Below are 57,671 nucleotides of genomic sequence, written 5' to 3' on the forward strand. Positions count from 1 at the left end.
TTGTGTCATCAACCTCAATTCCAATAGATTTAGCAAAATTGAACAATTCTTTTTCGGTTTTTCCGGTGATGTCAAATCCTGTGAATTTTTGAATGGCTTCAGTCATTGTAACTCGCGGATACGGAGCTTTAAAATCAATCTCGTGCTTTCCGAAAGTGGCTTTGGTTGAGCCATTTACAGCAATAGCACAATGCTCCAAAAGCTGTTCGGTAAACTCCATCATCCAATGGTAGTCCTTGTACGCTACATAAATTTCCATTGCGGTAAATTCAGGGTTGTGAGTTCTGTCCATTCCTTCGTTTCGGAAGTTTTTCGAGAACTCATACACGCCGTCAAATCCGCCTACGATAAGTCTTTTCAGATATAATTCGTTGGCAATTCGCATATACAAAGGAATGTCCAAAGAATTATGATGTGTGATGAACGGACGTGCTGCCGCTCCCCCCGGAATGGATTGTAACACAGGTGTTTCCACTTCCATATAACCACGTTCGTTAAAAAATTGACGCATTGCATTGAAAAGTTTGGTGCGTTTGATGAAAACTTCTTTCACCTGCGGATTTACCACCAAGTCCACGTAACGCATACGATAGCGAAGCTCGGGGTCGGTAAAGGCGTCAAAGGTATTTCCATCGGCATCGGTTTTAGGAAGCGGTAACGGACGAAGTACCTTGCTAAGCAGTTTGATTTTCTTCACACGTACGGACTTTTCGCCCACCTGTGTAGTGAAAAGCTCTCCTTCCACACCGATGAAATCACCCAAGTCGAGTAATTTTTTAAATACTTCATTGTAAAGGGTTTTGTCTTCGTCAGGACAAATTTCATCACGATTGATATAGAGCTGTACGCGTCCTTGGCTGTCTTGTAATGAAGCAAAAGAGGCTTTCCCTTGAATACGGACAGACATTAGTCGCCCCGCTAAAGTTACCTTCTTTCCCTCTTGAAAATCCGATTTTACATCGGCAGAAGTTGTATCAACAGGGTACAATTCCGCTGGATACGGATTGATACCCAATTCTTTTAATTTATCAAGTTTTTCTCTACGAATTATCTCTTGTTCTGATAGTTGCATATAATTAATCGATTTTGTTGTATATTTTCTTTGAAGATAAACATATTATTGATTTAAAAAAGCCATCGTTTTCTGGAAAAACTCATCTGGATTTTGTGCATGTAGCCAGTGTCCTGATTTTGAAACTATTTCAATTTTTGCATTTGGAAAATGTTGTTTAATCAGAGGTTCATCGCTTGGCATCACATATTCCGAAAACTCTCCTTTTAGGAATAGAATTTTCCCATCGAAAGTGTTATTTTTCGGTAATTCAACTCCAATTTCATACTCATTTTCCATAAGAGCTTCTAAATTAAAGCGAAAATCCAATTGATCTTTTGTTTTCCAAAATAAATTTTTTAGTAAAAATTGTCTTACATCAGCTTGGCTGACGTACAAAGATAGTTGCTTGTCGGCTTCCGAACGCGATTTGACAACTTCAAAATCAATCGAAGCTAATCCTTGTAAAATTTGTTGATGATGTGGTGGATAAAATTTTGGTGCAATATCTGCAACAATCACAGAATCAACCATGTTCGGATACTCCGTAGCAAATAACATTGCTGTTTTTCCTCCCATAGAGTGTCCAATTAAATCGAAAAGAGCGATGTTTTTCACTTGGGCATAATGCTTCAAATCTTCTGTTAGAATAGAATAGCTAAATTCTTGGTGATGAAAACTGTGTCCATGATTCCGTTGGTCGATAAGGTGTACCTCATACCCTGCTTCGGCATATTTGATTCCTAAAGTTCGCCAATTGTCCGACATGCCAAGAAATCCGTGTAAAATAAACAACGGTTTCCCTTCGCCTATGATTTGTGAATGCAATACGTTCATTGCTCAATTTTGTGTGTTATATTCCTTTCGGCAAAGATACTTCTAAAATATGAAAATTCAACTTATTGATAAATAAAAAACAAAAAAAACGTTTTTGGAACGATTTTCGCTATAAAAAATAATAGGAAATTAACCACTAATTTTATGAAAAAAATAATATATATTTTTATAAGTTTATGTTTGCTAACAGCTTGTAATGAAACAGATAACAACCAAAAATCGGCTAAAAATCTGCATTTGCCACAGTCTATAGGGCAATTAAATTCTTTAGCCGTAGTCATTGACAATACGCTTTGGGAAGGTTTTGTGGGGGATACTATCCGAAAATATTTTGCCTCGCCTTTAGAAGGTCTTCCAACCGAAGAACCAATTTTTTTATTACATCAGATTCCTCCACAAATTTTTACGGATAACACTCGAAATAGTAGGAATGTATTGATTATCAGTCAAGATTCACTTAATAAATCATTCGTAAAAGAGAATTTGTATGCACGTCCTCAAAAAGTGGGTGTTATCAAAGGTAAAACAAAACGAGACATCAGTTGTGAGATTCAAGAGCATTTTGCCAAAATGATAGAAGAATTTAGGGATAACGATATTAAGGAAGCTCAATCACGATTCCAAAAATCTTTGAATAAAGAAACGGCGTTGCAAGAAAAATTAGGCTTTTCGCTCACAATGCCCTCTGTTTACAAAATTGTGAAGCAAGAAAATAATTTCTTTTGGATAGAACGTCAAATTAAGGGGGGAACTTCCAACTTAATTGTTTATGAGATGCCTATCAATAGCATACCAAAAGACAATAGCCGAGCTGAAACCATCGTAAGAATGCGTGATTCCATCGGTGAACGATACATACCAGGTAGAAAAGAAGGTATGTACATGATTACCGAAACATCCTTTGCTCCCAGCATTACAGATATGAAAATTAAAAACAGGAATGCTATGGAAAGTCGTGGTTTGTGGGAAATGAAAAATTTCTTTTTAGGAGGACCTTACCTGAATTATATTATCGAAGATGTTCCTAATAACCGTTTAGTCGTACTTGAAGGCTTCATTTTAGCTCCAAGAATAGAAAAGAGAGATTATCTATTTGAATTAGAAGCTATTGTAAAATCCATTGAGTTTGCAAAGTAATTTGTTACTTAATTTTTTGGTGTAAAAGATAGTTTTCGTTTCTGGGAATTGTTCGTTTTCTTTTTTGTAGTCAAAAGCGTTTGAAATGGATAAAGTATCCCTAAAAGTAGGTATTTTAAAATTAATCTTATATCTTTGGGGTTTAATTTTGAATACAAGACAATTTGCAATTCTACAACACAAATGAAAACACTTATCAAAGATGTACATATTATCAATGAGAATCAAGTGATTAGAGGTGATATACTCATTGAAGGAGAACGAATAGCCAAAATAGCACCCAATATTACAGCGGAAAACGGATACACAGTTATCGAAGGAAAAGGGCTTTACTTATTGCCAGGAGTAATTGATGATCAAGTTCATTTTAGAGAACCTGGGTTGACGCACAAAGCCAACATAGCTTCCGAAAGTGCAGCGGCTGTTGCGGGAGGAGTAACTACTTTTTTTGAACAACCCAACACTGTTCCCCAAACCACAACTATTGATCTTTTGGAAGAAAAATTTGAAATTGCATCGAAAACTTCTTTCGCTAATTTTTCGTTTTTTCTCGGTGGAACGAATGATAATTTAGAGGAACTAAAGCGATTAGATCGCAAGGCTTGTGTGGGTATTAAACTATTTTTAGGCTCTTCCACAGGGAATATGTTGGTAGATAATGAGCAAACTATTGAACGTATTTTTTCGAATGTGGATATGGTTATAGCTACCCATTGTGAGGATGAGCAAACCATCCGGCACAACATGGAGCATTACTCTCAACAGTTTGGTTATCAAATACCTATACAAGTTCATCCTTTAATTCGAAGCCATGAAGCTTGTTATTTATCTTCGTCTAAAGCTGTTTCCTTAGCTCAAAAAACAGGAGCGAGATTACACGTTTTTCATCTTTCAACAGCTCAGGAAACTCATCTTTTCAGAAATGATATTCCTTTGAAAGATAAAAAGATAACTGCGGAAGTATGTGTACATCATTTGTGGTTTTCCGATGCTGATTACGATCAAAAGGGAAGCCTCATTAAATGGAATCCAGCGGTCAAAACGGCTAATGATCGTGAGAGCTTGTGGGAAGCCTTGTTAAACGACCGTCTGGATGTAATTGCTACCGATCATGCTCCTCATACACTCGAAGAAAAGCAAAATCAAGAATATCATAAAATTCCCTCGGGAGGACCTTTGGTGCAACATTCGTTAGTAGCAATGCTTGAGCAATATCATAAAGGACGTATCTCAATTCAGAAAATAGTTGAAAAAATGTGCCACAATCCCGCAATTTTATTTGAAGTGAAGGATAGAGGGTTTATTCGTGAAGGGTATTATGCTGATTTAGTTTTAGTTGATTTGAATAGTCCGTGGAAAGTGACCACAGAGAATATTTTGTACAAATGTGGATGGTCTCCTTTTACAGATTCTGTGTTCAAATCAAAAATCACAACCACATTCGTTAATGGAAAAATGGTATACAATGATGGAATTATTATTGGAGAGGCGGCTGGAAAACGCGTTACTTTTAATAGATAAGCTATGAAAATAAGATTATATATTTTGATTATTCTATGTTTTTCGGTGCTGTCATGTGGTGAAAATATTGTAAAAAAGCCTCAAAAATTTCTTTCGGAAAGAGAAATGCAGAATTTGATGTATGATTTAATCCTTTTAGACGCTATAAAAAGTACAGATTACACAATGATGGACACATTAAATATCTCTTTTCAGGAATTGATATACAAAAAATATGAAATTGATAGTTTAATTTTGGCTCAAAATATGGAATATTATGCTTCTTTTCCTCAAAAATATGATACAATAATCAAAAATGTTGAGTTACGATTGAAACGAGAACGAGATAGCATCATTCCAGAAATTGATGCAACATCAGTCACACCTTTAGAAGTAGACTAAAAAATACAGAACCTTGGAAAGTCATCTATTATCTCCGCCTTTTTTATCCTGGATTTTCCCATTATTCCTCTTTGTTTTTGGGGTTATAGCCTTTATGAAAATGGTTTATCCCAATCATTTTTCGGAATATGTAAAATTACCATTAAATGATAAGTATATTGTGATTTACGAGAAAAAAGAACGAAAAATACATCTTTTTACGTTTTTTTTATTTTTTTTGCAATGGTTTTCGTTGAGCTTATTTTTCTATGTTTGTGGACAGATATATGATCTACAGTTTCCTGTTAGTACTGGATTTTTATTTTTAGACATCGCTGTATTACTTCTGTTGCTTTTAGGTTTAAAGCTTGTTGTACAAACTTCTATAGCTCAAGTGTTTGAGTTGAGAGGGTTTAGTAAGGGGTACATGTTTAGTCGTATAGCATATTCAAGTTATGGAGCTATTTTGGTGGTTGTAGTGTTATTCTTTATTCTATATGCAGTGTCTTTAGAAAAAAAATACATCTATTTACTTTTCGGCATACTATTAATAATCAACGTATTAGGTTGGATTTCGATTGTAAAATCCAATCAAAAGATGATAAAACCTTACATTATTTATTTTATTTTGTATCTTTGCACCCTTGAAATAGCACCGTATGTCTTCTTTATCTATGGGATTAGATTTTTATAGAAACAAATTCGGTGAACTAATAACATCCGTAGGATTTATTTAGCACAAAGCAAACAGTAATTATTTATGAAAGTAAAAAGTATCTTGGTTTCACAACCAGAGCCGAAGGCAGAAAACTCTCCGTATGCTCATATTATTGAAAATCAAAGGGTTAAAATTGATTTTATTCCATTCATAAAAGTCGAAGGGGTTAGTGCTAAAGATATACGTTTACAGAAAATAGATTTAACAAAATTTTCTGCTATTATATTAACCAGCAGAAAATCTGTGGATCATTATTTTAGAATTGCAGAAGAAATGCGTTTTAAGGTACCTGACACCATGAAATATTTCTGTCAATCTGAAGCGATTGCATTCTACTTGCAAAAGTACATCACTTACAGAAAAAGAAAAATTTATGTAGGAAAGAAAGAATTTTCTGATTTGTTGCCTATTTTGAAAAAATACAAAGAGGAAAACTTCTTATTCCCCGGTTCAGATACTTGTAAGGCAGAACTTGCCACAGCTCTTAATGATTTGAAAATCAAATGGGAAAGAGCAATTTTTTATAGGACTGTTCATTCTGATTTATCAGGAATAAGCAACTTTAATTACGATATTTTGGCTTTCTTTAGTCCTGCAGGTATTGAATCGTTGTTTAAAAATTTTCCTAATTTCACCCAGAATAACACAAAAATAGCCGTTTATGGTGATTCAACTTTAAAAGCAGCCCAAGAGGCGGGGTTGGTCATCGACATAAAGGCTCCTTCTCCTGAAACGCCTTCAATGACAATGGCTTTGGAGCAGTATATTTCAAAAGTAAATGGAAAAAAATAGGTTAGGGCGATCAATGATACAAGTTATATAATCTGAAGGCAAGTTAGTGGAATCTAATTTGCCTTTAGCTTTTAGTACAACACTAAAGTTTTACCCTATTCCATGAAATGACCTGAGTGCCATCGGAATAGTGACAAAGGTGATAGTTAGGTGATAAAGAAATGTTTTTCAGATGATAATTTATATTTAATTTGTTTATTTTCAGACCTCTAAGATTCCATTCTTGATGATGTATGTCATACCGAAACAAAGATTCTTTTATATCTAAAAACAGGCAATAACGTTCTGTAAGCCAAAGGTCTAAAGGTGTCTTTTCAAGTATAATTTCCTCTATGTCAAATGATACGTCCAAAAGGAAATTCTTGTTTTTGTTTTCTGAATTATATTGATTATCAGCACGTTTTATCGTTGCAAACTCATATGGAAGTCCTGATAAGCATTTCGCTACAATAGCTGATAGTAGTTTTCCTGCTTCAATATTTAAAAAATAGACCCCTTTTTTACCATCTTTTTCTACATACGTTCGGATATTTATCTCATGAAAGTCAGAAATAAAGGAAATGGCGGGTAGTTGTTTTGGTCTTATTTTCTCCATAGTGAATGCTACTAACGAGATGTAGCAATCATTATTGTAACTATCTAATTGTAAGCCGGTTGGAACTAATTGACGCAACAACTCATAAGGTACTTTATAATGTAAAAACAAGGCTCGATTCCACTCTTGATAGTATGTCCAATTGCCTTTCGGAAGTGGATATGGTCGATGTTCGTTGTTTTTTAAAATGTTTGTGATAATGCTCATTTTAGGTTTGTTCAGTTATTTTCTCTTCTTTTGGAAAAGCTTTTTTGTTGAACATAAGCAATAGCCCTACGGCAACGCATATGGCAGAATCGGCAACATTGAAAACTGGTTCAAAAAACTGAAAACGGTTACCTCCCCAAATTGGCAACCATTCAGGAAGAGTAGTGTCAATCAAAGGGAAGTAGAACATGTCTACTACTTTGCCGTGAAACCAAGTCCCATAGGGTTGTTCTGAGAACAGAGTCGCTACGTTGTTGTAGCTATGGTCAAAAATCACTCCGTAGAAAACAGAATCAATAATATTACCTAATGCTCCTGCTAAAATCATTGATATAGAAATGATTAAAATAGGATGCCGTTGCTTTTTTATGGATGATATCAACCAATAGCCTATCCCGAAAACCGCAAAAATACGGAAAAGTGTTAAGGCTAGTTTTCCATAAACTCCGGGGATTTCAGCTCCCCATGCGGCTCCGTTGTTTTCAATGAAATAGATTTTAAACCAACTAAAAACGTCTACACTTTCATTCAGAATAAAATTTGTTTTAATGTATATTTTACTAACTTGGTCAATGATTAATATCGCAAGAATGATAAAAATGGCGTGTTTTAATTTCATAGAATTATAAGTATATGAGGGGCAAAAGTAAGTCTTTTTTGGTAAATAAGCTAAAAAACTTAGTATTGAACTTACTTAAATTTGCATTTACTAATAGGTTTAAAATTTCAACAATTGTGTAAAGAATCTATTTTGGTTACATGAATTTCAATAACTCTTCGAGATGTTCTCGGCTATTGGAAAGTCGTGGCACTTTGTTTTGTCCTCCTAGTTTTCCTTTGTTTTTGAGCCAATCGTGAAACAGATTTTGTCGGGCTACATGAACGGTAGGCATGTTAAGAGTCATGTTATTATAACGCTTAGCTTCGTAGTCGGAATTTACTTTTTTGAGTTCTTCATCTAATATTTCGGTGAATTTTTCGATGTTCAAAGGTTCTTTATCGAACTCAATGATCCACTCATGTCCGCCTTTGAGTTTATCTTTCATGAAGATAGGAGCTACTGTGTAATCTTTCACATGGCTATTGGTAAGTTCACAAGCTTTTTTTAGTCCTTTTTCCGTATTTTCGATAATAAGTTCTTCTCCAAAAACATTGATAAAGTGCTTGGTACGTCCTGTAATTTTGATACGATAAGGTGAAACAGAGGTGAAACGAATCGTATCTCCGATGATGTATCGCCAAAGTCCTGCATTTGTGGTGATTACCATTGCGTAGTTCTTTCCGAGTTCTACTTCGGATAGAGGAATCACTTTTTGTTGGTTAGTTCCGAAAGTATCCATCGGAATAAATTCGTAGAACACACCATAGTCTAGCATCAAAAGCAATTCATCGGAATTATTTCTGTCTTGAATCCCAAAAAATCCTTCTGAGGCATTGTAAATTTCATAGTAGCGGAAAGTATCGGAAGGGATTATTTTTTTGTATTGTTCGCGATATGGGACAAAACTAACTCCTCCGTGAAAATATACTTCCAAATTTTTCCATATTTCGAGTAAATTATTTTTTCCAGTTTCTTCTAACACTCGGTTGAGTAGGACAAGCATCCATGAGGGAACTCCAGCCATGCTGGTTACATTTGCGTTTTTAGCTTCTTTGACAATAGCTTGTAGTTTTGTTTCCCATTCGCTCATGAGCGACACCTTATTGCTTGGAGTAGAACTAAATTCTGCCCAAAATGGTAAGTTTTCAATTAGTATTGCTGATAAATCACCGAAATAAGTGCCGTTCTCTTGATATAGTTCTTTGCTTCCTCCAAGGCGTAAACTCTTACCTGTAAATAGATTAGAGTTTTCATTATTGTTTAAGTATAAACAAAGCATATCTTTGCCTGATTTGTAATGACAATCCTGCAAAGCCTCTTCGCTGACGGGAATAAATTTACTCTTAGCATTAGTTGTCCCACTACTTTTAGCAAACCATTTGATGGGAGAATGCCAAAGAACGTTACGTTCACCCTTTCTGGCTCGGTCAATATAGGGTTCAAATTCCTCGTAGGTTACCAAGGGTGTATTTCGTACGAATTGCTGGTAATTTTCAATTTCGGAAAAACCATATTTTTTCCCAATTTCGGTGTCTTTAGCAGCGTTTAGCAATTCCGCTAAAACACGCTCCTGTGTCTGGTGGGGGTTATTTACAAATTGCTGAATTTGGTCAATACGTCGTCTTAAAAACCAAGAGGTTATCGAATTAAATAGTGCTAATGGCATTTTTAATGTTTTTTAAAATTGATTGAAACTCCCGATATGATTTGTTCAATTGCTTTTTATCTCTCGCATATCGTTTGTATAATAGATTTTGATAATCAGAACTTTACAGAGTTTTGTTGTTTATCAAATACATTTTTCTCAAAAGTTATTACGAATCTGTTAAAATTAAAAATTCCTTAATACAAACAGAATGAATAAAATCTAAATTTTGCACAGTCCTAAACTTCCGTAAAAATGAGGGGTAAATTCTAATTGAAATAAAACATGTGCCTGAAATTATTACTTTTGCAACACAAATGATTATATCATCGAATATATATATTCTGAATATACCACCTTCTAAAATCGGGTAAATTTAATAAAAAAAATAGATATGTTTCAAGGAGTATTACAAAAAATGACGACCGAAATGGCAAATCCTGTACGCTACTACTTGCAATTGGAGAACGATTTTTTATCGGTCAATAGTTTGCTAAATCAACAGATTAAAATAGAATTATCTCATTTTCAATGTTTAAGCTGCGGAAATAACGAACCTATTTTTCGACAAGGGTTTTGCAAAAAATGTTTTTTTGAAATTCCACAAGCTGCCGATTGGATTATGCATCCAGAACTTAGCAAAGCTCATTTAGATATTGAAGATCGGGATTTAGACTACGAAAAACAGATGCAACTGCAGCCTCATTATGTGTATTTGGCAAATTCAAGTAAAGTGAAGGTGGGGGTTACGCGTCATTCACAGGTACCTACACGCTGGATAGATCAAGGAGCTCATGAAGCTTTGGTAATAGCTGAACTTCCAAACCGTTATTTGGCAGGAATTACTGAAGTTGCTTTGAAAGAGCATGTTTCGGATAAAACCGATTGGCGAAAAATGCTTACGAATACTCTGGAAGACATTGATTTAAAAGAAATTAGAAATCAGCTGTTTACATTCTTTCCTGAGGAAACGAAATCTTATTTTATTGACAATGGTGAAGAGGTTCATATCCAATTTCCTGTGGAACAGTTTCCTCAGAAGGTACATTCTCTTAATTTAATCAATACGCCAGTGTACAATGGAGTGTTGAAAGGAATCAAGGGACAGTACCTCATCTTTGAAGATGGGACGGTTTTCAATGTGCGAGGTAATGAGGGGTATTACGTAAAGTTCTCTATGTAGGAAATGTGTTTGTATCTTTGAACAACAACGTAGGTTCTAGAATGTATATCATGTCAAAACACTAAAAAGATAAAGAAATGAACAAAATAATAAATGTAGGATTAGCTTCTTTTGGGATGAGCGGACGTTTGTTTCACGCTCCATTTGTAGCAAATCACCCACTTTTTCGGTTACAAGCTGTGGTGGAAAGACATAAAAACGATTCACGAGAAAAGTATTCTCAATCAAAATTGTATCGTTCTTTCGATGAGTTACTCCTTGACGAAATCATTGATTTGATTGTGATCAACACTCCCGTACAAACACATTATGAATACACTAAAGAGGCATTGGAATTAGGGAAAAATGTATTGGTGGAAAAGCCTTTTACCGTTACGAGCGACCAAGCAAAAGAGTTACAGCAATTGGCAGATTCAAACGATTGTTTTTTAAGCGTTTACCAAAACAGGCGTTATGATGGAGATTATCTTAAGGTTAAAGAAATTATTGAAAGTGGAGCTTTAGGAACCATTAAAGAAGTAGAAATCCGATTCGATCGTTTTCGCACCTCAATCAGTGAAAAAAATCATAAAGAAGCTCCCATAGCAGGGTCAGGAGCTCTGCATGATTTGGGAACTCATCTTATTGATCAAGCATTGCAACTATTTGGTTATCCAAAGTTTATATATGCTGATTTAGGATTCCTACGCGAAAAAACACAAACAAATGATTATTTTGAACTCATTCTATTTTACGAAAAAGAACTTCGTGTACGCCTAAAATCTTCAACTATATCAAAGGAAAAAGGCTGGGAATATATCGTACACGGTGATCGAGGCAGTTTTTTACAACAACGATTTGACGCTCAAGAGGATATGCTTTCAAAGGGAATTACTCCAACTACCGAAAATTGGCTTCCTAAAGTGCAATATCCGAACGGCATATTACACACCTCTACCGTTTACGAGCAGACCGTAGCTCAACACGGAAACTACATGGATTTTTATCAAAATGTATATGAATCAATGGTTTATGGAAAATCAAATCCTGTTCCTGCTAACCAAGCTGTGCAAACCATGTCTCTGATTGACAAGGCTATTGAAAGTTTTTCTCAAGGAAGGAAAATATCGCTATAGAGATGATTCTATAACATATTCGTTTTAGATGTTAAAAGTCATGAACAACCGTTGATGATAACCATTGAGAGGCTTAGCGAAATTGAAAGCCTCTGTTTCGATAAAATAGTATTAATATAACTTTTAAAAACCTCTAGCTATGAAGTGGTTTTTTGTATCTTTGCGGTTCTAAATTTTCTATTTATAAAATTAATAAAATGCAACAATATCACGATTTATTACGACATATTTTAGAACACGGACACAAAAAAGAAGACCGCACTGGAACGGGAACCATTAGCGTATTCGGCTACCAAATGCGGTTCGATTTAAGCAAGGGATTTCCCGTTGTTACCACCAAAAAACTACATTTAAAATCTATCATTCACGAGCTTCTTTGGTTTTTAAAAGGCGATACCAATATTAAGTATTTATCTGACAATGGTGTTCGCATCTGGAACGAGTGGGCTGATGAAAATGGTGACTTAGGTCCTGTGTATGGACATCAGTGGCGTAACTGGAACAACGAAGACATTGACCAAATTAAGCAAGTAATCGAAACCATCAAGAAAAACCCTGATAGTCGTCGTATTATTGTGGCAGCTTGGAATCCTTCTGTATTGCCCGACACTTCAAAATCCTTTTGTGAGAATGTTGCCAACGGAAAGGCCGCTTTACCTCCGTGCCACGCCTTTTTTCAATTCTATGTGGCAGACGGAAAACTTTCCTGTCAGCTTTATCAACGTAGTGCTGACGTGTTTTTAGGAGTACCTTTCAACATAGCTTCGTATGCCTTATTAACAATAATGGTAGCTCAAGTTTGTAAGCTGGAAGTTGGCGAGTTTGTACACACTTTTGGAGATGTTCACATTTATAACAATCATCTTGAACAAGTAAAATTACAACTGAGTCGTGAGCCACGTCCTTTACCCATAATGAAGCTCAATCCAGAGGTAACCGACTTATTTTCTTTTAAATATGAAGACTTTACACTAGAAGGTTACGACCCTTATCCTGCCATAAAAGGAGAAGTTTCGGTGTAGATACTTAACAATCAATACATAAACCATTTCAAAAAACATAGCGATGCAATCTTCATATACCATTTACAATGCCTCGGCGGGTTCTGGAAAAACTTATGGTTTGGTAAAGGCCTATTTGAAAATCATTTTAAGCGATGAAAAAATAGACTCTTTTCGTCGCTTATTGGCTATCACATTTACCAATAAAGCTGTTTTTGAAATGAAGGATCGGGTAATTGAAATGCTTACCGAATTTTCAGATATAAAAAGCCTTACCGAAGCTAATTCGATGTTTGAAGAGCTTAGGCAAGAATTGAAAATTGCTCCCGAGAAATTGCGTTCGCGTTCCGAGTCTGTCTTGAAACACATACTCCATAATTATGCTGCTTTCAACATCAGCACTATTGATGGATTCAATCATCAATTGATACGTAACTTTGCCTTCGATTTACAATTAAATCAATTTTTTGAGGTACAGTTAGATCAAAAAACCATACTGCGTACGGCGGTTGACAATCTGATGAACAGGGCTGGAGAAGATGCTGAAATTACCCAATTACTTATTGATTTTTCAGAAGACAAAATGAAAGAAGACAAGAATTGGGACACCACCAAAGAACTACTGGAAGTAGCAGAGATGCTCACCAAAGAAAATCACTACACAGCTCTTAAAGAACTGAAAGAGAAGACACTATCTGACTTCATAGCTCTAAAAAAAATACTACAACAAAAACTATCACAAAGCATAGAAACCATACGGCAAATCACCACTGATTTTTTTACACTATTGAATGAAAACGATTTAGATGAAAATATTTTCTCTGGAAAATACATGTTTAACTTTTTCAAAAAAATACAAAACGATCCTAAAAGGGAACCTGTTTGGGGTGCAAACTGGCAATTAAATTTGGAAACAAAACCTTTATACGCTGAATCAAATAAGAAAGGATTAAATACAGCTCTAATTGACAGCCTACAACCTGAATTTGTACGACAGTTCAAAACTGTACAACAACAATTTGGAGAATATAATTTTGTAAAAAATGCACTGCAGTATGTAGTTCCTTTGGCTTTGCTAAATCGTATTCAAAATGAAATAGAATTAATTAAACAGGAAGAAAATATTCTTCCGATTTGGGAGTTTAACTCGGTGATTTCCAACGAAATTACAAAACAAACTATTCCATTTATCTATGAGCGTATTGGTGAGCGTTTCCAGCACTATTTTATTGACGAGTTTCAAGATACATCAGAATTGCAGTGGAATAACCTTAAAGAGTTGATATCCAATGTAGTATCAAGCGAAGATATGAATCAACAACAAGGCTCTGTATTGTTAGTGGGAGATGCCAAACAATCAATTTATCGATGGCGAGGAAGTAAAGCTGAGCAATTTATGGATTTATATCTCAATAAAAAACAGCCTTTTACGATAGGGGGGATTGTCGTAAATTTAGAGGAAAATTACCGAAGTTTAGAAACTATTATTGATTTCAATAATAAATTCTTCAAATTTACTTCCACCTTTTTTGAGTCTGAAGAATATCAAAATTTGTATGCTAATGCCACCCAAAATTACCCCGAATACAAAAGAAATAATCAAAATTTCCCTATTGGATATGTAGATATTCGATTTGTAGATGTTGAACAAGAGGAAGAAAACTACGAAGAGGAAAATATAGCCGATGAATTGGGATATACTCCAAGAGAACTGACTTATTGCAAAGAGGTTTGGGAAACAGTCAAACATGCCAATGAATCGGGAGCCAAAGACGAAGATATTACTATTTTAGTTCGTAAAAAACGTGAGGGATTGGCATTAGCCTCCTATCTTTCTGCACAAGGAAAAAAAATTATTTCTCCTGATTCCCTTTTGTTGAAAAATGTGCCATCAATTCGTTTTCTGATTTCGCTACTACGAGCAGTACAAAATCCTGATAGCAAAGAGTTAAAAGTCAATATGTTATTCGATTTTATCAGTGTAAAAAATACAGCTGATGTACACAACTTCATTACCGAATATATTGACCAACCTATCGATTCTTTTTTTGAAAAATACGGCTTTTCATTGGCTCAATTCAATGGTTATTCCCTTTACGAAGGCATGGCATTAGCAGTCAATCGCTTTGATTTAGCTAACGATTCAGACGCTTACATAGCAAGTTTTCTGGACATCATTTTTGAGTTTAAAAACACCAACAAAGGTGGAATTTCCGATTTTCTTTTGTACTGGGAAGAAAATCAAGACGCTTTAAGTATTAGTTCTCCGGAAGGATTAGATGCTATTTCGATAATGACGGTGCATAAAAGTAAAGGATTATCAGCTCCGGTGATTATCTATGCCTTTGCCGATAGCGAGTTAGTGGATACGAAAAAAGACACGCTTTGGTATCCAGTAGATTCGGAAAATTTTGGTGGTTTTTCACATTTGTTAGTGCGATTCAATAAAGGAATAATCAATTTTGAAACTCAAAGCCAAGAGATTATCAATCAACATAACGAACAAAATAAATTAGACCAAATCAATGTGCTGTATGTGGCAATGACTCGCCCTGAATCCTTCCTTTATGTGATAACAGCTTTACCAAAATCACCTAAAAAGCAAACCTATGGTACACTTCTAAAGGAATTTGCTGGATTACACATTTCCCTTCTGAACCAAAACGAGAAAATACAATGTAACGTTAATGAAAATGAGTCGCATTACACCTTCGGCAGCCCTATTTTCCCACAAAGAAAAAAACAAAAGCAAATTGGCTCAGATGGCTTCATTAAATTTCAGAAGGATTGGAAAACTCCTAACTATAAAATTGCTACTGGAGCTTCTCTTTTGTGGGATACTACTCGAAAAGAGGCTATTGAGCGAGGAAATCTGATGCATAAACTATTAGCCGAAATCAAATATAATAGTGATATTCAAAAAGTATTAGAAAAAAACCTACAAAATGGTACTATTTCACAAGCTCAACATGAATTGATTGAGAAGCAATTGATTGAGTTGTTACAACGAAAAGAAATACAACCCTATTTCACAGACAGATACACCTACTACATTGAAAGAGAGTTTGTCGATTCTAATGGTAACTATTTCCGTCCAGATCGCATTGCCTATTCTACCGAAGAAAAAATTGCTGTTATCATTGATTATAAGACAGGAAAACCTAATGAAAAAGACGTACAACAGATGTCCTATTATGCCAATAATTTATCCCTGTTAGGCTGGAACATCACCCAAAAGATATTGGTTTATTTGAACACGAGTGAAATCATTTTTGGATAAAGTTACACCTTTCTTAATCTTTAAAAAACGAATCTACGAATTCGTATTTATTGAAGACCTGCAAATGTTCTATGCCTTCCCCTACTCCAATGTACTTCACCGGAATTTGGAATTCGTCTGAAATTCCGATGACTACACCTCCTTTAGCGGTTCCATCTAATTTGGTAACAGCCAAAGCCGACACTTCGGTTGCTTTGGTAAATTGCTTGGCTTGTTCAAAAGCGTTTTGTCCTGTTGAGCCATCCAAAACAAGTAATACATCGTGTGGAGCGTCAGCAATGACTTTTTGCATTACTCGCTTCACTTTAGTCAATTCATTCATCAGATTGATTTTGTTGTGCAAACGTCCGGCCGTATCAATTATAACAACATCAACATCTTGTGCTACAGCCGATGCTAAAGTATCGTAAGCTACAGAAGCTGGGTCACTTCCTGTTTGTTGCTTAACAATTGGCACACCGACTCTGTCTGCCCACACTTGTAATTGGTCAATGGCGGCTGCACGAAATGTGTCTGCTGCACCAAGCATAACTTTATATCCTTTCTTCTTAAATTGATATGCCAACTTACCAATGGTAGTGGTTTTCCCCGCACCGTTGACCCCAACAACCATCATGACATACGGTTTTTTATCCACAGGAATAACAAAATCAGTATCTTCACCGCTGTTAGTCCCTGATAAAAGTCCAGCGATTTCTTCTCGAAGAATTCTATTCAACTCATTAGTTCCTAGGTATTTATCACGAGCTACTCGTTTTTCAATCCGTTCGATAACTTTCAAAGTGGTACTTACGCCGAGATCACTGCTAACTAAAACTCCTTCAAGCTCATCCAGCACATCGTCATCTACTTTGGATTTACCTGCAATTGCCCGACCTAATTTGTCAAAAAAACTTACTTTTGACTTTTCTAGTCCTTTATCAAGAGTTTCTTTTTTTTCCGAAGAAAATATTTTCTTAAAAAAATTCATTGCCATGGACTTCCTGTTTCTAGTTAAATTTTATTGCTTAATATTGTTGTTTTATCATACAAATCAGAATCAAACCCCTATTTTTTCACAGAATTTGCTAAATGTATGAAAGCTACATTCCTTATTTTGGGTGCTAAAATACGGAATAAATTGAAATGTAAAAATTTCTTAGTAATGTATTTCAAATCAAGAAATAAGACAAATCTGCATATCTGTCAAACACATTTTCTGATTTGGACTTTCCTCTCGTATAACTAACTGACATACAACATACATTCACTTCAAAAAAATGGAAATGATTAAAATACTCATATTGTACCTCAAAGAGTGTTCTGCAAAGTTATAAAATTATTTTGAAAATTTTATTTCAAATCTTGGTATAATCCAGTTTTCCAATTATTTTGATGGATGAATTTTAGTAGTTTTTCAAATCGGGAAATCATTTTTTCGCCTGAATTTCGCATTACATAATTCGGAAAATTAAATTCTTTCTGATGCAAATTGGTAAATTCCCAAGGATGAAAATACAATGTAGCGTAATTTCTGTACTTCATCGTTCTTTTTAAAAGAAAATGGTAAAACCACTGCGGAAAGTTGTGAAAAGAAAGCCAAAAAAGAGGAATACGAAATAGCGGACTCACAGCGGCAGGAATTTGCAGAAGTCCTTTTTCAATAAAAATGCGTTTTGATACGTGTAATTTATTGTATCTACCCGGTAGAATGGTCGGGTTTACGGACGAATTATAAATATATCCTGCTTTTTTCACCTCGTTTGCCTCTATTTCTGCCATTCTCGGCATACGAAGTCCTTTTATTTCAGTTTGAAATTGTTTTTCTAAGGCTTCTTTGGACATTTTGAGATGAGAAATTTCAAAATTAGAATGATAATAGGTGTGTGAAGCCAATTCGTGTCCTTCCATCAAAAGACGTTCTATTAAATCAGGACAATTCTGTGCAAAAACAACCGTTGAAAAAAATGTAGCCTTGGCGTTGTATTTTTTTAAAAGGTCTAAAATGGCGATTGTTCCTTCACGTGATATGGCTATTTGTCTTTGGAAATCAATGTTGTAGCCATATTCTTTTGGCATATCAAATTCTTCGATGTCGAATGAAAGATAAATCATTGTTTAAATTTTATTTTGTTTTATGAAACCAAAATCTTGAATAAACTCTTAATTTCTTTTGCTATCGTATTTGTTGAAAAATCTGTAAATTCGATGTTTTCATTTGGAGTTACGATGATTTCACCTATTTTTTTATTGTGTTTGATTAGTTTTAAAAGAAACTCGAAGTCCATAATGAATGAATTACATTCGGTACACAATAAAATAGAGGTTGCATCTCTTTTCATTGCTTTTAAACCCGCTTGTGAGTCGGTTATTTTACCTTTGGAAAGTATCCAAATTATTTTTTTGACTCCTTGCGAAATTATTTTTCGTTTCCAAGGCAATTTTTTGTTGTATGACTCATCTCTTTTAGCTATACAAATGTCATTATCGCTTTTTTGGAGGTTTTCAATAATGCTGTATAAAGCATTTCTTCCGAATGGGAAATCAATATCGTAAAACACCACCAAAGGAGCTGTACTTTGCTTGATTCCTTCCTTAATGGCTCCTCCTTTTCCTCGATTTTGCTCCAAATTTAGAAAATTCACGCAGTGAGGAAAATCGCTGAGCAGGGCTATTATATAACTTTTGTAATTATCCTTGGTTGAGCCATCATTTACCAGAGTGATTGAGAAGTTTTGCAATCGATTTTCTCGCAATAAAGCTGTAATATTTTCTCGCAATAACTCAAAAATATGATTCGCCGTATTGTAAAACGGAATCACAATATCAATTTGTTTGTTCTGCATCGTTTTTAGTTTTTAGGTTCGAGCATTTCGATGGTTTTGTATTCAAAAAAACACATTTCCCAAATCATTACTAACCAAACAATTGCTACAGGAATTGCCCGTAGCGAATATTTAATAATATAAGGTTCTTTTAGGGGTTTAAATATGTCTGTAGGTGAGAGTGATGCTAGTATTGTAAGGGACAAAAGGCTTATTTTTAACCATTTGTTTTGGTTCGGACTTGCTACAAACCATATTCCAATACCTACATAAGCTATTATATAAGTACTATTTTCCGTTCCTGTGCTAAACAGACATAAAAACATACTTACAGAGGCTAAGAACATCAACCGAAAATCTTTATTTTCATACTGATTAAAACGTAAATAAGGCAACGTGAATAGTACTAATCCGGTTACAATTACCACTAAATTATTATTAAAAACCCCCGTTCGTTGCAGAAATCCTAATAAGGATAGATTTTGAAGGTTGTATTGTAAAGCATTCATATTCGAATTGTTCTTGACTGCCAATCGTTCAAACCATTCTTGATACTGAGAGATAACATATTGCGGTGAGGAATAAAGCATTGGTAAACAAAATAAAATTACCAACCAAAGTAGTCCCGACCCTATGAATCGTATCTTATCTTTTGAAAAGAAGAAAAAAGCAAGTCCTACAATGCCATAAATTTTTGTTAAAATCCCTATAACAATCAGCAATGTAGCCCAATGGCTTTTCCCTTTTTCTATGAAAACAAATGCTCCTACTAAAATGGCTATTATACTGATATTGAATTGTTGCATTGCTGCTGCGGTATATAAATCGTGAGCTGCAATAAGTAATATTCCTATTATTTGCCATTGTTTCAAAGGCAGTTGACGCATCGCCCAATACAGAAAGAGTACGTTGCTCATAATCCAAAGTGAACAACCTAACCAATTAGGCAAAACAGCGAACGGAGCAATTATAGCGCTAAACAAAATTCCATAATGATTTACATCAAAGTACTCTGTTGGATATTCAGCGTAAAGCGATAGTTTTCCAATGGTGTGACGGAAGACTCCTTCAAAAATCAAATAGTTATTATACTTCCCTCGTATAAAAACATTCTGAATTACGGTAGCAAGAGCCAAACCGAACCACAGCAGTGTAACAAAACGAAAATCCTTAAACAACCGTAGCATCATTTTTTTTTGCAAATATAACTATTTCTGTGAAAAAAGTAATTTATTTTGAAAAACAACGCACATAGGTCTCGTAAAATCATTATCTTTGCCCTTATTGATTTTTATTTATCTAAATTATATGCGTAAATTAACATTATACTTTTCGGCATTGCTTTTATTACTCTCTGTAAATGAAGCAAATGCACAGCTTTTCAAAAGCAAGAAGAAAAAAGCCCAAATTGAGGCTGAGGCAAAGAAAAAAGCCGAAGCCGCCAAACCTAAGGGATTTGATGCTATTATCCCAAAAACGGCAAAAACTACACAAGGATTGTTTACCATTCATAAGGTGAACGACAAGTATTTTTATCAGATTCCCGATTCGCTTTTAGGGAAAGAAATGCTGATGGTTACTCGTATTTCGAAAACAGCAACGGGCATCGGTTTTGGAGGAGAAGAGGCTAACAATCAAGTAATTAGATGGGAAAAGAAAGATAAAAAAATATTAGTGAGAATGGTCTCACACAGCATCATTGCTAATGATAGTTTGCCTATTTATGAGGCAGTTATCAACTCGAACGTCGAACCTATTTTAGCTAGTTTCGATATTAAAACACGAGGAAAAGACAGCATTTCATCAGTGATTGAAGTCAATGAGCTTTTTGACAAAGACACCAAACCTTTTGGACTTTCGGAACGCTATCGAAAACAATACAAAATTGGCGGAATAGACACTAAACGAAGTTTTATCGAGCGAATAAAAACTTTCCCAAAAAATATTGAAGTGCGTAGTATAAAGACGTACAACGCTTCTGAGCCACCTGCTTATACCAGTCGCATTGCGGGAATTATCACTGTGGAAATCAATAATTCAATGATTTTACTTCCTGAAAATCCTATGAAACGCAGGTATTTCGATGAGCGTGTAGGTTGGTTCACAACCAGTCAAACCGATTACGGACTTCCTGTACAAAGAACAAAATCAGTAACTTATCTTGACAGATGGCGATTAGAAGTAAAAGATGAAGATATCGAAAAATTCAAACGTGGCGAACTTGTTGAACCTAAAAAACCTATCGTTTATTACATCGACCGAGCTACACCCAAAGAGTGGGCTCCGTACATAAAACAAGGTATCGAAGATTGGCAAAAAGCCTTTGAGGCTGCGGGATTCAAAAATGCCATCATTGCGAAAGATCCGCCAACGAAAGAGGAAGACCCTGATTGGGACCCTGACGATATGCGATACTCGGTGGTGCGTTACTTAGCTTCTCCCATACCAAATGCTAACGGTCCGCATATTAGCGACCCACGCACAGGCGAAATTCTAAATGCCAATATCAATTGGTATCACAATGTTATGACCTTGCTTCGCAATTGGTTTTTTGTACAAACGGCAGCCATCAATCCTGATGCTCAAAAACCAGAATTTAAAACCGAAATTATGGGACGTTTGATTCGATTTGTGTCTTCACACGAAGTGGGTCACACTCTCGGATTGCCTCATAATATGGGAAGTAGCCACGCTTATCCTGTAGATTCGTTGCGTTCGGCTTCTTTCACCAAAAAACACGGAACTGCTCCTTCCATTATGGATTATGCTCGATTTAACTACATCGCTCAACCTGAGGATAAAGGTGTAGCTTTAATGCCTGAAATCGGGATTTATGACAAATATGCCATCGCTTGGGGATATCGTCCTATTTTGGATAAATCTGCTGAAGAAGAGAAAGAAACGCTAAATCAGTGGATTTTAAAACACGCGGGTGACCCTCTCTATCGCTTTGGACATCAACAGGTAGGACACATTGTTGACCCAAGTTCACAATCGGAAGATTTGGGAGACGATGCGATGAAAGCAAGTGCCTACGGAATTGCTAACCTTAAACGTATCGTGCCAAATTTGATAAAATGGACAACCAAAGAAGGAGAAACGTACGAGGATTTAAAAAGTCTTTACGGTCAGGTTTTAGGGCAATATCGTCTTTATATCGGACACGTTTCGGCTAACGTTGGAGGTGTTTACGAATATTACAAAACCGCTGATCAATCGGGCGAAGTGTATGTTTATGTTCCGAAAGACATTCAAAAAAGAGCCGTTCAATTCCTTAATAAAGAGGTATTTAAAACGCCATCTTGGCTCATTGATAATGCCATCATCAAACGTATTGAATATGCAGGAACATTGGAACGCATTAAAAATACACAAGCTATTGGTTTATCACATTTGTTAGACATCGCACGATTGCACAGAGTAATTGAAAATGAAGCTCTTAATGGAGAGAAAGCATACAAAATTACCGAATTGATGAGTGACATCCGAAAAGGCGTATGGACAGAACTTACAATGGGGGCAAAAATTGATGCTTACCGCAGAAACTTACAACGTTCACACGTGGAAATTTTAGGAAAAATTTTACTCGAAACCAAAGCGTTACCTCCTGCTCCACCAAGTCCTTACTTTAAGGGAACGAATGCTAATGCTCACACCTCGGACATTAAAGCAGCTGTTCGTGCCGAACTTTCACAAATCCGCACAATGGCTCGTTCAGCTTCTTCTGCAGATGCTATGACCCAAAACCACCTGAAAGATATCGTTGCTCGTATTGACAAGCTATTCGAAACGAAATAAAATCTTTTTATTTTTTTCAAAAGGAATTATTAATCTCTAAAAAAAATCGGATTGATAATTCCTTTTTTTCTCTCATAAAATATGAATAATTAACCGAATAGAATATTTTTTTCTTACATTTGCATTGTTAATTATTTAGATTTATTATGAATAAATTATTCAAATCTATAAAAAAAGTAGTATTACCATTGTTTGTACTACTAAACATAAGTTTTCTATTTGCACAAGATGAGGATAATAAAATCCATTGGGGGATTAAAGGAGGTTTGAATTATTCAAGGTTAGCTGCCGTTTACCCTTTGCAAGATGGTCTTCAGGGTAAAGACGATATTTTCTTTGGAGGATTTGCGACCGTAAAAACATCTTTACCTGCTGTCAATTCATTTCTTTTTGAGCTAACTTACTCAGGTCAAGGAGTTTATTATGAAGATATGATTGAAAATCGATACATACATTACAACCTACCTCACCTCTCGATTGGTTACAAAGCTCGTTTCAAACTTCACGAACATATTTTCTATCAATTAGGATTTTCTACTGATTTCTTGTTACGAAAAAATGATATCACTTCGGAATTTCAAAATTTTGACACTACAGTTTCGCTATTCGGATTTGAATTTATCTTCAGCAAAAAAATAAGTGTTTTCTTAGATGGGAAAATAGGTCTCCGACGATCAAATATTAAAAATGATATTATTCCCTTTGAACGTAATGTAACGAATCGTGTGGTTCGTTTTGGAGTTTGCTACTACATTAAATAACTAAATATAAGTTAATTATGAAAAATATATTCTGTGTATTATTTTTCTTTCCGTTTGTGCTAATTGCTCAACAAGATAACAGCACACTGCGTTGGGGAGTTGAAGGAGGTCTAAATTTATCCATTTTTCGTAGTCAGACAGAAAATTTCCACAGTAGCACTGGGGTCAAACCTGATATGTACATGGGGTTTTTCGCTATCAATCAATTTCTGGAGGAGACCGATCTAAAACTTAGTGCTTCTTATTCTCGACAGGGGAGTTATATTCAGGAAAAAAATACTACTAAACACACTATAACAATTGATTATATATCTTTCGGGAACGTATGGAAAGTAGGAGTATGGCGTAGTATTTACTTAGATGTAGGCTTAGTTCTTGACGTAGTAATCAATAATCCGTCAGTTCCTTTTCTGAATAGTAGTAACCTAAAAGGAAAAATTGGAGGAATATTTTTCTTAACAAATAAAATAGCGTTAGAACTCAGCGTCAAAGAATCGTTTTCAGGTATCCATAACCATCTTATGAAACAAATTCCTCCTTTTGATGGTTATATGAGCAATAGAGTTTTTCAGTTTGGCTTGATCTATTTTTTCAAACCCTATGAGCAAAAAGCTATCTTTAAATAGGTTGTCTAGAAAGGAAATCTTAAAGAAAAAGTCTGGCTTAATAAGTTTTTAACCTCATAACAATAGGTATTTCAAATATTTTTATATCTTTGTAGTTTGTGTACAAATTAAGCATAGCGTATGGGACTTGTAAATGCGAAAGAGGTTGCCAAGGCACTCAACATTGATAAATATGGCTTTGTAGGTACTTTTGCAGGGTGGTTACTGATGAAAATCCTTCGGTTATCAAAACTGAATAGGATTTATGATCGTAATAAACATTTGCAAGGAATTGATTTTTTAAATCGGCTATTGGATGAATTTGAAGTTCAGTATGACATGCCAGATGAAGATTTGCAAAACATTCCTAAAGAAGGAGCTTTCATAACTATATCCAATCATCCACTGGGAGCCATGGATGGAGTGTTGCTATTGAAATTATTAGGAGAGAAACGCCCAGATTTTAAGGTAATGGCGAATTTTCTGTTGCAACGCATTGAGCCTCTGTCAAACTATGTAATGCCTGTAAATCCGTTTGAAAATCGTAAAGATGTAAAATCCAGCGTTTTAGGATTTAAACAATCGATTCAACATCTCAAAGAAGGAAAGCCTTTGGGTATATTTCCTGCTGGAGAAGTGTCTACTCAAAAAGAAGGTAAATTTATCGTTGATAAACAGTGGGAAGAAGTAGCTATGCGTTTGGCAAAAAAGGCACAAGTGCCTATCATCCCAATTTATTTCCATGCGAAAAACAGTAAATTGTTTTATTCACTCGCCAAAATCGACGATTCGCTTCGTACGGCAAAACTTCCGTCTGAAATGTTGAGCCAACGAAAAAGACCTATTCACGTACGGATTGGGAAGCCTATATCGGTAAAGACTCAAAACGAGCATACTGATTTAGAATCTTATACTGATTTTTTGCGTAAAAAAACCTATCTATTGGCGAATACATTTGACAAAACTAAGAAAAAGAATCCGCTTACATCCGTATTAAATAAGTCCAATAAATCGGCAGAAGCCCCTGAAGAAATAATAGAACCTATTGACATTCAATTGATTGAAAAAGAAATTTCTCTTATTACTGAAAAAGATCTACGACTTTTCAAGAGTAACAATTATGAGGTTTTTCTGGCTCCGTATGAAGATATTCCAAATATTATGACCGAAATTGGAAGGCTTCGCGAAGTTACCTTTCGAGAGGTTGGGGAAGGAACTAATGCATGTATTGACATCGACGATTTTGATGTCTACTATCACCATATGTTTTTATGGGATGCCGATGCTAAAAAAATTGCAGGAGCCTACCGAATGGGATTAGGTGCATACATATTCCCTAAATATGGCATTGATGGTTTTTACACACATAGTTTATTTCGTTTTGAACCTGAACTTTACGATATGATGAGTAAAACCATTGAAATGGGACGTGCTTTTGTGATTTCTGAATATCAACAGCGTCCGATGCCTTTGTTTTTACTGTGGAAAGGAATTGCTCACACAACGCTCCGCTATCCTGAACACCACTATTTGTTAGGAGGAGTGAGTATCAGTAATCAGTTCTCAAATTTCTCAAAATCACTCATGATTGAGTTCATGAAATCGAATTACTACGATCCTTATATCGCTCAGTATGTACGACCTAAAAAAGAATTTAAGGTTAAACTCAAAGATGCTGATAAGGATTTTATTTTCGACGAAACCAAGGCAGACCTCAATAAGTTTGACAAAATTATTGATGAGTTGGAACCTGGAACATTACGTTTGCCCGTACTTATCAAAAAATATATCAAACAAAATGCCCGTGTTGTAGCCTTCAACGTTGACCCAAAATTCAATAATGCCATAGACGGGCTAATGTATATCCGAATTGCAGATCTGCCTGAAAGCACCATGAAGCCTGTGATTGAAGAGTTTCAGATTGAAATTGAAGCAAAATTGAAAGAAAATATAACATAAAAAATTTAAAATGAGGGTTTTAAAGCACATTTTTACACTCTGTTTATCCTTTATCTCAATTGACAGTATCGCTCAATCTGAGAAGGAAATACTTGTCATTGAAAATAATATCTTAAAAAAATGTGATTGTGAAAAAATCCCTGCCAATGGACATGTAGTGATACCTTATTTCGTGAAAACCATTGCAAAAGAAGCTTTTAAAGGCTGTCACCGATTAAAATCTATTGAAATTCCAAATACGGTTGAAATTGTTGAGGAAAGAGCTTTTTTTGATTGTTATAACCTAAATAAAATAGACTTATCTCGAGTTTTTGAAATCAAAAAAAGTGCTTTTGCATATTGCACCAATTTGACTGAAATTACCTTAGGGGATGGATTGAAGTCTATTGAAGATAATGCCTTTGAATCATGTTTCAAATTACAGAGTATCACACTTCCCAACTCATTGACCACTTTGGGAAACGAGGCTTTTTCGCAATGTAAGGAACTCGCAAATGTAACTCTTTCAGAAAATCTCATACACCTTCCTTTTAAGGTTTTTTACGAATGTAAAAGTCTAAAAATAATTGAAATACCTAAAAAAACACTCCACATTAGAGCCAGTGCATTTGCTTTTTGCGAATCGTTGACTTCAGTTTATTTTTTGGGGAATTTAGAAAGTATTGGTAATGATGCTTTTGAACATTGTGTGTCACTCAAAGAGATAGAACTCCCTGATTCTGTGGTACATCTCGGAGCAAGTGCTTTCTTCAATTGCTCGGCATTAGAGTGGATAGGATTACCTGCCTACCTTACTCAAATTAAAAATGACACTTTTTCAGGATGTAATAGCTTGAAAGAGATACATTTCCCTTCGGGTATAGAAAAAATAGGAATGCATGCTTTTCGGAATTGTAGTAGTTTGATTTCCTTGGACTTGCCTATATCTCTAACAGATATTTTATTTGGTGCGTTTAATGAATGTACAAGTTTAAAAATTATAAAATTTGCTGAGAATGTGAATTATATAGGTATTTTTGCCTTTGCCAATTGTGTGAGTTTGGAAAAAGTAGAGCTACCCAAGTCTGTTGTAAAAATTGAAGATAGAGTTTTTTACGATTGTAGGAACTTAGCTTCCGTAAAACTGTCAAGTCACACAAATAGCATCGGTGTTCAGGCGTTCAGTGGATGTGAAAAGCTAAAAAAAATAGATCTTCCTGCTACGTTAAACTACATAGGTGTGGAAGCTTTTCGCAATTGTAGTTCGTTGGAAGAAATTATCTGTCGAGCAAGTACGCCTCCACAGGTAAATCTATCGTTGGGATATAAGGGTGTAGTAATTGTTCCGAAAAAAAGTCAAGAAGCCTATCTACAAGATGATATTTGGAAGCAAATGATTATCAAATAGTTGGCCCTATATACTTCATTATATGAATATGATTGGTGTGTAAAACCTATTTACAACGAAACAGAAATTCCCGCATAAGGCATAAATCCAGAAGCAAAAACACTTGAATCTTTATTGTAAAGTAAGTTATATCTCATCCCCAGTTCTGCATAGGCTTTTCCTCCTATCTGATGACGATATCCCACACTCACAAACAAGGCATTTTCACTCCTTTTAGCAATATTTTCTGTGATTTTCACTTTTGTCGAAGACATCAAATGTTGATAGGATGTTCCAAAAACAAATCCTTGATAAACATAACTTAAGTAAGGTCCCACACCAAGAGTCCGCATACTAACACTTTTGGTGTTACGAAACGTATAACTTACACTTGCGCTTAATTCTAAATTTTCGATAATTCTATAACCCACACGTGGGGCAATTTGAATATCTAATCTTTCAGAATCAATATTAGCTCCAATGTTTCCACCAATAATCCATTTTCCATCGGAATTGAAAGTTGATGAACTTGATTTTTGAGGAAGTAAAATATTCTGAGAATATCCCATTCCCATGATAAATATACCGAACAAGAAAAATATACTTCTCATAAAGCAAATGCTTTTAGGTTTAATAACACAAATGTATATATTTTTATTGAACAAACATCATTTCAATAAATTTTTAACAATGGTATACAAAAATAAAAATTGCCTAAAAAATTGTTTCTAAGTTATAACAAATCTACATTCGTGATTTGTTGCTAAAATCAGCTGGTTGCAAAGCGACTATAAACCCTGAAGTTCATACTGATTATAGCGGATTTAATTCAAAACAATATCTTTTAGGCAATTTTACAGAAAACACTTATTGTTTACAAGTCAGAATAAGTATTTTTTCTTTTCAGCAAAAACTACTTTTTAGCTTTCAGATGTTTTTCTAAAAATTGATCTTGTTCCCAAAGGGTGTGCAATATGCTTTCTTTTGCTTGATATCCATGGCTTTCTAATGGCAGAAGTACCATACGTACTGGAGCTCCCAAGTTTTTAAGAGCTTGGAAATAACGTTCCGTTTGGAAAGTAAACGTTCCTGCATTGTTGTCTGCTGCACCATGAATTAACAAAAGAGGTTTTTTCATTTTGTGAGCGTTCATGAAGGGAGACATGGTGTTATACACCTCAGGAGCATCCCAATAATTTCGTTGCTCTGATTGAAAACCAAAAGGAGTCAGCGTACGGTTATAGGCTCCGCTTCGAGCTATTCCACAAACGAATAAATCAGAGTGTGTGAGTAAATTAGCCGTCATAAACGCTCCGTAAGAGTGTCCTCCCACAGCGACTCTTTTTCTGTCGATATAACCTAATTTATCCAATGCATCAATAGCAGCTTCTCCATTGGCTACTAACTGCTCAATAAAGGTGTCATTAGGTTCTTGCTTATCTTCACCTACAATCGGGAAAGCAGCATCATCCAATACGGCATACCCCTTTGTGACCCAATATATAAAGGAACCATAGTAAGGATACGTAAACTCATTAGGGTTTGCCGTACTTTGCCCTGCCGTGCTTTTACTTTTGTATTCACGCGGATACGCCCAGATGAGTAAAGGCAATTTTTCTTTCTTTTTGAAATCATAATTTTTAGGAAGATACAATGTACCACTCAAAGCAACTCCGTCTTTGCGTGTGTAGTTAATAACTTCTTTATGAATTCCTTTCAAGGATTCAAACGGATTTTTGAAGAAAGTAAGCTGTGTAGTTTTCCCTTTTTTATAATTCTTTACGAAATAATTTGGGTAATCCGTTGCCGATTGTAAACTTACCAACATATCTCCTTTTTTGATGTCCAACACCTCAATAATATTCTCTTTTTGATTTTTTAGTTTCGAGGTATACAGTCGATTTTTTTTCAACGTTTTCAAATCTAATTCATCAAGGAAAGGAAATTGCCCCTCTTTGGTATGTCCTGCTCCTAACCAATAAGTTTTCCCATTTTGAATTTGAAGAACATATCTGTTCCATTGATTTTTAATAGTTTGAGGAGAACCCGGATCATTGTAAACATCCTGATAATTTCGATCAATAATAACCTTTTGTGTATTATTTTTTAAATTTAATAATATTGCTTTTTGGTTACGGGTATCGTACCAAAGTTCATACACTAAAGTATTTTCTTCATCGCCCCAAATGATGGAATTGAAACGCTGTTTTAGTTTTATCAAAGAAACAGGTGATTGATTGAAAGGAGCTTCCCACTGAAAAACTTCATCGCGGAACTCAGCCTTTTGGTTTTGGTCTCCTCCGTCCAGAGCCTCAACAAAAAACAGCGTGTGTGGCTTATCAGAACGCCAACTCATAGAACGTTTTCCTTTATGGGTCGACGAAAATCCTTTTGGCATATTTTCAATCAAAGGCAAACTATTTACCAGTGCAACTTCTTTTCCTTGAACATCATAAACTTTTGATTCTCTGGGGAAACGATTAAATGGCACAATGTATGAAAACGGTTTTTTAAGCTCGGTTATCATTAAATAGTTCCCATCGGGAGAGAAACTTTCTGAAAGATACATTCCTGCACCTTTAAAAAGGCCTTCTTTTCCATTTAAATCTATCTTTTTCAATTCCGAAGTAACCAAAACTTCAAAATTAAACTCATCAATTTTATTTTTCAACAAATCTTGATATGTTCTGTTTTGTGAAACTTGTCCCGTTCCCACTGATACAATAGGTCCTTTGGGAACGCTTTTAGCTTCGCTCTGTAATGCAGGACGGTTGGTTACCAAAGTTCTTACAAGTAAAAAGGAACCGTCGGGCGACCATGTGTAAGGCATTCCGAAATTAGCATTTAGCAAGTTGCTACTCAATCGTTTTGCTGTAGCCGTTTCCAAGTCAAGTACCCACAACTCTAAACCTTTATCAGTTGTGTGTGTAAAGGACATTTTTTTCTCATCAGGAGAAAACCCTAAATAAGCGATTTTAGCGTTTTCAGGTAGATTTTTCACCTGTTGAGTTTGTTTGTTTCCTACTTTTTGTACTTTTAAATTATTGATGTAAGTCAGGTTACTTGATGCATTTATATTTGGATTCATTCGTAGACCTCCTAAACGAATTTCCTCTTGATTAAGTTCCTCCAAGTTTCGGTAAGTAGACCGATAGCTAAAAACCATCCACGTACGTTGGCTATTCATCATCACTGATGGAGCCCTTTCAAAATCAGCTAATTGCAAAATCTCCTCTGACGGTTTCTGATACGTCAGATTCTCTTGTGCTGTTAAATAACTCATTGATGAAACGAGTATAAGTGATAAAATTTTTCTCATATATTTAATTATTTTTTCCAATTCTTTAAGATGTCCGCAGGAACGCCGTCTTTATGTAGCATAATAGCAGTAGTTTTGTAGGTTACAAATGCTTTGGTAACATACAAATATCCTTGATGGTCGTTGTTCACTCCCCATGAATTTTTTACGATGTAGTACTCCCTCCCGTTTTGATCTTTGGCAAGTCCAACGATGTGCATTGCGTGGTCGTCCGTAGTTTCGTAATTATCGAATGCTTTTTGACGCATTTCCGCAGTGATAGTTCTTTCCTGAGTTGGCGGAGCGTTAAACAACATTTTTTGTTCATCTAAAGTCATTTGATCCAAATCTTTTTCAGGAACAAAAGCTACACCATTTCTCCAACTGAAATAACGCTCACTCACATCCGATGCCCATGCTACAGTAAATCCTTTTTTTAAGGCGTTGTCTATAACTTTAACAAAATCAGTCATTTGAACGTTATAAGCCTGATCGAAGCTCCAGTTATCAGGCACAGCCATTAGCACATTTTTATATTTAGGTTGATCCTCATACGAAATCATCTCCACATAATGATCAGGATTGATACCTACCACCTCTTTAGCAAAGGTCTGTGGGGTGTACTTCTTACCTGCATGTAAGAATGTTTCAGGAACCTGACCCAAATAAGCATCAATCGCTGCAGTAAAGGCTTTTTCCCAATTGGGTGTCAATTTTTTGATTTTTTCACGCTTAACGAGTCCCTCTAAAAATCCTTTGAGCACAGCCTGCATTTCGGAAAAGTCATTGCGTGAAGTTCCGTAGTTCAATCCTGAGTAAATATATTGAGGTACAGCTCCATATTTTGCATACATGTTGATAATGTCGTGCAATTCACCTCCGTCACCATAATCCAAATTACCATGAAAACGAACATATTGCTTTGCTTTTTCGATATACGTATTTCTTGCGGTATAAATTTCAGCCAAATCTACTGGCTTTTTACCCATACGACTCATTTCACTTTCTAAAAATGAAGCTCCAGCGTAGCTCCAACATGTACCGCTACTGCCTTGATCTTTCACTTCCATACGTTCTAAATTAATCACAGGTGTAAACTTAAATCCTGCATTTTCACTTTGATTCCCTGCCACGGCACGAATCAGATTGTCTTGTGCCGTTGCTCCAAAAAATGAACCCACAGCAAAAAATAACGCTATTTTTTTCATTTTGATTATATAATTTTAGATGATTATTTTTAACCCTACAAACGTAAGAGTTTATTTTGGAAAATCAAAGAATTTGAAAGAAATGATTACAAATAGTAATGGAATTTAAGCGTTTCGTTTCCATTGTATTGATGGCTTAATAATTTCTCATACTATTGAGAATAGATACTTTAACACACCACGTAGCAGACATTTTGTCAGTAATTTTGTTTTGGTATTTTTTTTGCCAAAGCAATTTTCGTAAGTCAAAAATCGTTTGATTTTTTGAGCTTTTTTAATCTTTTAATCATTAAATTATCTCATAAGAAATGAAAGGAAATATCAATGTTTCGGTGGAAAATATTTTTCCGCTTATCAAGAAGTTTTTATACAGTGACCACGAAATTTTCCTGCGGGAACTCATCTCCAATGCTACCGATGCTACACTGAAATTAAAGCACTTAACCCAAATCGGGGAAGCCAAAGTGGAGTACGGAAATCCTATCATCGAAGTGAAAATCGATAAGGAAAATAAAACTTTGCATATCATTGATGAGGGCATTGGGATGTCGGGCGAAGAAGTGGAAAAGTATATCAATCAGATTGCTTTTTCAGGAGCAGAAGAATTTTTAGAAAAATACAAAGATACTGCCAAAGATGCAGGTGTAATTGGGCATTTCGGGCTTGGGTTTTACTCTGCTTTTATGGTGGCAAACCAAGTGGAAATCATTACCAAATCGTACACTGACGCTCCTGCCGTAAAATGGACGTGTGACGGCTCTCCTGAATATACTCTTGAACCTGCCGAAAAGTCAGAAAGAGGTACGGAAATCATCTTACACATAGCCGAAGATTCTACCGAGTTTTTGGAAGAATATCGCATCGAGGAATTGTTGCGTAAATACAACAAATTTATGCCTATTCCCATTAAATTTGGAACCAAACAAGAACCGCTTCCTCGTCCTGAAAATGCTGACGAAAATTACAAAACCGAATATCAAACGGTTGACAATATCGTAAATAACCCAAATCCGGCGTGGACAAAACAACCTGCCGATTTGCAAGACGAGGACTATAAAAACTTCTATCGTGAACTTTATCCGATGCAGTTTGACGACCCCTTGTTTCACATTCACCTAAATGTGGATTATCCGTTCAATTTAACGGGAATTTTGTATTTTCCAAAACTATCAGTGGATATGCAAATCCAAAAAGACCGCATTCAATTGTATCAAAATCAAGTTTTTGTAACGGATAATGTGGAGGGAATTGTTCCAGAATTTTTGACAATGCTTAAAGGAGTTATCGATTCGCCAGACATTCCGCTCAACGTGTCGCGTTCGTACTTACAAGCCGATGGCAACGTTAAAAAAATCGCAAATTATATTACTCGAAAGGTTTCTGATAAATTAAAATCGCTTTTCAATAACAATCGAGAAGATTTTCAATCAAAATGGAACGATATTAAGATTGTTTTGGAATACGGAATGCTTTCCGAGCCGAAATTCTACGAAAAAGCAGGGGATTTTGTGCTTTATCCAACGGTAGATGACCAATATTATACGCTTTCGGAGCTTAAAGAAGCCTTAAAAGACCAACAAACCGACAAAGACGGAAAATTGGTGGTGCTTTACGCCCAAAATAAAGAGGTGCAACACGCTGCTATTGAAGAAGCTAAGGAAAAAGGATACCAAGTGTTGCTTTTGGATTCGCCCATTGTGTCTCATTTAATTCAGAAGTTGGAACACGATAACGAAAACTTGACTTTTGCTCGAGTGGATTCGGCTCCGATTTCCAAACTGATTCAAAAAGAGGATACTACAATTTCCAAATTTTCGGAAGAAGAAAAAACATCACTTAAAGAAAGTATCGAAAAAAGCATTCCGAGTGAAGGTTTTGTGGTGCAATTGGAAGATTTGGATAGCGATAGCACACCTTTTAGCATCAATCAGCCTGAATTTATGCGTCGTATGAAAGAAATGAGTGCTACCGGCGGTGGCGGAATGTTCGGAATGGGTAATTTCCCCGAAATGTATCATTTGGTGGTGAACACAAATTCGCCTTTGGCAACTTCGATTCTCAACACGGCGGACGAAACTGAAAAACAGCACCTTATCAAACAAGCCTTTGATTTAGCGAGGCTTTCACAAGGACTTTTAAAAGGAAAAGAACTTACCGATTTCATCAAACGCAATTTTCAGGAATTGAAATAATATTGTTTTTTCCATAACTATAGAAAAGCGATGCACGAAAATAGTGTATCGCTTTTCTTTTTGCCCTACATAGGAGGCTCAAAAAAAATCTGTAAAAGAGTCAATTAGTAGCAAAAGACACTTTCTATATTCATACTTTTACAAAGAAATTCACATATTTAAACAGAGAAAATCGTTTCCTCTACTTTCTAAGAAGAATATAGACTCAAGATAAGGAAGGGAAACTCTTTGTTTTTGAAAAACAAATTAGAAAACCACAAAAGTCTTTAAAATACTTTTCACATATCAATTTTAGGTATATTCCACCACATACTTTAGGTAGCACTTCATCTTAGACAAAAAAGAATAACTTAGTTCCTAGAGGCATAACAACTGCAGCATTTTTGGCATAATATCTATTTTATATATGATAATCAATTAGATATAACAACTTTACTTCATAAAAAAAGCGGATGCTAATCACCCGCCCATATCTCGTTCTACTTGCTTTATTTCTTTCAAAAATTCAATAATCTTATTTACTTCATCAATTTTATCAGCTTCAATCGGAATTTGAATTTTACTGTATTCCCACTTGATAACTAAGTTAATTTTAGTTTCACTAATTCCCTCAAAAGTAATTTCCAAAGATTCTTGTAGCTCTTTTAGTTTTTCTACAGGAACTTTAATTTCAATAGCATTCTCATTAGGATCGTAACTATAAGCTCCCCACGCATCTGCATCGTAGTTAAGCACTACTGTCCACTCTTTTTCCTCTGGAGTAATAAAAATAGCATATCGTCCCACCTTAGTGGCCTTTCCCCCAAAAAGTACATTCTGCTGAAAGGTAATATTGGTAGCCTCATTAGCTCCTACTCGCCATACTTTCCCGAACGGAACTAACTCCCCAAACACTTTACGCCCTCGAACGCTGGGGCGTCCATAATCCACAGAAATTTTGGTAACTGAAAATTGCTGGGAAACCACTTGACGCGGACTTGCCATGGGATACTTAAAATCTTGTGAGTATCCAAAAAAAACACTGAAAATCAGCGCTATTAACATCATTCTTTTCATCTCATTATACATTAATTACTTTTTAATAAGCAAAATCTATTCCAAAGTAAGATTAATCAAGAAACCTCTTGACTTCAATCCATTTAAATTTTTCGTCCAAGGGCTGTCTGGTTTATGGTCAGGAACTAACTCGTTTCTAACTGAAAAAAGCCCTCTGATAGATGGGGATAGTCTGAAAAAAGGAGTATATATGTCCAATCCAAAACCAAGTTCATAGAAAAAAACGTTTGTTTTGGTTCGGAAAACCAAGTCATAATTATCAATCGTCAAATTTTGATTGCTACTCAGGTTGATAGTCATAGACCCCCCTGCTGTGACATAAGGTTTAAAATTGTACCAACGTTCAGCACTAAATTTGACCAATAAAGGGATATAAATATACGTAGATTTTACATCTCGCAAATAGTCCCTCTTTTCGGTCATATTGTAGAAATAAATTTCTTTTCGGTTATAGACCAATCCTGGTTCAAGGCGCAGGTCAATATATTTCATCAATCGTGCAGAACCCGTTAGTCCTACGTTAAAACCGAACATTTTGTGGGTTTGAACTTCCAACAGCGAAGTGTTAGTGTACTGAAGATCTCTATAATCAAATTTTAAATCAAACATATTTCCCCCGAAATAATAGCCCCATTGCAAAGGTTTCTCATCAAAATTCTCCAAATTAGTCAACGGAGATTTGAGTTGTCCAAAGGCAATAAGAATATTAAAAAGGAAAAACAATAAGAAGATTCTCTTTTTCATATTATAAAATGCTATTTAGATTTATTCCCTACATAAATGGTAGCAACTCCACCGAGAGTTTTGGGGTAGTATTTTGTGTTAGCAAAACCGATTTTTTCCAAGATAGTTTTAAACTTTTTCCCATAAGGAAATGCAGAAGCAGATTTAGACAAATAGGTGTAGGCGGAACGATCTTTCGAGAAAACTTTTCCGATAAGAGGCATAACAAATTTAGTGTAAGCAAAATACCCTTGTCGGAACGGAAATTTCTCAGGAACAGAGGTTTCCAAAACAACCAAGCGTCCACCAGGACGAATTACGCGAAAAATTTCAGAAAGCCCTTTCTCTAAATTCTCAAAATTACGTACGCCAAAAGCTACTGTTACAGCGTCAAAATAATTATCCGCAAAAGGTAAATTTTCACTATCTCCCAGAATCAACTCTACGCGATTGGATAACTGTTTTTTTGCAATTTTTTCACGTCCTACGGTAAGCATTCCTTCTGAAATATCTAGGCCTACAACTTTCACACCGTCAATCTCAGTTAAAGCAATTGCCAAGTCTCCTGTACCCGTTGCTACGTCCAATACTTTTTGAGGACGCAACTCAGCTACTTTTTCAACAACAAATTTCCGCCATTTGATGTCTGAACCCCAAGAAATTACACGATTAAGACCATCGTAAGTTCCTGAAATAGAGTCAAACATCTGTGCCACTTGTTTCTTTTTCCCATCGGTGGAATTTTTGTAAGGAGTAATTTTATCAGACATATATCATCTCTTTTTCAAAATAAATTGCAAAGATAAAGAAACTCCCTAAAAAACAATATGATAAATGTATTTTTACGAAAATAATAACATTTAACCATAAAAAACTTCGCCAAAACACAACCTTTTGGCGAAGTATATTCTCATATCATATTGTGAATAAACACCTTAACGTCTGTCTAAGTATTTTTATCGATAAAAGACTGAAAACTACTTCTTTCAGGCGAAAGTGCTTTAGCTAACTTTCCATTGAGCAAAGTGTAGCAATGTGCTTTGGATTTAGGACTGATAATTTTATACAAATCATAAATATCATTTGAGGATATGAAATTTGAATGAAAGGTATATTGGGGAGCTAACTCAAGCACTCCTTCTTTATTTTCAAACAAAAATGTTCTAAATCCATCTTCTTTTCTTACGTAAAGCAACATCTGATTGACATCGGAAAAATCTACTTCGTCTTTTTCTGATTGAGTGTAAATCACGATGCCAGCCAAGTTGTCATTATTGATTTCTGGTAAGTGGAATCGACTAAAAATATCTTCCTCCGAAGGAATATAATCACAAAGTTTATCACAAAATGAAGAATTGAACGATAACAAAGACAAATCATCAGAAGGGAGGTATCTGGTTGTGTTTACCTTCTTCTGTAAAAGAATTACTTCTTTTGCTTTACCAGAATCGGCTGTTTGGCACGTTTTTAGCCCTTTCCGAGTTTCGTGGCAACCCATTAAGATAAATGTTGCTGTAACGTAAAACAACATTTTTGTGTAAAATTTAGCTGTTTTCATGGTAACATTTTTTAATTAGGTTAATAAACTCATTTAAATTTCACTCGAAAGATACAAAAAAAAAACGACATAAGCAAATATTTTCGCGAAAAAATAAGACTAAGTGCATAGAAACACTATTTTTTAGAGCTATTATAATTAAACCACATAGAAACATAGTTTTTTTCTATGTCTCTATGTGGTTCTTAACTTAATTTGCTGGAAACTTTGTTTTTCTGTAAATATTTAAGATTGAAAAAAGTGATTACCTCAACAAACGGTCAGGTTCTTTATTTTTATCAATTTTCAGATCCGAAAGCATACTGGCTTTAATTCCGATGAAGAAATACCACGAATTGTACTGACCTATAGGGGTAAACTGAAAACTCATTCTAAAGCTATTCAAATCACGTTCAAAACGGAATTGGGTGTATGTAATTCCCTTATTCACAAAATCATATCCACTTGAAATTCCCACTTGCAATTTGGGTGAAAGCTCCACATTTCCTGAAAACATAAGTGAGTTGTTAGAAATACGTCTTTCACGTGACATATTTGAATACGAAAGTGAATAAGCTATGTTCAAATCCCAAGGGATACGAGCATGATAAAATTTCGTTTTTTTATCCTCAGGTTCTTCTTTTTTTTCTTCCACTTGATTGTCGTTTACAGGTCGTGACGAACCAAACAAATCGTCGGAACGTCCTCCCGAAGCTCTGTTATCAGTTGTTTTTTTATCAGATTTATTTCTATTTGAAAATGAATAGTTTGTAGATATGTTTGCGTTAGTTAATCGGAAAAGACTTCCTCCATTGTTAATATTAAAAGTTTCCAATTGTCTTCCATTCGCATCAATAGCGTATGGATTGAATGTAGCTCCAAAATTTAATGGCAATTTTCCATTGAAAAGAGTTGTTCCTCCAGTCATGGTAACGGGACTAAATTGTTTTGTAATAACGTTATAGTTCGTATTGAAATTCAAACTATTGAGCAATGAAATCTTTTTAGGTTCAACCTCCGTACTATCTTTGGATCGCACTTTTGCTTCTAAAGTATTGCTTAACGATAACCCGATGGATTGCGATTCATTAAGTCCTGGGACTCCGTAAATACCTCCTTCAAAACGAGTGTATTGAGAAACTTTGCCAAAAGCATCTGAAATATAATTTTCGTAGTACTGATCGAATGCAGGTGTATAACCATAGCTCATTGAAGGACGCATTACGTGTCGAATCGCTTGAATTTTTCGATCTTTTTTAAACTGAAATGTACCATAGACCGTAGTACCCAAACTCGCTCCCATATTGTAGGTCAAAAAACGGTCAAAGCCATTAATGGTGTCCATACCACTCCTACCCGAAGCTGCGTTGAAATCTGTTCTGCGGATAGTTTTAAACTGCCAAGTTTCGTTCAAGGAGGAATTTAACCCTAAAGTTATGTATTTAAACAGTTTAGCAGTCGTACTCACGGGGATAGAATGTCTAAATCCGTTTTTAGCTTCACTAAACATTTGCTTTGAGAAAAACAAACTATCGGTTGTTGAAAAACGATTATCTCCTTGCGAAGAGTATTGAAAATTTAAGTTTTTAAGCAATCCTTTTTTACTTTCACCTTGTTTAGCAAATGGATAAATACGTTCCATACTCAAACGAAGTGCGGGGAGGGTCATCTCAATACTTTGTGTATTGGTATTCTGAGAATGTGATGCCGTTAAGGACAGATTCATCGAGGGATAGGATGGAAATGTTTTTGAATAAGATACTGATGAGGATAAGGTATTATTCAACACATTAGGCGAATTAATCTGATTATATGAGTTTTGATAAAAACGACTACTTCCCAAGTTTACAGAAGCTGAAAAATTTGAGTTTGGATTCGATTTTGAATCTTTCGAATGCGTCCATTGGATGTTGTAAAACATTGAATTGCTGTAATCAGGCAAACCTCGAATACTGTATATCTGATTCTCATAACTGAAATTAAAGTTTCCAGAAAATTTGTAACGCTTCTTATACGTTGATTGAGCTTTGAACCCATAACTTCCATTGGTGAAATAATCTCCCGTTACAGCCAAATCAAAATAGTCACTAATGACAAAGTAATATCCTCCATTTTGAATGAAATAACCTCTGTTATTTGCCTCTCCGAAAGTTGGGAAAATAAGTCCCGATGAACGTCCCGATACCATTGGATAGTACGCAAATGGGATTGCTAAAGGTGTGGGGATATCTACTATGTACATATTGCTCAATCCTGCAACCACTTTTTTTCCAGGGACAAATTTTGCTTTTCGTACTTTGATGTAGTAATCAGGATCATCCAAATCTTCTGCAGTGGTAATGATGGCATTTTGCATGAAGTAAGTAGAATCATTCTCCTTTTTAATGATTTGACCTTTGATGTTATTTTCATCTTGTTTGGTGTATGCATTACGGATAATGGCTCGTTGGGTTTTGTAGTTAAACCGAATGGAATCGGGTTCTATAATGTCATCACCTTGCTTAAAAACAGGATGTTGCACCAATTCTCCAACTGAATCCTTAATACGACCTGCGTATACCTCCGCCAAATCATATTTGATATTGGTTATCCCTGAAGTGATGTCAATATCGGTGTATTGCACTTGTGTTTCATTGTAAAGAATGATGCTATTTTTAGTCTTATTGAAAACAATACTATCCTTTGCTTTATATCTGACTACATCCTCTAAAATACTTTTAGATTTCTTTGACATACTGTCTTTTGACAGGGAATCCTTTGGCAGGGTATCTTTAGTTCGCTTCAGCGAATCCAACAAGATTCGTCTGTTTTGATTAGTAGTGTCTTTTAGAAGTCGGTTAGCTTTCTTGAGCGTGTCTATGATTGAAAACGTTTGGAAATAGGCGTAGCCCGTTTTCTTTGAAGCAAACGAGCTAGTGTACCAACAACACGTGCTGATAAACAACAAACTAATCAGTAAAACTATCTGCCGTCGACGTTTTTGCAAAGCAATACATTTTTAGGGGTCAAACTTACGGATTTTTTCCAAGATCTGAAAGAAAAATTTTAGAATTGCAAAATTAGTTAGTACTTTTGTACTTTGTCAGAATATTAATTCATTGTTTACTTTATGGAAAATTCTTTGTTTACTTTTTTACTGTTTTGCATTCCTGCATTAATTGTTGGCGGAATTGCGTATTACTTTTTCTACCTACATATAAAAAACGAGGAAAAACGCCGTCTTTTCTTACTTCAAAAGGAAAATCAGAAAATTTCATTACCTTTACGACTACAAGCATATGAACGAATGACGTTGTTCTTGGAGCGTATAAGTCCGCAACAACTATTATTGCGAATACCAGCTAGAAATCTTCCAAAAAAAGAATATGAAACATTATTGGTTCATTCAATTGACGAAGAGTTTGAGCATAATTTGGCACAACAAATTTATCTTAGTGAAAATTTATGGAATATCATCCGTGCAGCAAAAATGGCTACTATTCAAATCATCCGTAAAGCTACACACAATGAAGAATTGGAGGACTCCAAAGCTATGACAGAATTTATTTTCAAAGAATTTATCAATAAGCCTACACCCTCGTCAAATGCGTTAAGTCATCTAAAAAACGAAGTGAGAGAAATTTTGTAGAATAATTCTCTCTCCATCAATCAATTAAGAAAAAGGCTGTCCGAAAAAGTGCATTTTAAAACAAGAACCATTTATAAATCATTAATTATCAGTCGTTTATTTTTTTTGTTTGAAAAATTAAACTTTTCCGATAGCCTTTTATTATTTCTAAACGTTACTTTTAACTTCAATCTAAACTTGTTCTAATGGAGGTTCCTTAGATTTTCTGCGTTTCAATAACACGAAAATTCCAATAATGATAAGAATCAGCAAAATTGCAATAACGGGTCGGTAGAAGAGCCAAGCCGTAGCGATAACAATCAAAGACCAAGCTATCCCAACAACACCTGCCACAACATAGACTCCTTTCTCAACAATATTTCCAAGAAACGGAACGACTTTAAACGGCATGGAAACAAATCCAAACATTGTCCTGATAGCTGTAATTATCAATATCGCTCCCAACATGCGAAGTCCCCACGTCATTTCTTCGTTATCCGCATGAGCAGCTTCAAACATCTGCTGTGCTGAAACCTCTCCTTTTGCTACTTCCACAACTGTTCTGCCATTACTAGCTTTGTACATTTCAAATGAATTCCCTTTCACACTAGCCAACAACGAAATCACTGTAGGTTCCGTTTTTTCTACGGTAACTCTCACATCGCCAACACCTGGTTTGTTGAACGACTTACCAATGTAAAGAACATTATCATTCACATGTGTCATTTTCGGTTTTTCTTGCTCTTGATCGCTGTCAGAAGGCTCTATTGATTTTCGAACTCGTTTTTTGGCAGACAATCTGACCTTTTCAGCCTCCTTTTCTAAAATTTCATTTTGTTCTTTTGAAAGATTTATCTTGGCAGGAGTACTATTTTGAATCAATTGTAGAATAAACTCAGGCAATTTGTAAGCTCCGAAATGAACGTTAGTGTTCAAAATCTCCTTATCGGGCAACTCTGCCAGGACAAAATTCTCATTCCGATACTCAGGATCGTGAAAATCCAGAGAATTTATTGGAGAACTCGACCATTCTTTTTTGTAGTGATATGTTGTTATTGTTTCCTCGCTCCCTCCCATATTCTGTACGGTCTCTGTCTCTGAGTGCTCTACCCATTGATAGTATTCCACCTTACGACTCAATCCAATAGCTAATTCTCTAACCCCTAACATATTGTCGTAAATAGAATCTTGAGGAGAAGCGAATCCTGAGGCATGAATAAATTTACCTTCAAACTCTGGATTAATCGTATTAATATCCACAAGAGCAACCACTTCTGCAGCAGCTTCATTGAGGGCCTTTTTAGTTTTTACATAATTACCCTCATTCCAAAATAAAGTAAAAGTACCGGCAACAAGTAATACCAATCCTACGATAATGTTTTTTAAGGAATTACCCAAACGCCGCCCATAACCTGTCCTGGTCGTTTCTGTGTAAGCCATTTTAATTATATTTAAGTTGTTCTTTCTTATTATTTCTCCACAAAGGTAATTTAATTACATCGAAAGAACAACTTTCTTAACAATAAAAAGAATTTCTCCATCGTATTCACAAAGGTAGCCTGTTTTCAGACCTCAGATGATGGATGTTAAAATCTGTTTTCTACGGCGATATAGAGAATTTAATCAATCGAATGTCAAGCGTAACAGCAACTTTCAATCTGTCGCCTATTGATTTTGCTCAGTTCGACCTGTATAGCACAATCTACGTCAAGCAGTTAGGAAGCCTATTCATGCCTATATCAGTAACCTATACCGCAGGAGAATTTGCTACGGTGGAAATGCTAAGAATAAGCCCCGATGAAAAAATAACAATTGTGAGTTAACAATTACGATAATTACGAATTACGTAATTTGAAATTTGAAATTCGTAATTAACTACCGTAATTGTTAATTGTCTAATGTACTAATTACCAATTTCGAGGGTCTTTATTAAAAATGATACAGTACCAAAAAACTACAAATGTAAAAAGTAGATAAAAAAAAGACACAATCATAAAAGGCAATGAAAGAACTATCCAAGTCTCAAAGTCAATAAAGTATAACAGTGAAAACCAAAATACAGTAAAGAGTAATAACCAATGTCGCTTTTTCATAACATCAAATTTTGGTCGTGTTTTAAAAAGTATGATGATGTAAAAATTTGACAATCAGGGAATAAAGTTGTATTTTTGTTGAATGCTAATAACAATTACACTCCATTGCCCCAATTGTCAATGCACAAAGATAGTCAAAAATGGGAATAAAAAGAACAAAAAACAAAACTATCTTTGCAAAACCTGTAAACGCCAATTTATCGGCGATCATAATCTGACCTACAAAGGTTGGGCTTCGCATATTGCTGCGAAAATTCTCTTGCTTTTGGCAAGAAATGTAGGTATTCGTGATATTGCTGAAATTGAAAAAGTTAGCATCAAAAAAGTACTTTCGGTTTTGGTAAATTTCAATCGAGAAATCAAACCCAAACAAAACAAATACAAATCATTACAAGTTGATGAACTTTGGACTTTTGTGGGAAAAAAGAAGAATAAAAAGTGGTTGATTTATGCTTATTCTGCTGAAACAAAGGAAATTGTAGCGTGGGTATGGGGCAAACGAAACATAAAAACAGCCCAAAAACTTCGTGAGAAATTGAAGAAATTGGGTGTTAGTTTTGATGAGATTTGTACAGATAATTGGGAAGCTTTTGCATCTGTTTTTCAAGAATATACACATAAAGTAGGTAAAAAATACACTACTGATATTGAAGGAAACAACACACTTTTGAGACATCGGATACGCCGAGCGGTGAGGAAAACTTGTTGTTTTTCAAAAAAGTTTGAAAACCATATAAAAGCCTTTGAAATTGTGTTTTTCTACATCAATTTTGGGTGGATTTGAGTATCATACTTTGGGAAACACTACCCAAATTTTTATATCACAAAGATACAAAAAAAATATGGCAATAAATAATAAATGGCATTACTAATTTTTTTGTGAGCTAAACTTGAGATTACCGAAGTAAAATAGGGTGTTTATTCTGAAACGCTCAAAGTTTAAGAATCCTCTTGCTTTTGAAATAACGGATTGTATTTTTCCATTCATATTTTCGTGCTTCCCGCTGGATGTTTGAGTAACTATCGCATTGATAATCCCTTGTAAATGATTATCAAAGGTCTTTATAACTTCATTTACAGCGGTTATGGATTGACTTATTGCATTATTTTTCCATAGCTCGTAATTGATTGCTATACCATCTTTTAAACTAAACAAATACTTGAAATTCTCTCGTATTTGCCACGCCTTTGCCGTAAGTAAATTCTCACTAAGCATTTGCTCAAAGGCTCTTTGTTGCTCTTCTGTGCGATTTTCTTCGCTCTTTAATACGGTGTATTTCTGTCCTTTAAGCAATTCGGTTTCTTTTACCTCTTTTCTTCTGGTCTTGTCAATGGCTTGGGATAACTTCTTGAATAAATGAAACTTATCGTGTACAATCATCGCTTGGGGAGCTATATCCTTAATAGCGTTTATATAAGGTTTCCACATATCCATATTTACCCTTTTCAGGGAGGGCTGTTTTTCTTGTGAATTAATACTGAAAAACAAGGCTTTTACATTTTTTTCTTTTCTACCTTCGGTCACTTCTACTACACAATTTTTATCGCTATCGATAAGAATTGTAGCGTATTTATGCCCGTGGGTATATGCTTTTTCGTCTAAGCTAATATTCTCTAAATCATTTACTTCTCCTCGTTCCAAAAGTGATTTTTCTACGGCTGATTCCATAATGCTTCTTATCACATATGGGGTGGTATGCATCAGTTCTGCAACGGTGTTTTGTACCTTTACTTTATGTAAAGTCTCTATGACTTTGGCGGCGAATAAATGCGTGTATCCCTTGTATTTAGGTGCAAAATGGATGTCGATAACCTTAGGCTTACCATCCTCAGAAAGGTAACGAGGTAGACTGCAAACCAAGTAACACCGATAGTCAAACCAATTTAAATGTTGCCACTCTCGCTCGGGGGTGGTATCATACAGTTTGTAACGCTTTCCTTCTTTAACAAAATGGGTGTTAAGGTATTTCAAGTGAATTTTAATGATCTTATTTTCTTCGTCTTTTACTATCGAAGTGATCGCAAAATCATCTGTAATACCCAACATCTCTCTCAAAAAATCTACAAAGTCCATTCTTTTTTCGCAAACTTAATCATAAAAATTTTACTAATGCCTAATAAATATTGTCGGCACAGCACAGGTACTGATGATGGTACAGGGTGTAATTCCATCCACTCCCATTAATGAGCATGATGTTTTTGAAGCTCTGAAAGAATGCGGTTTTCAGTACAAACTTGTAAGTTTTGAGCATATTACCGATGATCAAGAATTGATTTCCTATGGTTATCGTTGGATTTTATGGAAAAAAGAGGTAAATTTGTAAGGTAAAAGTTTGGGTTATGAATAATATTTTAAATAGTTTAGGTAATTTTTTCCTTTGGATATTTGCTATATGCATAGGTGTACTTGCAGGAGTTGTTTGGTTTATGTCTGAATATTGGTATATCGCTCTTGGAGTGGCTGTTATTATCTGTTTTTTATCGATATTGGTTCCTACTGATGGAAAGAACGAACAGATAAAGAAATGGGAACGTGAAGAACGTGAAAAGCTAAAACAACTAAGAATGAGACGAAGAGAAGAGAATAAATGGAAAAAATATTTGCGTAATTAAAGCCTAACTTTACTTGTCCTTTCGTAAAATCGGATTGATATGGAATTTTTCCATATCAATCCGATTTTTTTATGGCACAAAATACCATTACCACAAAAGGCGCTTTTAATTATTAACGACAAACAAAAAAGACTCCATTATAACGAAAATTGAATAATAAAAGCTAAAGCAGTTTCTAAAAGTAAAATATGGAGACTTTACGTTTTACTTTCGTGTTTAAATAAAATCGAAAAAAAATAACCCGCTGTAGAACAGCGAGTTATTTTAAAATCCGTGATCACGGCAGGATTCGAACCTGCGACCGTCTGCTTAGAAGGCAGATGCTCTATCCAGCTGAGCTACGTGACCGCTCTAACCAAAAAATATATTTCAAAAATGCTATGACATTAATGAAATATATTCTAAGCTGTCGGGGCGGCAGGATTCGAACCTGCGACCTCCTGGTCCCAAACCAGGCGCGATGACCGGACTACGCTACGCCCCGTAAAATTATTTAAAAATTGATGCGGAGAGACTGGGACTCGAACCCAGGCATCGGTTACCCGATGACAGATTAGCAATCTGCTCCGTTACCACTCCGGCACCTCTCCTCACTTATTGTTATGAACGTCTTTATTTCTGTTTTGCGAGTGCAAATATATAATCTTTTTTTTTCTTACGCAAATATATTTCAAACTTTTTTTAAAAAATATCTTACGCAATTGATTATCAAATGTAAAAAAATATACATGATAAAATGTCTTACAAGATGTTACTTTAAATATATTTTTTTATCTTTGTGAAAAATCACCTTAACAATGAAAAGAAAACTTTTTTTAATCTTTTTACTACATTTTTTCGCAATAAAGGCACAGGAATCAAATAACTCCGTCTCACTGTTGTTTATGGGCGACATCATGGGACACAGCCCTCAAATTGAAGGAGCGTATGACAACGAAAAAAAAGCATATGATTATATTCCTGTGTTTGAAAAAGTTAAACATATTTTTCAAAAGCACGATTTTGTTATCGGGAATTTAGAAGTTACTCTAGCTGGGAAACCTTTTAAAGGGTATCCACAATTTTCATCACCTGATGAACTCGCTGTAGCTTGTAAAGAAAGTGGTATCGGAGTATTGGTTACTGCAAACAATCACTCCTGTGACCGAGGTAAACAGGGTATTATTAGAACGTTGGACGTATTAGATTCTCTGCAAATTGCACACACGGGAACGTTTCGTAATCAAGAGGAGTTTGAAAAGAACAACCTGCTCGTACTGTCTAAAAACCACATCACCATAGGGATTCTGAACTATACATATGGCACTAACGGACTGCCAATTCCTAAGCCTACTGTCGTAAATTTGATTGATTTAGAAAAAATGAAAGTTGACATTCAAAAAGCTAAAGAACAGGTGTTGGATCAGCTAATTGTAGTGATCCATTGGGGAGTCGAATATCAACAAATTCAGCATAAAGAACAGGAAAAAATAGCTGATTTTTTGTTTAACAATGGTGTAGACATCATCATTGGTGGGCATCCACATGTGTTACAACCGATGCACTACTATCCAAAAAACGCATTACACAACGGGCGTTTACTCGTTTATTCCTTAGGAAATTTCGTGTCGAATCAGCGGAAACCAAATACTGACGGTGGAGCTATGTTTGAACTAACATTGCTCAAAGACGAACAAGGTACACATATCGTGGATTCAGGATATCACTTGGTATGGGTAAACCGAAGTCCAAAAGAAAATAAAAAGTATTTATACGAAGTCCTACCTTGTAGGGAATATGAAAACGCTAATTTCAAGGATTTAGATGTGAAAGCGATTGAATCTATGAAAACTTTTATCCAGAATTCAAGAGATTTATTCAAACGCAATACATTTATAGAAGAAAAATAAGAGAATAACTAAACAAGCGTTTTCCCTATTACCAAAGTAAATAAAGACAGAAGGTGGCAGAGGTTTGTTTTGTATGGTTCAGAATAGGTTTTTTATTAGAGTAAAAAAGGAAAAGAAATAATATAAGCACATATGAATCAATTATATACAAAAAAAGGACACTATCCCTCTAAGTGTGTAAGTTAAAAAGTTGGGGTTAAGTTTTTATAGTTTGAGTCTTTGTGCAAATATAAGCATAAATTGGTTTAAGACAATCCCCCAATTTTGGATAGGCATACTCCACTTTTTGGTAGCTTCTCTCAAAGCCAAGAAAACGGACTTTTGCACAGCTTCGTCTGTTGGGAAAGACAGCTTGTTTTTGGTGTATTTCCGAATCTTACCATTCAGATTCTCAATAAGATTGGTTGTGTAAATAATTTTTCTTATCTCTAACGGAAAATCGAAAAATACGGTCAATTCGTCCCAATTGTCATACCAAGATTTGATAGCATAGCCGTATTTTGACTCCCATTTTTGGGCAAAATCCTCCAAAGCAACCTTGGCAGCTTCCTTGTTAGGGGCAGTATAAATGTGTTTCATATCGGCTGTAAATTCTTTTCTGTCTTTGTAAACCACATACTTACAAGCATTCCTAATCTGATGAACCACACATATTTGCGTTTGTGATTGGGGAAAAACCGTGCGAATGGTTTGCGTAAATCCGTTTAAATTATCGGTGGCAGTAATGAGAATATCTTCCACTCCACGAGCCTTTAAATCAGTGAGAACGCTCATCCAAAAGGCGGAACTTTCATTCTTTCCGAGCCACATTCCTAAAACTTCCTTTTTTCCCTCTCGATTCAAGCCCACAGCAAGGTAAATGGTTTTGTTGACAACTTTTGAGTTCTCACGAACTTTAAAAACGATGCCGTCCATCCAAACAATCAGATACAGCTCGTCCAACGGGCGGTTCTGCCAAGCGACCATTTCATTGGTAACCGCATTGGTAATCCTTGATATTGTGGAAGTTGATACTTCAAAGCCGTACATTTCTTGGATTTGTTCTTCGATGTCGCTCACGCTCATTCCTTTGGCATAGAACGATACGATGATGTTTTCCAAACCATCGATAACGTTCTTGCGTTTAGGGACTAACATTGGGTTAAAACTACCGTCTCTATCCCTAGGAACTTGGATTTGTTCTTCGCCAAAGGAAGTTTTTATCTTCTTGGAAGTGTGTCCGTTACGATAATTTCCATCTTTAGTTTTGTCGTGTTTTTCGTTGTCCAAGTGAACCTCGAGTTCGGCATTGAGCATATGTTCCACCGCTTTTTTGTGGAGCTCTTTAAAGAAACCTGTCAAGTCCTCAGCAGTCTTAAATGACTTGTAAAATTCTTTGCTGTTGAGCAATTCTTCCTTGTTAATCATATCTGTTTAAATTATGGGTCAAAAATAGTTAAAAAGTTATTTCCGAAATTTTTTTTGAGCTTTTAAGGGCTCAAAAAATTTCAGAATAACTTTTCAACTTACACAGATTATGGGATACTCCTAAAAAAAGTTTCAGATAACAACCCTAAAAGTATTGTTATCTGAAACTTCTGTTTTTGAAATATTTGCTTACTTGGCTTCAGTTGAAGGAGTTGCGTTTGCCTTTTTTGACATTTCCAAGGAAATAGCGGAACGTTCAAATTTTATTTTTCCCGCCAAGGTTTCGATGACACAGCTATCATCGGTCAATTCAACGATTTTTCCGTGCATCCCTCCTTTGGTAACAACTTTATCGCCTTTTTTCATGTCTTGAATAAACTTTCTTTCTTGTTTTTGTCGGTTCATCTGTGGGCGAATCATCAAAAAATAGACAACCGCAAGCATCAGAACAGGAATTAATAAATTAGAAAAATTAGGATCCATTGTATATAAATTTTAAAATTATTACTTTTTCTTACAGAAGCCCTCTGCCAACCTTTTTCAACTCTTTTTTCTCGTCAAATTCTTTGGCTAAACTATCCAAAATACCATTGATAAAGACGTTGCTTTTATCTGTTGAGTATTCTTTAGCAATCTCAAGATACTCATTTAATGTTACTTTTACAGGGATTGTTGGGAATCTTAAAAACTCACAAATTGCCATTTTGATGATGATATTATCCAATTTGGCAACTCGCTCTTTATCCCAATTCTGAGTTTTATCATCAATGTAATTTTGGTATTTTTCATCGTTCAACACTACTTTTTTCAATAAATCTTGAGCAAAAAGTTTATCATCATCATTCTTATAAAGCTTCGGAACGAAATATTTTTCACTCTCATTCCCCTTAACTCCTTTCAATAATTTAAGAATAAAGGTATTAACTATTGGGAAATCGTCTGTCCATGTCAGGTTAAAATCATTGATATACTCATACAATTTATCCTCACAAGCGATTATCTCTTTAAATATATTGATTAAGAACTCCTTATCTTTATCGAAATTCGTGGTTTTCTCGGCCATGTACTCATTATAGCACTTACTTTCGAGAATCTTCTTGTAGATAATTTTAACGTATTCGGAATCTAAATCCCATCGATTCATACGAGCGTTATCAATAGTTTCATCCAACAATTCATTGCTCACAATCATTGTTAGTAGTCTATTATCAATAAACTTTCTATTTGGATTTTTCTCGGCGGCGGTTGCTAAATATTTTCTTTGAGCTATCTCAATCTGCTGAGATGCCATTTTGTGAAGTTCCTTAAACAGTGCAAAAGTCAGCAAATAAAGATTGTACATATCTTCGGTGCTACGCTGCAAAAACTTTACCTCTTTGTCTAAATTTTGACTTTGACTTAGCTCCATCGCATAAATGGATTGCATTACTTTTACTCTGACATGTCTTCTTGTGAGCATAACTTTAAGAACTATGATAATGGTATTGTAAAATAAAAATATATATCGTTAAATCGGCGGCAAAAATAGGGTAAAAAAATGAAACTATCACAAAAAAAGGAAATTTAATCAGATCTTTTTAATGAAATTAAAAAACTACCCAAAAAAGAATGTCTTACAAAATTAATTCCTTAACGGAATTAAACACCCTTTCTTGGATAGTTTCAACAAATGTTTTTATAGGAAAAGCCTATTGTTGTACAGTTCCTTTGATTCGCAAAGCCACAACTGGTTTTGTTTTAGCGTTTGAAGTTATAGTAACTGTTTTGCTGATTGGGCCAACACGATTTGTGTCATATTTCACCTCAATTTTCCCTTTTTCTCCTGGCATAATTGGCTTTCCTTTAGGGAAAGAAGGGACTGTACATCCACAACTTGAAGTAGCGTTAGCAATCACTAAAGGAGCTTTTCCTGTATTTGTAAATTCAAAAACACGCACCCCGTCGCTTCCAGCTTTGATTGTTCCGTAATCAATTTCTTCCGCTGTGAAAGTGATTTCAGCTGTTGCCTCTTGTGCATAAGTTACAAGACCAAACGTAGCTACGAATAAAAATGTTAAAAACTTTTTCATGGTACAAAAAATTAAAATAATTAGTTATCTATATCATTATTATCAATAAACATGCCAAGGTTTGTATTTTTCGGTTAAAAGTTTAATAAACCATAGTTAATAGAACGCTAAATATGACACTTAGAACACCTCAAACATATTCATTAAAAACGTGGGGCAAAGATAAAAATTTTCTTTAAATAAACAATTATGTTTTATATTTGCACTCAGATTTTGTAACACTCAATATTAACACTTAAAATAAAGAAAGTATCTTCATGGAAATCCCTTCAAAATATTTACCCAATTCGGTAGAAGCCAAATGGTACGAATACTGGATGAAACACAATTTCTTCCACTCAACTCCCGATGAAAGAACACCTTACACCATTGTAATTCCCCCGCCAAATGTTACGGGAATTTTGCATATGGGGCATATGCTCAATAACACAATTCAAGATGTACTTATACGCCGTGCAAGGCTCAAAGGCTTCAATGCTTGCTGGGTGCCGGGTACCGACCACGCTTCTATTGCCACTGAAGCCAAAGTAGTGGCAAAGCTCAAAGAACAAGGCATCGACAAAGCCAACCTCACGCGTGAGGAATTCCTCAAACACGCTTGGGATTGGACGCATCAGTATGGTGGTGTTATCCTTGAACAACTCAAAAAACTCGGTTGTTCGTGCGATTGGGACAGAACTAAATTCACCCTCGATGATGACCTTTATGCTTCGGTGATAAAGGTGTTTGTGGATTTGTACAACAAAGGATACATCTACCGCGGATACCGAATGGTCAATTGGGACCCACAGGCAAAAACCACCCTTTCCGACGAGGAAGTTATCTATAAAGAACAAAACGGAAAACTTTTTTACCTTAAATATAAGATAGAGGGTTCGGAGGAATTTCTGACCGTAGCCACAACCCGCCCCGAAACCATTTTCGGAGATATTGCCGTTTGTATCAATCCCAACGATGAGCGTTACAAACATCTGAAAGGAAAAAAAGTAATCGTGCCGATTGTTAATCGCGTTGTGCCTATTATCGAAGACGAATACGTGGATATTGAGTTTGGAACAGGAGCTTTGAAAATCACTCCGGCTCACGACAAAAACGACTACGAAATCGGCGAACGCCATAAACTCGAAATCATCGACGCCTTTACCGACGATGCCAAACTGAATCATTACGGATTGCATTACGAAGGAAAAGACCGATTTGTGGTTCGCAAAGAGATAGTTAAAGAGCTCGAAGCAAAAGATTTATTGCTGAAAACGGAAGATTATCTTAATAAAGTCGGTACATCGGAACGTACAGGGGCTGTTATCGAACAACGCCCACTCGACCAATGGTTTTTGAAGATGGAAGATTTGGTAAAACCTGCCATCAGTGGAGTTTTGGAAAGTGAAGAAATCAATTTCTTCCCAAAAAGATATGAAAATACCTATCGCCATTGGATGGAAAATATCCGCGATTGGAACATCTCGCGACAGCTTTGGTGGGGGCAACAAATTCCGGCGTATTATTATGGTAGCGGAAAAGAAGATTTCGTAGTTGCCGAAACCAAAGAAAAAGCCTTAGAATTGGCAAAAGCAAAATCTAATAACCACTCCCTAACCACTAATGACTTGAAACAGGACGAAGACGCTCTCGATACGTGGTTTTCTTCTTGGTTGTGGCCAATGAGCGTTTTTGGTGGAATTTTAGACCCCGAAAACGAAGAATACAATTATTATTATCCTACCAATGATTTGGTTACAGGTCCTGATATTATTTTCTTTTGGGTGGCGAGAATGATTATGGCGGGGTACGAATTCAAAGGAAGAAAACCTTTTACCAATGTCTATTTTACAGGGATTGTTCGCGACAAACAGGGACGAAAAATGTCCAAACAATTAGGTAATTCGCCCGATGCATTGAAATTGATTGATGACTTTGGTGCGGACGGCGTTCGTGTGGGGCTTTTATTATCGTCCGCAGCAGGAAATGACTTACTTTTCGATGAGGCACTTTGTCAGCAAGGTAGCGGATTTGCCAACAAGATTTGGAATGCCTTCCGATTAGTGAAAGGTTGGGAAATTTCGGAAGCTAATCAGCCTGAAAACAACCGAATTGCCATAGAATGGTACAGAAATAAATTCCAAAAGGTACTTGCCGAAACCGAAGACGATTTTGCAAAATACAGAATCTCCGATGCCTTGATGAAAATCTACAAATTGGTGTGGGACGACTTCTGTTCGTGGCTCTTGGAGATGGTAAAACCTGCTTACGGACAACCGATTGACCAAAAAACGTTTGCAGAAATTATCGCCATTTTTGAGGATAACCTCAAATTGTTGCATCCGTTTATGCCATTCATCACGGAGGAAATCTGGCAACACATCACCGAACGAAAACCTCAGGAGGCTCTGGTAGTGGCAAAATATCCTGAAATAACTTCGTTCGATGAGCGTATTTTAGCCGAATTTGACACCGCAGCCGAAGTGATTTCGGGCATCAGAACCGTGCGAAAAGAGAAAAACATTCCGTTTAAGGAGGAAATTTCACTTTCTGTGTTGAACAACGAACAGACGGCAACGACTTTCGATGTGATTATCGTCAAATTGGGCAATTTGTCCGAACTGAAATATGTTAGCCAAAAGGTAGAGGGAGCGATTTCGTTCCGAGTGAAGTCCAACGAGTATTTTATCCCGATGCAGGGCAACATCAATGTAGAGGAGGAAATCAAAAAACTCGAAGAGGAACTCAAATATACGCAAGGCTTTTTGGCTTCGGTGGAGAAAAAACTTTCCAACGAAAAGTTTGTCAGCTCCGCTCCTGAAAAAGTGGTGGAAATGGAACGCAAAAAACAAGCCGACGCACTGGCGAAGATTGAAACCATTCAACAAAGCCTTAAAAACCTGCGGGGATAAGAAAAAGGAAAAAGTGTAAAGGATAAAGTTACAAGAAAGGGCGAAAGATTTTTTCGCTTTTACGTAGAGCATATACGAATACATAGACATTCAATACCAATTATAAACTAAATTAAATATTATGTATAGAGAAAAATGGAAACTTTTGCTTGGAGAAAAAAGATTTAGAGAAAAATCTCCAACAATACCTACTGATGGAAGAAATCCCTTTGAAAATGATTATGGTAGACTTATTTCAAGTTCCCCTATTAGACGTCTACAGGATAAGACACAAGTCTTTCCACTAGAACAGAGCGATTATATAAGAACGAGATTAACCCATTCCCTTGAAGTATCCTATATTGCTAGCTCAATAGGTCAGAGTATTGAAAAAGTTTTACTCAAAAAAGGAGATATTACTGATGATCAAAAAGGACTTCTTAGTTCACTTCTTAGAGTTGCTGGATTAGTTCACGACCTAGGAAACCCCCCATTCGGACATTTCGGAGAAAAAGCTATAGCTACTTTTTTTTCAGATTATTTTGATAAAAAAAGTACATCCCTTAATGATAATGAAAAAGCTGATTTGAAATATTTTGATGGTAATGTTCAAACATTTAGGATATTATCCAAGCTATATTACTTTGGAGATGGTTTTGGCTATAATTTAACCTATTCTTCACTAGCTTCAATCGTAAAATATCCTTTCAGTTCCGTAGAGGGCAATCAAGGAGATTCAGAGGATATTGCTAAGAAGAAGTTTGGATACTTTGTTACAGAAGAGAGTTTATATAAAGAAATAGATGGATATTTACAACTAAACAACAAGAGAAATCCTATTACTTATTTACTTGAAGCTGCTGATGATATTGCGTATAGTGCAGCAGATATAGAAGATAGTATAAAGCTTGGTATTATAGATATAAACAAAGTAAGAAAAATCTTTAATGAAAACTTATCTAAAAATAAAATACAAGTCCTTAAAGAGTTAGATTCACTAACTAACAAATTTTGGGATGAGAGGGACTCCTCCTTAGTTATACAAAAGTTTAGAATTTTCACCCAAAGAATTATGATTGAAAAAATTATAGAAACTTTTGAAAACAATTATGATAAAATTATGGAAGGAACTATGAAAGAAGAAATTATCAAAATTTCAGAAGCCTCTGACATAAGAAAAGCATATAAAGAATTACAATCTATTGTTTTTAAAGATAAATGTATTATTAAAAAGGAAATTGCGGGATGGGAAGCCATCTATGGGTTGTTAGACATTTTTGTAAAAGCCTCTGAAAGTCCAAGCTTTTGTGAAAAAGAGGGCACTTATGATTCCCGTTTATACAATTTAATATCATCAGATCATAGATATGTGTATGAGAATATTGAAAAGTATAACAACGATGAATATAAAAAACTTCAGATGATAGTAGACTATATCTCTGGAATGACAGATTCTTATGCCATTAATTTATATCAACAATTAAAAGGAATTAAATTATAAATGTTTTTCGAAGAGGAGAATATCAAAAAAAAATTTCAAGATTATTTTGTACACAAAATGAAAGAGAATAACGCTATATCTCTTTTATACAACATCCTTTCTGTTGAGACAGCTTATGTAATAGGTGGTTTTTTCAGAGATTTTTTATATGGGAAAAATAGTCGTGATATAGATATAATAGTAGACATTAAAAGAACACAACTAATCGAAATAATATCGTCCTTTTGCTTTCCTCATAAAGTAAATAGATATGGGGGGATCAAAATCAAGTTAAGTGATTTAGAGTTAGATATTTGGTCTATAGAGGACAATTGGGCTTTCAAAAATAACTTGGTAAAGTTAAATGAAAATGACAAATTGAATAGTATAGCCAAGGGGTGCTTTTACAACTATGATTCATTAGTAATTAATCTCCACAACTTTTCATACAACTTGAAGTATTATAAAGACTTTGTAAAAAATAATCAACTTGATATTCTTCAAAAAAAATCGATATATAAAAATTTAAATCCTTCTGTTGAGGCGAATATAATAAGAGCCTTTTATATAAAGTATAGATTCAATTCTTCTTTAAGCGATAACACTTATTTATATGTGAGTAAAAAACTTGGACATTTACGAGATAAATATGGTAATGTATTGTCTCATCTTAATAAAATTAAACAAACTTATCCGAAGTACAATGAATTAAATTCAGCTTACATAGAGTGTTGTATAGAAGAAATAAAAAAAAATAATAACTATAATAATCAATATCTTCTAGATTTTTAAAGATTACAAAAAACAAATTATTACAAATCAATCAAATAAAGAATTATGTTAACGCGTTTATAAACATTATCAAGATTCTAGCACGTATTTTTTCATTTTAAGGGAATTACCTAAAAGAATAAAACGTGTATCCCAAATCTCTTTATTAAAGTTTTTAATTAAAAAACAAATGACTTCTTATTCTCCCTATTTAAGCGAAACATCAAAACGCTTGTTTTCTTGTTTCGCCTAAATAGGCGAAGCCCCAAAACACGCGGAGGCGACCTTCGCCTAAGTAGGTAAAGGTAGAAAACGACTGTTTTTGCGTATCGCCTAAGTAGGCAATGGTCAGGAACATTTGTTTTCTCGTTTCGCCTAAACGATTGCAATTAAACAACAACAAATGTTAAAATTCAACCAAAAAGCTCTTACACAATAATATTTTTGTACATTAGCGGAAAAAGTAAAACACATTACTGATTGTCAAACTAAATTTATACCGCTATGAACAAACTAAACACTTCCATTCGCACCACCGAAATCGATGATGTTTCTGACCTACTTTTGGTGTTGTATCGCAAAGAAACTGCCTTGCAAGAGGAGGCTTTTTTGAAATCTACTTTTGCCGAAATCGAAACGCTTTCCCACGAAATTACTGAAGCCATCAAACGCGATGTGTCGCTCTCCAAACAGGAAGAAGCCGACTTGCGTAGGGATAATTTGGTGCGGTCACTCAATGCGGCATTGCTCGGTTATTGTGCGTTGCCTATCCCTCAATTGAAAGAAAACGGAGAGAAATTATTCGCTGTCTTCTCCAAATATGGGGTGAAAATTACGAAGGAGGCGTACGCTGTCGAATCATCGCTTATTGAATCATTGTTAAAGGATTTGTCTGCCCCCGAGTTGGAGTCGGCAATTGCGTCGCTTCAGGGGATAAAAGAAATCATTTCGCAACTTCGCAATGAACAAACTGCCTTTACTGAGCTTCGTGCCGAGTACGAAAAAAGTATTTCCGAGCAGAAAAACACTCCTTCTGCCTCATCGCTGAAAAAACCGCTGCTCGAAGCCATCAATGGGAAACTCATTCCGTATCTCATCGCAATGAAAATCGCTAACCCTACGCAATATAGTTCCCTTGCCAACGCTGTGGAACAAGTGATTGACACGACCAACACCGCCATAAAACGAAGAAACAATCAGGGAAAAGGAGATAGTGAAACTAAAAAGTAAAAGGAAAAAGACAAGTTATCTCAGTGAAATAAATGCCTAAAAGGGAGAAAAATATATTTCGTAACTTTAGGCATTTTTCTTAAGCAACACGTTGTATAAATCTAAATTATGAAGCAGATGAAAAAACGGACTAATATAACAACTGTACTTCTTTGAGTGAAAAATGTTTTTCACCCTCTTCGGTTTCAACTACCAACTCTCCAGACGGCAATACCCTACGGACGATACCCGAAAAATCACTTCCCTGTTGCGGACGAAATGCCGAAACTTCGTTTAATCGAAACAAATGGCT

Annotated in this window: 50 protein-coding genes and 3 tRNA genes (2 of these 53 running past the window's edge); 25 read left to right on the forward strand and 28 right to left on the reverse strand. The window is 35.4% G+C overall.

The genetic code is table 11. The features are described 5' to 3' along the window. On the reverse strand, nucleotides 1–1,072 hold the 5' portion of the coding sequence (gene lysS, locus ACF3OB_RS03755; RefSeq protein WP_392448408.1) for a lysine--tRNA ligase. It extends 626 nt beyond the left edge of the window; 1,072 of the gene's 1,698 nt are visible here — the first part of the coding sequence; its start codon is at nucleotides 1,070–1,072; the stop codon falls past the left edge of the window. Between the two features lie 45 nt (nucleotides 1,073–1,117). Further along, nucleotides 1,118–1,888: an alpha/beta fold hydrolase gene (locus ACF3OB_RS03760; RefSeq protein ID WP_392448410.1), complete on the reverse strand. Its 771-nt coding sequence runs from the start codon at nucleotides 1,886–1,888 to the stop codon at nucleotides 1,118–1,120. Nucleotides 1,889–2,032: 144 nt separating this feature from the next. Between ACF3OB_RS03760 and ACF3OB_RS03765 the strand changes: the two genes are divergently transcribed. The 5 genes from ACF3OB_RS03765 (at nucleotide 2,033) to ACF3OB_RS03785 (ending at nucleotide 6,416) form a co-directional block, all read left to right on the forward strand. Further along, on the forward strand, nucleotides 2,033–3,025 hold the full coding sequence (locus tag ACF3OB_RS03765; protein ID WP_042010239.1) for a DUF4837 family protein: 993 nt from the start codon (nucleotides 2,033–2,035) through the stop codon (nucleotides 3,023–3,025). A gap of 183 nt (nucleotides 3,026–3,208) precedes the next feature. Beyond that, nucleotides 3,209–4,546 (forward strand): dihydroorotase, encoded by a 1,338-nt coding sequence (locus tag ACF3OB_RS03770; RefSeq protein ID WP_392448411.1) that lies wholly within the window; start codon nucleotides 3,209–3,211, stop codon nucleotides 4,544–4,546. A 3-nt stretch (nucleotides 4,547–4,549) separates the two neighbouring features. Further along, the gene (locus ACF3OB_RS03775; protein ID WP_042010233.1) at nucleotides 4,550–4,927 is read left to right on the forward strand and encodes a DUF4296 domain-containing protein; all 378 of its coding nucleotides are present in this window, start codon (nucleotides 4,550–4,552) and stop codon (nucleotides 4,925–4,927) included. Between the two features lie 13 nt (nucleotides 4,928–4,940). Then, entirely contained in the window at nucleotides 4,941–5,600 is a 660-nt protein-coding gene (locus ACF3OB_RS03780) for a DUF4271 domain-containing protein (RefSeq protein ID WP_042010231.1), read from the forward strand. A gap of 66 nt (nucleotides 5,601–5,666) precedes the next feature. After that, a complete protein-coding gene (locus ACF3OB_RS03785; protein WP_042010227.1) occupies nucleotides 5,667–6,416 on the forward strand; it encodes a uroporphyrinogen-III synthase in 750 nt (249 codons plus the stop codon). 82 nt (nucleotides 6,417–6,498) lie between these two features. Here the strand turns inward: ACF3OB_RS03785 and ACF3OB_RS03790 are convergent, their stop codons facing one another. From ACF3OB_RS03790 to ACF3OB_RS03800, 3 genes are all read right to left on the reverse strand, one after another. Then, on the reverse strand, nucleotides 6,499–7,218 hold the full coding sequence (locus ACF3OB_RS03790) for a YqjF family protein (RefSeq protein ID WP_095894097.1): 720 nt from the start codon (nucleotides 7,216–7,218) through the stop codon (nucleotides 6,499–6,501). Between the two features lies 1 nt (nucleotide 7,219). Next, the gene (locus tag ACF3OB_RS03795; protein ID WP_042347129.1) at nucleotides 7,220–7,837 is read right to left on the reverse strand and encodes a lipoprotein signal peptidase; all 618 of its coding nucleotides are present in this window, start codon (nucleotides 7,835–7,837) and stop codon (nucleotides 7,220–7,222) included. Nucleotides 7,838–7,973: 136 nt separating this feature from the next. Beyond that, nucleotides 7,974–9,485, reverse strand: coding sequence for a GH3 auxin-responsive promoter family protein (locus ACF3OB_RS03800; RefSeq protein ID WP_042010217.1), 1,512 nt, complete (start codon nucleotides 9,483–9,485; stop codon nucleotides 7,974–7,976). A 373-nt stretch (nucleotides 9,486–9,858) separates the two neighbouring features. On the opposite strand from ACF3OB_RS03800, the gene ACF3OB_RS03805 reads away from it, so the two are divergent. The 4 genes from ACF3OB_RS03805 (at nucleotide 9,859) to ACF3OB_RS03820 (ending at nucleotide 16,043) form a co-directional block, all read left to right on the forward strand. Then, nucleotides 9,859–10,647, forward strand: coding sequence for a DUF2797 domain-containing protein (locus ACF3OB_RS03805; protein ID WP_392448415.1), 789 nt, complete (start codon nucleotides 9,859–9,861; stop codon nucleotides 10,645–10,647). A 77-nt stretch (nucleotides 10,648–10,724) separates the two neighbouring features. Then, nucleotides 10,725–11,762 (forward strand): Gfo/Idh/MocA family oxidoreductase, encoded by a 1,038-nt coding sequence (locus tag ACF3OB_RS03810; RefSeq protein WP_392448417.1) that lies wholly within the window; start codon nucleotides 10,725–10,727, stop codon nucleotides 11,760–11,762. A 197-nt stretch (nucleotides 11,763–11,959) separates the two neighbouring features. Beyond that, a complete protein-coding gene (locus ACF3OB_RS03815) occupies nucleotides 11,960–12,784 on the forward strand; it encodes a thymidylate synthase (RefSeq protein WP_042345479.1) in 825 nt (274 codons plus the stop codon). A gap of 43 nt (nucleotides 12,785–12,827) precedes the next feature. After that, nucleotides 12,828–16,043 carry a UvrD-helicase domain-containing protein gene (locus tag ACF3OB_RS03820; RefSeq protein WP_392448420.1) on the forward strand — a complete coding sequence of 1,072 codons (3,216 nt, stop codon included), beginning with the start codon at nucleotides 12,828–12,830 and terminating at the stop codon, nucleotides 16,041–16,043. A gap of 13 nt (nucleotides 16,044–16,056) precedes the next feature. Here ACF3OB_RS03820 and ftsY read toward each other — a convergent pair whose 3' ends face one another. The 4 genes from ftsY to ACF3OB_RS03840 all read right to left on the reverse strand — a co-directional run bounded on the left by ftsY (nucleotide 16,057) and on the right by ACF3OB_RS03840 (nucleotide 20,037). After that, a complete protein-coding gene (gene ftsY, locus ACF3OB_RS03825; protein WP_042010304.1) occupies nucleotides 16,057–17,013 on the reverse strand; it encodes a signal recognition particle-docking protein FtsY in 957 nt (318 codons plus the stop codon). Nucleotides 17,014–17,375: 362 nt separating this feature from the next. Then, nucleotides 17,376–18,137 carry a polysaccharide deacetylase family protein gene (locus ACF3OB_RS03830; RefSeq protein WP_095912366.1) on the reverse strand — a complete coding sequence of 254 codons (762 nt, stop codon included), beginning with the start codon at nucleotides 18,135–18,137 and terminating at the stop codon, nucleotides 17,376–17,378. A gap of 20 nt (nucleotides 18,138–18,157) precedes the next feature. Further along, a complete protein-coding gene (locus tag ACF3OB_RS03835) occupies nucleotides 18,158–18,868 on the reverse strand; it encodes a glycosyltransferase (protein ID WP_095912365.1) in 711 nt (236 codons plus the stop codon). 5 nt (nucleotides 18,869–18,873) lie between these two features. Beyond that, nucleotides 18,874–20,037, reverse strand: coding sequence for a glycosyltransferase family 87 protein (locus ACF3OB_RS03840; RefSeq protein ID WP_172919697.1), 1,164 nt, complete (start codon nucleotides 20,035–20,037; stop codon nucleotides 18,874–18,876). Nucleotides 20,038–20,155: 118 nt separating this feature from the next. On the opposite strand from ACF3OB_RS03840, the gene ACF3OB_RS03845 reads away from it, so the two are divergent. From ACF3OB_RS03845 to ACF3OB_RS03865, 5 genes are all read left to right on the forward strand, one after another. Further along, nucleotides 20,156–22,645: a zinc-dependent metalloprotease gene (locus ACF3OB_RS03845; RefSeq protein WP_392448423.1), complete on the forward strand. Its 2,490-nt coding sequence runs from the start codon at nucleotides 20,156–20,158 to the stop codon at nucleotides 22,643–22,645. 146 nt (nucleotides 22,646–22,791) lie between these two features. Then, nucleotides 22,792–23,406, forward strand: coding sequence for a hypothetical protein (locus ACF3OB_RS03850; protein WP_392448426.1), 615 nt, complete (start codon nucleotides 22,792–22,794; stop codon nucleotides 23,404–23,406). Between the two features lie 17 nt (nucleotides 23,407–23,423). Continuing rightward, nucleotides 23,424–24,032: a hypothetical protein gene (locus ACF3OB_RS03855; protein ID WP_392448428.1), complete on the forward strand. Its 609-nt coding sequence runs from the start codon at nucleotides 23,424–23,426 to the stop codon at nucleotides 24,030–24,032. Nucleotides 24,033–24,152: 120 nt separating this feature from the next. Next, nucleotides 24,153–25,970 carry a GNAT family N-acyltransferase gene (locus ACF3OB_RS03860; RefSeq protein WP_392448430.1) on the forward strand — a complete coding sequence of 606 codons (1,818 nt, stop codon included), beginning with the start codon at nucleotides 24,153–24,155 and terminating at the stop codon, nucleotides 25,968–25,970. A 10-nt stretch (nucleotides 25,971–25,980) separates the two neighbouring features. Beyond that, nucleotides 25,981–27,357 carry a leucine-rich repeat domain-containing protein gene (locus tag ACF3OB_RS03865; RefSeq protein WP_392448431.1) on the forward strand — a complete coding sequence of 459 codons (1,377 nt, stop codon included), beginning with the start codon at nucleotides 25,981–25,983 and terminating at the stop codon, nucleotides 27,355–27,357. A gap of 50 nt (nucleotides 27,358–27,407) precedes the next feature. Here the strand turns inward: ACF3OB_RS03865 and ACF3OB_RS03870 are convergent, their stop codons facing one another. The 3 genes from ACF3OB_RS03870 to ACF3OB_RS03880 all read right to left on the reverse strand — a co-directional run bounded on the left by ACF3OB_RS03870 (nucleotide 27,408) and on the right by ACF3OB_RS03880 (nucleotide 31,842). Further along, nucleotides 27,408–27,947, reverse strand: coding sequence for a hypothetical protein (locus ACF3OB_RS03870; protein ID WP_157909024.1), 540 nt, complete (start codon nucleotides 27,945–27,947; stop codon nucleotides 27,408–27,410). A gap of 302 nt (nucleotides 27,948–28,249) precedes the next feature. Then, on the reverse strand, nucleotides 28,250–30,655 hold the full coding sequence (locus tag ACF3OB_RS03875; protein WP_392448434.1) for a S9 family peptidase: 2,406 nt from the start codon (nucleotides 30,653–30,655) through the stop codon (nucleotides 28,250–28,252). A gap of 8 nt (nucleotides 30,656–30,663) precedes the next feature. Next, nucleotides 30,664–31,842 carry an aminopeptidase C gene (locus ACF3OB_RS03880; protein ID WP_042347510.1) on the reverse strand — a complete coding sequence of 393 codons (1,179 nt, stop codon included), beginning with the start codon at nucleotides 31,840–31,842 and terminating at the stop codon, nucleotides 30,664–30,666. 308 nt (nucleotides 31,843–32,150) lie between these two features. Here ACF3OB_RS03880 and htpG point away from each other — a divergent pair, with 308 nt between their 5' ends. After that, complete coding sequence (htpG, locus tag ACF3OB_RS03885; RefSeq protein WP_392448436.1) at nucleotides 32,151–34,034, forward strand: molecular chaperone HtpG; 1,884 nt, start codon at nucleotides 32,151–32,153, stop codon at nucleotides 34,032–34,034. Between the two features lie 459 nt (nucleotides 34,035–34,493). Here the strand turns inward: htpG and ACF3OB_RS03890 are convergent, their stop codons facing one another. The 5 genes from ACF3OB_RS03890 to ACF3OB_RS03910 all read right to left on the reverse strand — a co-directional run bounded on the left by ACF3OB_RS03890 (nucleotide 34,494) and on the right by ACF3OB_RS03910 (nucleotide 40,150). After that, complete coding sequence (locus tag ACF3OB_RS03890; RefSeq protein WP_392448439.1) at nucleotides 34,494–35,090, reverse strand: DUF2911 domain-containing protein; 597 nt, start codon at nucleotides 35,088–35,090, stop codon at nucleotides 34,494–34,496. A 36-nt stretch (nucleotides 35,091–35,126) separates the two neighbouring features. Next, complete coding sequence (locus tag ACF3OB_RS03895; protein WP_042010191.1) at nucleotides 35,127–35,834, reverse strand: porin family protein; 708 nt, start codon at nucleotides 35,832–35,834, stop codon at nucleotides 35,127–35,129. Between the two features lie 11 nt (nucleotides 35,835–35,845). Then, nucleotides 35,846–36,583, reverse strand: a complete 738-nt coding sequence (gene ubiE / locus ACF3OB_RS03900; RefSeq protein WP_042010190.1) for a bifunctional demethylmenaquinone methyltransferase/2-methoxy-6-polyprenyl-1,4-benzoquinol methylase UbiE — start codon at nucleotides 36,581–36,583, stop codon at nucleotides 35,846–35,848. Nucleotides 36,584–36,759: 176 nt separating this feature from the next. Then, nucleotides 36,760–37,371 (reverse strand): hypothetical protein, encoded by a 612-nt coding sequence (locus tag ACF3OB_RS03905; RefSeq protein ID WP_095894083.1) that lies wholly within the window; start codon nucleotides 37,369–37,371, stop codon nucleotides 36,760–36,762. Between the two features lie 244 nt (nucleotides 37,372–37,615). Then, the gene (locus tag ACF3OB_RS03910; RefSeq protein WP_369800759.1) at nucleotides 37,616–40,150 is read right to left on the reverse strand and encodes a putative LPS assembly protein LptD; all 2,535 of its coding nucleotides are present in this window, start codon (nucleotides 40,148–40,150) and stop codon (nucleotides 37,616–37,618) included. Nucleotides 40,151–40,459: 309 nt separating this feature from the next. Here ACF3OB_RS03910 and ACF3OB_RS03915 point away from each other — a divergent pair, with 309 nt between their 5' ends. Next, nucleotides 40,460–40,978, forward strand: coding sequence for a hypothetical protein (locus ACF3OB_RS03915; protein WP_392448442.1), 519 nt, complete (start codon nucleotides 40,460–40,462; stop codon nucleotides 40,976–40,978). 171 nt (nucleotides 40,979–41,149) lie between these two features. Here the strand turns inward: ACF3OB_RS03915 and ACF3OB_RS03920 are convergent, their stop codons facing one another. Beyond that, entirely contained in the window at nucleotides 41,150–42,397 is a 1,248-nt protein-coding gene (locus tag ACF3OB_RS03920; protein ID WP_392448445.1) for a TMEM43 family protein, read from the reverse strand. A gap of 143 nt (nucleotides 42,398–42,540) precedes the next feature. Here ACF3OB_RS03920 and ACF3OB_RS03925 point away from each other — a divergent pair, with 143 nt between their 5' ends. Both ACF3OB_RS03925 and ACF3OB_RS03930 read left to right on the forward strand, forming a co-directional pair. Then, a complete protein-coding gene (locus tag ACF3OB_RS03925) occupies nucleotides 42,541–42,780 on the forward strand; it encodes a hypothetical protein (protein WP_095912356.1) in 240 nt (79 codons plus the stop codon). 352 nt (nucleotides 42,781–43,132) lie between these two features. After that, nucleotides 43,133–43,834: an IS1 family transposase gene (locus ACF3OB_RS03930; protein WP_392448066.1), complete on the forward strand. Its 702-nt coding sequence runs from the start codon at nucleotides 43,133–43,135 to the stop codon at nucleotides 43,832–43,834. Between the two features lie 84 nt (nucleotides 43,835–43,918). Here ACF3OB_RS03930 and ACF3OB_RS03935 read toward each other — a convergent pair whose 3' ends face one another. Continuing rightward, complete coding sequence (locus ACF3OB_RS03935; protein WP_392448447.1) at nucleotides 43,919–45,124, reverse strand: ISL3 family transposase; 1,206 nt, start codon at nucleotides 45,122–45,124, stop codon at nucleotides 43,919–43,921. A 73-nt stretch (nucleotides 45,125–45,197) separates the two neighbouring features. On the opposite strand from ACF3OB_RS03935, the gene ACF3OB_RS03940 reads away from it, so the two are divergent. Together ACF3OB_RS03940 and ACF3OB_RS03945 are read left to right on the forward strand one after the other, a co-directional pair. Further along, nucleotides 45,198–45,374, forward strand: a complete 177-nt coding sequence (locus ACF3OB_RS03940; RefSeq protein ID WP_392448449.1) for a hypothetical protein — start codon at nucleotides 45,198–45,200, stop codon at nucleotides 45,372–45,374. A 16-nt stretch (nucleotides 45,375–45,390) separates the two neighbouring features. After that, on the forward strand, nucleotides 45,391–45,663 hold the full coding sequence (locus ACF3OB_RS03945; protein WP_095894078.1) for a hypothetical protein: 273 nt from the start codon (nucleotides 45,391–45,393) through the stop codon (nucleotides 45,661–45,663). Between the two features lie 274 nt (nucleotides 45,664–45,937). Here ACF3OB_RS03945 and ACF3OB_RS03950 read toward each other — a convergent pair. The 3 genes from ACF3OB_RS03950 to ACF3OB_RS03960 form a co-directional block, all read right to left on the reverse strand. After that, nucleotides 45,938–46,011: transfer RNA gene (locus ACF3OB_RS03950), tRNA-Arg, on the reverse strand. 61 nt (nucleotides 46,012–46,072) lie between these two features. Continuing rightward, a tRNA-Pro gene (locus ACF3OB_RS03955) sits at nucleotides 46,073–46,147 on the reverse strand. A gap of 22 nt (nucleotides 46,148–46,169) precedes the next feature. Continuing rightward, nucleotides 46,170–46,253, reverse strand: a tRNA-Ser gene (locus ACF3OB_RS03960). Nucleotides 46,254–46,460: 207 nt separating this feature from the next. Between ACF3OB_RS03960 and ACF3OB_RS03965 the strand changes: the two genes are divergently transcribed. Continuing rightward, entirely contained in the window at nucleotides 46,461–47,552 is a 1,092-nt protein-coding gene (locus ACF3OB_RS03965) for a CapA family protein (RefSeq protein WP_042347523.1), read from the forward strand. 204 nt (nucleotides 47,553–47,756) lie between these two features. Here ACF3OB_RS03965 and ACF3OB_RS03970 read toward each other — a convergent pair whose 3' ends face one another. The 4 genes from ACF3OB_RS03970 to ACF3OB_RS03985 form a co-directional block, all read right to left on the reverse strand. Next, on the reverse strand, nucleotides 47,757–48,959 hold the full coding sequence (locus tag ACF3OB_RS03970) for an IS256 family transposase (RefSeq protein WP_095893403.1): 1,203 nt from the start codon (nucleotides 48,957–48,959) through the stop codon (nucleotides 47,757–47,759). A gap of 189 nt (nucleotides 48,960–49,148) precedes the next feature. Further along, complete coding sequence (gene yajC / locus ACF3OB_RS03975) at nucleotides 49,149–49,442, reverse strand: preprotein translocase subunit YajC (RefSeq protein ID WP_042007899.1); 294 nt, start codon at nucleotides 49,440–49,442, stop codon at nucleotides 49,149–49,151. Nucleotides 49,443–49,473: 31 nt separating this feature from the next. Next, complete coding sequence (gene nusB / locus ACF3OB_RS03980; RefSeq protein WP_392448452.1) at nucleotides 49,474–50,418, reverse strand: transcription antitermination factor NusB; 945 nt, start codon at nucleotides 50,416–50,418, stop codon at nucleotides 49,474–49,476. Nucleotides 50,419–50,647: 229 nt separating this feature from the next. Then, nucleotides 50,648–51,028 carry a DUF1573 domain-containing protein gene (locus tag ACF3OB_RS03985; RefSeq protein ID WP_042007894.1) on the reverse strand — a complete coding sequence of 127 codons (381 nt, stop codon included), beginning with the start codon at nucleotides 51,026–51,028 and terminating at the stop codon, nucleotides 50,648–50,650. A gap of 257 nt (nucleotides 51,029–51,285) precedes the next feature. On the opposite strand from ACF3OB_RS03985, the gene ACF3OB_RS03990 reads away from it, so the two are divergent. From ACF3OB_RS03990 to ACF3OB_RS04000, 3 genes are all read left to right on the forward strand, one after another. After that, nucleotides 51,286–53,919, forward strand: a complete 2,634-nt coding sequence (locus tag ACF3OB_RS03990) for a valine--tRNA ligase (RefSeq protein WP_392448455.1) — start codon at nucleotides 51,286–51,288, stop codon at nucleotides 53,917–53,919. Nucleotides 53,920–54,040: 121 nt separating this feature from the next. After that, complete coding sequence (gene dgt, locus ACF3OB_RS03995) at nucleotides 54,041–55,399, forward strand: dGTP triphosphohydrolase (protein ID WP_095900279.1); 1,359 nt, start codon at nucleotides 54,041–54,043, stop codon at nucleotides 55,397–55,399. Between the two features lie 57 nt (nucleotides 55,400–55,456). Then, on the forward strand, nucleotides 55,457–56,170 hold the full coding sequence (locus tag ACF3OB_RS04000; RefSeq protein WP_157908818.1) for a hypothetical protein: 714 nt from the start codon (nucleotides 55,457–55,459) through the stop codon (nucleotides 56,168–56,170). Nucleotides 56,171–56,372: 202 nt separating this feature from the next. Here ACF3OB_RS04000 and ACF3OB_RS04005 read toward each other — a convergent pair whose 3' ends face one another. Next, nucleotides 56,373–56,507 carry a hypothetical protein gene (locus tag ACF3OB_RS04005; protein WP_262497035.1) on the reverse strand — a complete coding sequence of 45 codons (135 nt, stop codon included), beginning with the start codon at nucleotides 56,505–56,507 and terminating at the stop codon, nucleotides 56,373–56,375. 146 nt (nucleotides 56,508–56,653) lie between these two features. Here ACF3OB_RS04005 and ACF3OB_RS04010 point away from each other — a divergent pair, with 146 nt between their 5' ends. Then, on the forward strand, nucleotides 56,654–57,379 hold the full coding sequence (locus tag ACF3OB_RS04010; RefSeq protein WP_392419541.1) for a DUF6261 family protein: 726 nt from the start codon (nucleotides 56,654–56,656) through the stop codon (nucleotides 57,377–57,379). 130 nt (nucleotides 57,380–57,509) lie between these two features. On the opposite strand, the gene ACF3OB_RS04015 is transcribed toward ACF3OB_RS04010, so the two are convergent. Continuing rightward, a protein-coding gene (locus ACF3OB_RS04015) for a biotin--[acetyl-CoA-carboxylase] ligase (RefSeq protein WP_042347530.1) crosses the window boundary here: on the reverse strand, nucleotides 57,510–57,671 show its 3' portion. It continues 567 nt past the right edge of the window; only the last 162 of its 729 coding nucleotides appear in the window; the start codon falls outside the window, past its right edge; the stop codon is at nucleotides 57,510–57,512.

It is taken from the genome of Capnocytophaga canis (assembly GCF_043187445.1).
GTDB classification, from domain to species: Bacteria; Bacteroidota; Bacteroidia; order Flavobacteriales; family Flavobacteriaceae; genus Capnocytophaga; species Capnocytophaga canis.

What these genes read in the sequence shown, in the direction of transcription:
- ACF3OB_RS03810 (WP_392448417.1), top strand. Translation starts at nt 10,725, where the DNA reads ATGAACAAAATAATAAATGTAGGATTAGCTTCTTTTGGGATGAGCGGA.
- ACF3OB_RS03940 (WP_392448449.1), top strand. Translation starts at nt 45,198, where the DNA reads ATGATGGTACAGGGTGTAATTCCATCCACTCCCATTAATGAGCATGAT.
- ACF3OB_RS03945 (WP_095894078.1), top strand. Translation starts at nt 45,391, where the DNA reads ATGAATAATATTTTAAATAGTTTAGGTAATTTTTTCCTTTGGATATTT.
- ACF3OB_RS03880 (WP_042347510.1), bottom strand. Translation starts at nt 31,842, where the DNA reads ATGAAAAAAATAGCGTTATTTTTTGCTGTGGGTTCATTTTTTGGAGCA.
- ftsY (WP_042010304.1), bottom strand. Translation starts at nt 17,013, where the DNA reads ATGAATTTTTTTAAGAAAATATTTTCTTCGGAAAAAAAAGAAACTCTT.
- ubiE (WP_042010190.1), bottom strand. Translation starts at nt 36,583, where the DNA reads ATGTCTGATAAAATTACTCCTTACAAAAATTCCACCGATGGGAAAAAG.
- nusB (WP_392448452.1), bottom strand. Translation starts at nt 50,418, where the DNA reads ATGCTCACAAGAAGACATGTCAGAGTAAAAGTAATGCAATCCATTTAT.
- ACF3OB_RS03785 (WP_042010227.1), top strand. Translation starts at nt 5,667, where the DNA reads ATGAAAGTAAAAAGTATCTTGGTTTCACAACCAGAGCCGAAGGCAGAA.
- ACF3OB_RS03775 (WP_042010233.1), top strand. Translation starts at nt 4,550, where the DNA reads ATGAAAATAAGATTATATATTTTGATTATTCTATGTTTTTCGGTGCTG.
- ACF3OB_RS04000 (WP_157908818.1), top strand. Translation starts at nt 55,457, where the DNA reads ATGAAAGAGAATAACGCTATATCTCTTTTATACAACATCCTTTCTGTT.
- ACF3OB_RS03990 (WP_392448455.1), top strand. Translation starts at nt 51,286, where the DNA reads ATGGAAATCCCTTCAAAATATTTACCCAATTCGGTAGAAGCCAAATGG.
- ACF3OB_RS03805 (WP_392448415.1), top strand. Translation starts at nt 9,859, where the DNA reads ATGTTTCAAGGAGTATTACAAAAAATGACGACCGAAATGGCAAATCCT.
- ACF3OB_RS04005 (WP_262497035.1), bottom strand. Translation starts at nt 56,507, where the DNA reads ATGTTCCTGACCATTGCCTACTTAGGCGATACGCAAAAACAGTCGTTT.
- ACF3OB_RS03970 (WP_095893403.1), bottom strand. Translation starts at nt 48,959, where the DNA reads ATGATTAACAAGGAAGAATTGCTCAACAGCAAAGAATTTTACAAGTCA.
- ACF3OB_RS03800 (WP_042010217.1), bottom strand. Translation starts at nt 9,485, where the DNA reads ATGCCATTAGCACTATTTAATTCGATAACCTCTTGGTTTTTAAGACGA.
- ACF3OB_RS03845 (WP_392448423.1), top strand. Translation starts at nt 20,156, where the DNA reads ATGCGTAAATTAACATTATACTTTTCGGCATTGCTTTTATTACTCTCT.
- ACF3OB_RS03765 (WP_042010239.1), top strand. Translation starts at nt 2,033, where the DNA reads ATGAAAAAAATAATATATATTTTTATAAGTTTATGTTTGCTAACAGCT.
- ACF3OB_RS03855 (WP_392448428.1), top strand. Translation starts at nt 23,424, where the DNA reads ATGAAAAATATATTCTGTGTATTATTTTTCTTTCCGTTTGTGCTAATT.
- ACF3OB_RS03905 (WP_095894083.1), bottom strand. Translation starts at nt 37,371, where the DNA reads ATGAAAACAGCTAAATTTTACACAAAAATGTTGTTTTACGTTACAGCA.
- ACF3OB_RS03930 (WP_392448066.1), top strand. Translation starts at nt 43,133, where the DNA reads ATGCTAATAACAATTACACTCCATTGCCCCAATTGTCAATGCACAAAG.
- ACF3OB_RS03850 (WP_392448426.1), top strand. Translation starts at nt 22,792, where the DNA reads ATGAATAAATTATTCAAATCTATAAAAAAAGTAGTATTACCATTGTTT.
- ACF3OB_RS03790 (WP_095894097.1), bottom strand. Translation starts at nt 7,218, where the DNA reads ATGAGCATTATCACAAACATTTTAAAAAACAACGAACATCGACCATAT.
- ACF3OB_RS03860 (WP_392448430.1), top strand. Translation starts at nt 24,153, where the DNA reads ATGGGACTTGTAAATGCGAAAGAGGTTGCCAAGGCACTCAACATTGAT.
- ACF3OB_RS03865 (WP_392448431.1), top strand. Translation starts at nt 25,981, where the DNA reads ATGAGGGTTTTAAAGCACATTTTTACACTCTGTTTATCCTTTATCTCA.
- ACF3OB_RS03760 (WP_392448410.1), bottom strand. Translation starts at nt 1,888, where the DNA reads ATGAACGTATTGCATTCACAAATCATAGGCGAAGGGAAACCGTTGTTT.
- htpG (WP_392448436.1), top strand. Translation starts at nt 32,151, where the DNA reads ATGAAAGGAAATATCAATGTTTCGGTGGAAAATATTTTTCCGCTTATC.
- ACF3OB_RS03890 (WP_392448439.1), bottom strand. Translation starts at nt 35,090, where the DNA reads ATGAAAAGAATGATGTTAATAGCGCTGATTTTCAGTGTTTTTTTTGGA.
- ACF3OB_RS03935 (WP_392448447.1), bottom strand. Translation starts at nt 45,124, where the DNA reads ATGGACTTTGTAGATTTTTTGAGAGAGATGTTGGGTATTACAGATGAT.
- ACF3OB_RS03895 (WP_042010191.1), bottom strand. Translation starts at nt 35,834, where the DNA reads ATGAAAAAGAGAATCTTCTTATTGTTTTTCCTTTTTAATATTCTTATT.
- ACF3OB_RS03920 (WP_392448445.1), bottom strand. Translation starts at nt 42,397, where the DNA reads ATGGCTTACACAGAAACGACCAGGACAGGTTATGGGCGGCGTTTGGGT.
- ACF3OB_RS03820 (WP_392448420.1), top strand. Translation starts at nt 12,828, where the DNA reads ATGCAATCTTCATATACCATTTACAATGCCTCGGCGGGTTCTGGAAAA.
- yajC (WP_042007899.1), bottom strand. Translation starts at nt 49,442, where the DNA reads ATGGATCCTAATTTTTCTAATTTATTAATTCCTGTTCTGATGCTTGCG.
- ACF3OB_RS03985 (WP_042007894.1), bottom strand. Translation starts at nt 51,028, where the DNA reads ATGAAAAAGTTTTTAACATTTTTATTCGTAGCTACGTTTGGTCTTGTA.
- ACF3OB_RS03870 (WP_157909024.1), bottom strand. Translation starts at nt 27,947, where the DNA reads ATGAGAAGTATATTTTTCTTGTTCGGTATATTTATCATGGGAATGGGA.
- ACF3OB_RS03840 (WP_172919697.1), bottom strand. Translation starts at nt 20,037, where the DNA reads ATGATGCTACGGTTGTTTAAGGATTTTCGTTTTGTTACACTGCTGTGG.
- ACF3OB_RS03815 (WP_042345479.1), top strand. Translation starts at nt 11,960, where the DNA reads ATGCAACAATATCACGATTTATTACGACATATTTTAGAACACGGACAC.
- ACF3OB_RS03795 (WP_042347129.1), bottom strand. Translation starts at nt 7,837, where the DNA reads ATGAAATTAAAACACGCCATTTTTATCATTCTTGCGATATTAATCATT.
- ACF3OB_RS03875 (WP_392448434.1), bottom strand. Translation starts at nt 30,655, where the DNA reads ATGAGAAAAATTTTATCACTTATACTCGTTTCATCAATGAGTTATTTA.
- ACF3OB_RS03925 (WP_095912356.1), top strand. Translation starts at nt 42,541, where the DNA reads ATGTTAAAATCTGTTTTCTACGGCGATATAGAGAATTTAATCAATCGA.
- ACF3OB_RS03830 (WP_095912366.1), bottom strand. Translation starts at nt 18,137, where the DNA reads ATGATTTATCTTTCATTCGACATCGAAGAATTTGATATGCCAAAAGAA.
- ACF3OB_RS03770 (WP_392448411.1), top strand. Translation starts at nt 3,209, where the DNA reads ATGAAAACACTTATCAAAGATGTACATATTATCAATGAGAATCAAGTG.
- ACF3OB_RS03835 (WP_095912365.1), bottom strand. Translation starts at nt 18,868, where the DNA reads ATGCAGAACAAACAAATTGATATTGTGATTCCGTTTTACAATACGGCG.
- ACF3OB_RS03915 (WP_392448442.1), top strand. Translation starts at nt 40,460, where the DNA reads ATGGAAAATTCTTTGTTTACTTTTTTACTGTTTTGCATTCCTGCATTA.
- ACF3OB_RS04010 (WP_392419541.1), top strand. Translation starts at nt 56,654, where the DNA reads ATGAACAAACTAAACACTTCCATTCGCACCACCGAAATCGATGATGTT.
- dgt (WP_095900279.1), top strand. Translation starts at nt 54,041, where the DNA reads ATGTATAGAGAAAAATGGAAACTTTTGCTTGGAGAAAAAAGATTTAGA.
- ACF3OB_RS03965 (WP_042347523.1), top strand. Translation starts at nt 46,461, where the DNA reads ATGAAAAGAAAACTTTTTTTAATCTTTTTACTACATTTTTTCGCAATA.